This window comes from Sphingomonas suaedae, from assembly GCF_007833215.1.
Lineage (GTDB): Bacteria > Pseudomonadota > Alphaproteobacteria > Sphingomonadales > Sphingomonadaceae > Sphingomonas > Sphingomonas suaedae.
The window spans coordinates 1,240,013-1,297,683 of sequence record NZ_CP042239.1 but is presented as its reverse complement, the minus strand read 5'-3'; the positions used below and the strand labels follow the sequence as shown (position 1 = coordinate 1,297,683).

Below are 57,671 nucleotides of genomic sequence, written 5' to 3'. Positions count from 1 at the left end.
GACGGCACCCGCGTCGCGATCCTCGCCTACTGCACGATTCTGCCGCACAGCTATTGGGCCGAGGAGCGCCGCCCCGGCTGCGCGCCGATGCGCGCGCATACGCTCTACGAGCAGATCGAGCATGACCAGCCCGGCACGCCCGCGCGCATCCACACCTTCCCGCATCGTGAGGATCTCGCGGCGCTGGAGGCGGATATCCGCGCGGCCAAGGCGGACGCGGACCTGGTCTTCGTCTCGCTCCACTGGGGCATCCATTTCGTCCGCGCGAGCATCGCCGACTATCAGCGCGATGTTGCGCGGGCGGCGGTCGCGGCGGGGGCCGATGCAATAATGGGCGGCCACCCCCACATCCTGAAGGGGTGCGAAGTCATCGACGGCGCGCCGGTCTTCTACTCGCTGTGCAATTTCGCAACCGATCTGCGGATGGACCCGGTCCATGCCGCCTCGAAGAGCTTCAACGAGATCCGCGTGCTGGCCGAGGAATGGGAACCGGATTTCGACAGCCTCTACAATTTTCCCAAGGCATCGCGCCTGTCGCTGGTCGCGCGGTTCGAGATCGCGAACGGCCGCATCGTCCGCTCAGGCTTCCTGCCGATGTACATCGATCGCGATGCGGTTCCTCGCTTCGTGGAGCCGGGCAGCGAACGGCATTCCGAAGTTGTCGATTACATGGCGGCCGTGACCGCCGAAGCAGGGCTCAACGCCCGCTACCGCGTGGAGAGTGAGATGGTTGTCGTGGAGCAGGCCGCATGAGCGAGAGCAAGGCCGCGACCGCCTCCGCCTTCCCGCTGGAAGGCTATGTCTTCCTCTATCTGCTGGCATATCTGCCCAACGTCATCATCACCAAATTGGTGACGAGCACGGTGCATCCGGGCCTTGGCCGTCCGCTGACCGGGCTGGAGACGCTGCCCGCCTCGCTCATTATCAGCCTGGTGCTGACCTATCTCTTCATCTGGTGGTCGGGCTGGCACAAGGACGCGCATGGGGTGATGGTTCTGGGTCGCCGCATTCCGGTGCCGACCAAATATACGCTCTATTCGGGCTTCGGCACGGCGTTGGTGCTGTTCACCGTGCCCTTGTCCTTCACCTTCGAGGGCGTCAGCATTCCCTTCATCCAGCTGCTGATGCGCGGCGACATCCTCATCATCGCGCCGATCGTCGATCTGATCTTCGGCCGCCGGGTGCGCTGGTGGAGCTGGTGCGCGCTGGTGATGGTGCTGGCCGCGATGGTCATCACGCTGGCCGACCGTGGCGGACTGTATCTGCCGCCGCTCGCGATCCTGACCGTGGTCCTCTACACCGTTGGCTATTTCGTGCGCCTGATCGTGATGACCAAGGTGTCGAAGAGCGGCGATCCCGCCAGCGTCCGCCAGTATTTTGTCGAGGAAAAGGTGTTCGCGCTGCCGCTGTCGGTGGCGATCCTTGCGGCGATCTCGGCTTCCGGAATCGGCAGCCAGTCGGGCGCGCTCGGCTGGGGCTTCATCTCGGTCTGGACCGACCCGGTGATCCTCCCGCTGCTCGGCATCGGCTTCACGCTCACCATCGTCTCGGTCTTTGCGATCATCATTCTGCTCGACCCGCGCGAGAACGCCTATTGCGTGCCGCTGGAGCGTGCCGCGAGCCTCGTCGCGGGCGTCGGCGGCGCGCTGATCCTCGCCTGGGTCTGGGGCCTGCCGCATCCGCGCCCGGCCGAACTGGTCGGCGCCGCCATCCTGATCGCCGCCATCGTGTTGCTTTCGCTTGCCCCGCGCTTCGCCGACCGGCCCGCCCGCTCGGCACGCGCGGAAACCGTCTGACCACCATCGATCCAACCGAACCGCAGGAACATGCGGGCTGAACATAAGGAGGGGACTATGAACATCATTGCCATTCGTCGCCAGTCGACCCTGCTGAGCCGCAGCGCGCTGGGCGTGCTCGCGCTGACCATCGCGATGCCTGCGGTTGCGCAGGAAGATACGCCACCGCCTGCCGCCCCTGAGGCGGCCGAGGAAGCCATCATCGTCACCGGCAGCCGCATTCGCGGCATCGATCCGGTCGGCTCCGCCGTGATCGCGATCGACTCCGAACAGATATTGGAAGAACCGGTCACCTCGACCAACGACATCTTGCGCCGCGTGCCGCAGGTCGTCTCGCTCGGCGCCAACCGCGCGGGTGGCAGCGCCCAAAATGGTGCGGCGAACGCGACGCGCGGTGCAGGCATCAACCTGCGCGGCCTGTCCACCAACGCGACGCTGCTGCTGTATGATGGCAAGCGCCTTCCGCCACAGGGAACGCAGGGGCAGTTCACCGATCCCTCGGCGATCCCCTCGATCGCGCTCGGCCGGATCGAGGTCGTCGCGGACGGCACCTCCGCCGTTTACGGCTCCGACGCGGTCGCGGGCGTCGTCAACCTCATTCTGCGCAAGGACTTTTCCGGCATCGAGGCGCGCGGCCGTTACGGCCTGACCGAAGGGGATTATTACGAGGCGCAGGCGGCGCTGCTCGTCGGGCATAAATGGGACGGCGGCTATATCATGGCCGCAGGCGAATATTCGAAGAACAACAACCTCTTCGGCTCCGAACTCGATTTCTATACCTCCGACAACCGCGCACGCGGGGGGCGCGACCTGCGCGGCACCAACTGCGCACCCGGCACGCTGGTGGTCGGCGGCGTCAACTACGCCATTCCGACCGGCGGCGTAACGAGCGCCAATGTCGGCAGCCTGGTGGCGGGAACCCGCAACCAGTGCGAGTTCCTCGACATCGCCCAGGTTATTCCGGACCAGGAGCGCTGGAGCGGCGTCGCATCGGTCAGTCAGGAAATCACGCCCGGCATCCGCATCTTCGCCGATGGCTTCTACTCACGGCGCAGCGGCACGTTGCTGTTCAACCCGACGGTCAACGCGACCGTCCCCAACACGAACCCCTTCTTCGTCTCTCCGGTACCCGGCGCGACGTCGGTAACGGTGCAGACGACCTTCCTCGACGAGACCGGTCCGCTCCCCAATCCCTATTGGGCGAGCACCTGGAACGTCTCCGCCGGGGTTGAGGCGGACCTGTTCGGCGACTTCCAGGGCACCGTCTATTACGCCTATGGCAAGTCCGAGGAGGTTGCCGACCGCCGCCGTTCGGGCGTCAACGCCGGGGCGCTCAACGCTGCACTGGCCGACACCAACCCCGCGACCGCGCTCAACGTGTTCGGCGGGCCGAACAACCCGGCGACACTCGCTGCGATCACCGACAATTATTTCGTCATCACCGGCCGTACGCGGCTGGAAGTCATCAATGCGCAGATGGACGGTTCGCTGTTCGAGATGCCGGGCGGCAACGTTCGTATCGCCTTTGGCGGCGAGCATCGCGTCGAATATACCTATACCGATCTGTTCATCGGTCGCTCGGCGGCGGCGAACCATGTTACCGACGATGGCAGCCGCAATGTCGATGCGGTGTTTGCCGAACTGTTCGTCCCGCTAGTCGGGGCGGGCAATGCCTCGCCGGGGCTGGAGCGGCTCTCGCTCAGCATTGCCGGGCGCTATGAGCATTATAGCGATTTCGGCAGCACCACCAATCCGAAGGTCGGCCTGACCTACTCGCCCTGGCTCGGCCTGACGCTCAAGGGAACCTATGGCACCTCCTTCCGCGCGCCGACCTTTACCGAGGTGTCGACCGTCGGCGGCGGCGCGGGCCTGTATTTCGATACGCTGCCCGGTCCCAGTGGCAACCAGATCGGTATCGGCATCGCGGGCGGCAACCCGGATCTCGAGCCGGAAAAGGCGACGACATGGTCGTTCGGGGTCGAGGTCGCCCCGCCGGAACTGCCCGGCTTCAACGCTTCGGTGAACTATTTCCGGATCGATTATACCGATCAGATCCAGGCGCTGCGCGGCACGCCGGGCCTGCTCACCAATCCGATCTACAGCCAGTTCGTCCAGTTCAACCCGACCGCGGCGGAGATCAGCGCGCTGGTCAATTCGGGGCTGCCGATCAACGCGGCAATCAACGAATCGCTGGTGACCTTCATCGCCGACGGGCGGCGCCAGAATCTCGGCACCTCGCTGTTGCGCGGGCTCGATTTCACCGCGGCCTATCGCTGGAACTGGGGCGGGGTCGATCTCGATGCCGGGATCCAGGGCACCTATGTGCTCGATTATCTGTTCGAGGCGGTTCCCGGCGCGGGGCTGGTCGATGTACTCGACACGATCGGCTTCACCCAGAAATTCCGCACCCAGGCGGATATCGGCGCGAAATTCGGCGGGCTGAAGACGCGCCTCACCTGGAACCACCTCAACGGCTATACCAATACCACCTCGGCCGTGGTGCGAGAGGTCAGCAATTACGACACGTTCGATCTGCTGATCGGCTACGACATTACCGACCGGATCGGCGTGTCGTTCGACGTGCGCAACCTGTTCAACGAGGATCCGCCCTTCGTCGACACCACCAACGGCTTCGATCCGCAGGCATCGAACCCGATCCCGCGCCTGTTCGCGATCACGGCGAACGTGAAGTTCTGATGCCGGCGATGCTGGCAACCGCGCTGGCCGGATGTGCTGCCCTGACGGGCACGCATCCGGGCGGCGTGGCCGTCACGGCGGCGACGGCGGTGACCCCGTCGCCGACCTGGCAGCCCGAAACGACCAGCTTCTATCGCCCCGTCCCGGTCAGCGTTCCGCTGTGCCGGGTCGAGGGGGTGATCGAGGGCAATATCGGCTTCGAGCTGTGGCTGCCCGCCGACTGGAACGGGCGGCTGCTCGGCGCAGGCGTCGGCGGCGATGCCGGCGTGTACAACTATATCGATATGAGCCGTCGCATTGCCGAGGGCTTTGCGACGGTCACCACCGACAGCGGGCATAAATCGACTCAGGCGCGCTGGATGGCCGACCCCAAGGCGCGGGTCGATTACGAACATCGCGCGGTCCATCTCACCGCGCTCGCGGCCAAGGCGATCGTCGCCAAATTCTACGACCGCGCCGTGGACAAGAGCTATTTCACCGGCTGCTCGGGCGGCGGGCGACAGGCGCTCAAGGAGATGCAGAATTATCCGGGCGACTATGACGGCGTGATCGCTGGCGCGCCGGGTCCCTATATGCCGCTGCAATCGGTGCGGATGCTGTGGTTCGCGCTGCAACAGAAATGGACGCCCGCAGGCGCGCTCAGCGATACCGACTGGGCGCTGTACGAGAACAAGGCAACCGCCGCGTGCGACGCGCAGGACGGCGTTGCCGATGGAATCATCTCGAACCCGCTCGCCTGCAAATTCCGCACCGCGACCTTGCTCTGCAAACCCGGCCAGACCGAGGGCTGCCTGACGGCACCCAAGCTCAAGATGCTCGACCTGATCCGCGCACCGATGCGCGACGAGGCGGGCAGGGCGATGGACGATGGGCTGTTTCCCGGCGTGCGCACGCGTCCCGGTCCGCCGTCGCCGCTGCTGCGCGCGATGTGGGCGGATGGCGTCTATGACGACGCCAACTGGAACGAGGACAGCTTCCAACGCAGCCGCGACCTGCTCGCTGCCAACCGCCGGATGCCCGAACTACGCGCCGACAAGGTCGCAATCGCGCCCTTCGTCAAGGCAGGCGGCAAGGCGATCCTCTATCAGGGCTGGGCCGACCCCTCGACCAATGCCGGGCCGACGATCGACTATTACGCTGCGCTGGCGCGGGCGAATGGCGGGCTCGCGAAGCTGGACGACAGCGTGCGCCTGTTCATGGCCCCCGGAATGTACCATTGCGCCCGCGGCCCCGGCGCCGACCAGTTCGGCGCATCGGGTCAGGCGAGCTGGCCCGGTGACCCGTCGCGCGATGTGCTGTGGGCGCTGATCCATTGGGTCGAGAAGGGGAAGGCGCCGGCGCGTCTGACCGCGACCAAGATCGAGGACGGCAAGGAGAGCTTCACCCGGACGCTCTGCCCCTATCCGCAAGCGGCGCACTGGGACGGGAAGGGGCCGGCCGAGGCCGCGTCATCCTATCGCTGCGCGGTCGATCCGGCGCTGGTCAAATATATGGGGCGCAAGACGCTCGTGGGGTCGTAGTGATCAAAGCCCCTCCCCTTTAGGGGAGGGGTTGGGGGTGGGGCGTCTCAGTCTCACCGAGACCGACATGCCAAGAGGAAAGGCCCCACCCCAACCCCTCCCCTAAAGGGGAGGGGCGAGCCCTATCTCGGCGCGATCCAGGCCTCCACCTAGCCGCGCCTATCCCCGTGCCTCGACTGGCGCCGACCACCGCCGCATTCCGAACAGCGCAACCGCCGCGACGATCGAGCCAAGGCCCATCAGGATCGCGACCGTCTGCAACCCGTATCCCGCCGCAAACAGAAATCCGGCAAGGGCAGGGGCCAGTGCTGAACCGCCGCGTCCGACGCCGATGACAAATCCGGTCGCGGTCGCACGCACCCCGGTCGGGAAGGACTGGGCGATCAGCGCGTAGAGGCCGACCACGCCCGCATTGGTGGCAAAGCCCGCCGCTGCCGCAACCATCGACAGCCCGGCGAGATCGCTCTGCCCGCGCCCGAACAGGATGACCAGAGCCGTCGACAGCAGCATCGCGACGATGGTGAGCGCGAGCAGCCGGATCTTGCCGGTCAGCAGGCCCAGGATCAGCGAACCTGTGGCGCCGCCGATGCTCGCCCAGACCAGCACGCCCGCCGCCTCGGGCGGGGGGAAGCCCATGTCGACCACGATTTTCGGGATCCATTTCAGGATGAAATAGAAGGTCATGATGTGCGCGAGATAGGCGAGGGTCAGCAGGATCGTCGGTCGCATCAAAGCGGGCGAAAACAGGTTGACCAGCGGCGCCTTGCGCGTCGTAACGACCTCGGCCTCGGGCAGCGCGTCGATCGGCGGGTGACCCATTCGTGCCAGGTTGGCATTGATCCGCTCGAGCGCGTCCGGCGGACGCTTGTGCATCAGGAACGCGACAGACTCCGGCGCGCGCCACAGGACGAGGGGGATGAACAGAACCGAGCAGACCGCGCCGAACACGAATACCGCGCGCCAGTCATACATCGACAGCAGCACCGCCGAGATCGATCCGCCGATGATCGTGCCGACCGGATAGCCGGCGGCCATCAGCACCACGGCGAGCGAGCGATGCCTGGCATTCGCCGCTTCCGCCACCGCCGCATTGGTCGCGGCGAGCATCCCGCCGATGCCGAGCCCGGTGAGCACGCGCCAGATCATCAGCGTGTAGATGCCCCCTGCGCTCGCCGCGCCGAGCATCCCGACGGTCATGATGCCAAGGCAGGAGAGGATGGTCGCACGCCGTCCGATCCGGTCGGCGATGCCGCCCAGGAACAGCGACCCGATTGCCATGCCGACCAGCTCCATCGACAGGACGATGCCCAGCGCCGCGCGATTGATGCCCCAGTCGGCGGCGATGCCGGGCGATGCGAAGCTGATCGAGAGCACGTCGAACCCGTCGAGCGCGTTCAGCCCGACCATCGTGGCCACCACGCCCCATTGGAAGCGCGACATCGGTTCGCGGTCGATCACCGCGCGTGGATCGGTAGCCATGTCCCCTCCATCGGCCTGAAATGCCGGTTTGTTATACGCCCTAACAAGTTCAGCGATAGATGCGCGCGAGCATTTCCTCAAGCCGTGCCAGCTCCGCTTTGCTGAAACGGGCTTTCAGCCATGCCTCATGCTCCGCAATCGCCGCTTTCGCCTGCGTCAGAAGCGCCTCGCCCGCGTCGGTCAGGCGGAACGCGATGCGCCGTCCATCGGTGCGCGACGGGCTGCGCGACACCAGCCCGCGCTTCTCCAACCCATGGACCAGCGCCATCGTCGTCGCGCGATCCATGTCGAGCGCCTGCGCCAGATCGGCCTGCGCCAGATCGGGGTGGTCCCCGGTCAGCCACAGCACCGACACCTGTTTCTGCGTCAATCCCAGATCGGCGAAATGTTCGACGAAATGCCGCTGCACCGCGCCATGCGCACGGCGGAGGCGAAGCCCGAGATTGCGGTCGAGATCGCCGCGCCCGATCGTCACGCCTGCTCCGCCTCCATCAGCTTGCGGATGATCGACCGCGCGCGCACGCTGCCCTGATCGATCGAATAGCCGCGCAGTTTCATGTCGGGATTGGCGTCGATGCTGCGCTGCTGCGCCTCCAGCACTTCGACATCCTCGTCGAACACCTGGCCCTGCTGCGCCTTGAACCGCGCGGTGAAACCGGCGTCATCGATGTCGAAGTTCCTCGCCATGCCCCAGAAATAGTGAGTCGTGGTTTCGCTCTCCGGCGTCATCGCATCGACGACGAAGCCGCGCACCCCCGAATCGTGGCTTTCGATCGTGTCGCCTGCTTCGACGGGGGACACGCCGACATCGATCAGCACCGATGACGGGGGAATGAAGTGGCACACCTGCCAGCGATCGACCGGCCCTGCGGATTTGAGAGCGTCGCGCCAGAAGGGCGGGGGCTCGATCCCCGGCATCCAGCGGCGCACCTTCACCTCCTCGCCCTCGACCAGCGTTTCGATCGGCGCCTCGGTAATCTCATGCTGCCCGATCGACCCCTGATGCACCCAGGTTTCGTGGGACAGGTCCATCAAATTGTCGATCACCAGCCGGTAATCGCAGTTGATATGGTTGTAGCCGCCGTCGAAGGTCCAGCCCGGCGCGCTGCACGGCCAGAAATCGGGAATGCTCGCCGGGTCCGCCTTCGCCGCCTCGCCGATCCAGATCCAGACGAAGCGATGCTTCTCGACCACCGGGTACAGCGTCGCACAGACGGCCTTCGGAACCGGCTCCGACTTGATCGGCATTTCGCTGGCACAGCCATCGGGCTCGATCAGCAGCCCATGATAGCGACAGCGGATCGAATCCCCTTCCTTGAATCCCATCGACAGCGGCAACAGCCGGTGCGGGCAGGCGTCGCGCATCGCCACCACGCCGCGGTCGAGCTTGCGGTACAGCATCACCGGTTCGCCACAGATGGTGCGCGCGATCGGCGTGCGATCCACCTCCGAATCCCATGCGGCGACATACCAGCGGTTGGTGATCCAGGTCATTGCCTCGCTCCTCTTCCTGTCCTATCCGTCGTTGCAGCATTTTGTATGTAACACTTACAAATATCGCAAGGAGATTTCTGGATGCCCACGCCCCCCTTCCGCGCCGATCATGTCGGCAGCTTCCTGCGCCCCAAGGCGCTGATCGATGCGCGCGCCGCCTTCAAGGCTGGCGAAATCGACGCCGCCGCATTGCGCGCAGTCGAGGATGAGGCGATTCGCGGCGTGGTGAAGTTTCAGGAGGATCTGGGGCTTCAGGGGATCACCGATGGCGAGTTCCGCCGCACCTATTTCCACACCGATTTCCTGCTTCAGCTCGATGGCGTCGAAGAGGCGGGCGGCACTGCGGTGCATTTCCACCAGCATGGCGGCAAGGAACTGTCCTACGCCCCGCCGGTGATGAAGATCACCGGCAAGATCGAACATGCCCGCGACATCCAGCGCGCCGATTATGAATTCCTCGCCAGCTGCACCAGCCGCACGCCGAAGGTGACGATCCCGTCGCCGACGATGCTGCACTTCCGCGGCGGCCGCGACGCGATCGACGCCTCCGCCTATCCCGACCTGGAGGACTTCTACACCGACCTCGCTGCCGCTTACCGCGCAGAGATCGCCAGCCTCGCCGATGCCGGTTGCCGCTACCTCCAGCTCGACGACACCAACCTCGCTTACCTCTGCGACGACACGCAGCGCGAGAATGCGCGGAAGCGCGGCATGGACCCCGACGAGCTGCCGCGCCTTTATGCCCGCATCATCAACGATTCGATCCGCGACAAGCCCGAAGACATGGTCGTCTGCGTCCATCTGTGCCGCGGCAATTTCCGCTCGAGCTGGGCGGCCGAGGGTGGTTACGAGCCGGTCGCCGAAGTGCTGTTCAACGAACTCAACATCGACGGCTATTTCCTCGAATATGACGATCCGCGCTCGGGCGATTTCGCCCCGCTGCGGCATCTGCCGAAGGGCAAGACCGTCGTGCTCGGCCTCGTCACCACCAAGCTCGGCGAGCTGGAGTCAAAGGACGATGTGAAACGCCGCATCGAAGAAGCCGCGCAATTCGCGCCGCTCGACCAGCTCGCTTTGTCGCCGCAATGCGGCTTCTCCTCGACCGTCCACGGCAACGATATCGAGGTGGAGCAGCAGGCGGCAAAGATGCGCCTGGTTCTCGATGTGGCGAAGGACGTTTGGGGGTAACCGTCCAATTCCTCCCCCAGCTTGCTGGGGGAGGGGGACCGCCGCCGAAGGCGGTGGTGGAGGGGCGGCTGCGCAGACAGCCGTGAACAGCTCGGCAATATTCCGCCACTTGCAGTGGCGGCCCCTCCGTCAGCACTTCGTGCTGCCACCTCCCCTGCTGCGCAGGGGAGAGATTGCTTGCTCACGATCGCGTTCGGCGAGGTCTCCCCACTTCGGCCCGCGCCGCTCAGCCCTCCTCCGGCCAGTATAATCGCATCGGATTGGCCACCAGCAGCTTGTGCTGGAGTTCGGCTGTCACCGCGATCGCCGGGATCACATCGACCAGCGCGCCGTCATCGGGCAGCACGGTCTCCATGTTCGGATGCGGCCAGTCGGTGCCCCACAGCACGCGATCGGGATAGGACTCGACCAGCGGCCGCACCGCCGCGACGAAATCGGCATAGGGCGGCCCGGCGGGGTCGAGCCGGTCGGGGCAGGTGACCTTGGTCCAGATATCCGCGCGGCTGTCGAGCAGCGCGCGGAACGCGGTCATGTCCGCGCCATCCGGCCCCTGGCGCACGTCGGGCCGACCCATATGGTCGATCACGATCGGCACCGGGATCGCTGCGAGGAACGGCTTCATCTCCTCAAGGATATCCGCCTCGAAATAGACGACGACGTGCCAGCCAAGTCGCGCGATGCGCTGGGCGACTTCGAGGAACTTGTCCTTGGGCGCATCATCGACCAGGCGTTTGAGGAAATTGAAGCGCACGCCGCGAATGCCGCCCGCATGCAGCTCATCCAGCTCGACGTCGCTGATCGGGGGATCGACCACCGCCACCCCGCGACAGGTTCCGTTCGACACTGCGATGGCGTTGAGCGTCGCGGCATTGTCGGTCCCGTGACAGCTCGCCTGGACAATCACATTGCGCGCAAAGCCAAGCCGCTCGCGCAGCGCGAACAGCGCGTCGGGGCCGGCATCCTGCGGCAGATATTTGGCCTTGGGGCTGAACGGGAACTGCGCCTGCGGTCCGAACACATGGCAATGTGCATCGACCGCGCCCGGCGGTGGGGTGAAGCGCGGCTTCGACGGCTCCAACGTCCAACTGCGGATGCGCCCATCGGCGTCGGTCGTGCTCATGCGAAGACTTCCCCGTCCATCAATTTGCGCGCCGTCCGCAGCATCCCGGCCTCGATCGGCGCGCCCGCTTCATCCAGCGTCACCACGCATTCGGTCACCCCGGTCGGGTGCTCGACGCCCAATGTCAGCGACCGTCCCTCCGGCACTTTCGCCAGCGCGGCCGCGGGCGAACCGCCGATCAGGCACGCCGTCGCGACGCTGACCGCCCCCAGCACCCCGATCGAGGCATGGACGCGGTGCGGGATCAGGGACCGGACGGCGATCGCGCCACCATCGCGCGGCGCGGCGACCAGCATCATCTTGGGCACCGATTTTTCGGTGACGTCGCCCAAATTCATCAGCGGCCCGGCCTTCAGCCGGATCGCCTCGACCTTCGCCTTCATCGCATCGTCGGCGTCGAGCGTGTCGCGGTCTTCATAGCCGGTGATACCCATGTCGCTGGCGGCGATGATGACGCACGGCATGCCATTGTCGATCATCGTCACCCGGACTCCATCGATCTCGTCGACGCCGTTGCCCGTCGGCAGCAGCGCGCCGCAACTCGATCCGGCAGTGTCGCGAAAGGCGAGGGGGATGGGCGCCGCCGTCCCCGGCACCCCGCTGATGCTGGCATCGCCGTCATAGCGGACCGCGCCGCCGGGCGTCTGGACCGTTGCGACCGCGACCTGCCCGGTATTCTCCATGAAGATCGCAACGCGCGTCTCGCCGTCCTGTCCCACGACCAGTCCGCGCTCGATCGCGAATGGCCCGATCCCAGCCAGGATGTTTCCGCAATTCTGCGCGTCGGTGACGATCGCCTGATCGACGAACACCTGCAGGAACAGATAATCGACATCCACCCCGTCGCGCTCGGACTTGCGCACCACCGCCACCTTGCTGGTCAGTGGATCGGCGCCGCCCATGCCGTCGATCTGCCGCGGATCGGGCGATCCCATCACCCGCAACAGAAACGCATCGCGCGCGACCGTGTCGGTGGGCAGGTCGTCGGCAACGAAATAACCGCCCTTCGACGTCCCGCCGCGCATCCACATGCAGCGGACGCTCATCATAAGCCCCTCCCCTTCAGGGGAGGGGTTGGGGTGGGGCCTATCCTCTGGGCGCGTCGGTCTCGGTGAGACTGAGACGCCCCACCCCCAACCCCTCCCCTGAAGGGGAGGGGCTTTTCTACCTCACTCATACCGCAACCCCATCTCCTTGAGGCGCGGCCGCATGTCGTAGATGTCGAGGCCCAATTCGCCCGCCGCCAGCCGCACCCGCTTGGCCTCTTCCGCCGCCTCACGCTTGCGCGCCGCCTCCAGCACGGTGGCAGCATCCGCGCGCTTGACCACGCACACCCCGTCGTCATCGGCAACGATCACATCGCCCGGCTCGACTGCCGCCCCGGCGCACACGATCGGCACATTGACCGACCCCAGCGTATTCTTGACCGTTCCCTGCGCAAACACCGCCTTGGACCAGACGGGAAAGCCCATCTGCGTCAGGTCGCGCACGTCGCGCACGCCCGCGTCGATCACCAGCCCCCGGCACCCGCGCGCCATCGCACTCGTCGCCAGCAGGTCGCCGAAATAACCATCGACGCATGGGGATGTCGGCGCGAGCACCAGGATGTCGCCATCCTTCAGCTGCTCGATCGCGACATGCACCATCCAATTGTCGCCCGGCGGCGACGAGATGGTGACCGCATTGCCGGCGATCCGCGCTCCGGAATAGATCGGGCGCATATAATGCGCGAGCAGCCCGGTCCGGCCTTGCGCCTCATGCACCGTCGCGACGCCCGCTTCGGCAAGGCCGTTCACGATGTCCATTGGAGCGCGCTGGATATTCTGCACGACACGTGCGGACATTGGACATCTCCCGAGGGAAAAAGGTGAAAAGGGGCGGGGAGCGGATGTAGCGTTCTTCCGGGACATACTCTCTATCAGAAATCCCGTTCTCCGATAAGTTTTTCTGATATATCTATGAAATGACCCGTCCGTTCGATCTCAACCTTCGGCATCTGCGCGCACTCGGGCAGGTGATCGCACAGGGCAGCCTCAACCGCGCGGCAGAGGCGGCGGGGCTGTCGCAGCCGGCACTGACCCAGGGCCTCGCCAAGCTTGAAAAGCAGCTCGGCGTTACCCTGTTCGACCGTCATTCGGACGGAGTGACGCCCAGTCCTGCCGGAACCGCACTGGCCGAGCGCGTCGATCGCGCATTCGGTGTGCTCGCCGCCGCGACCCGCCGATCGGCACGCGGCGGCACGCGCGGATTTGCGCGCCCCGAGATGCTGATGACCGCGACCCAGCTCGACGCGTTTCTCCACTTTGCGGACGCGCAGGGCTTTGCGGGCGCGGCGGTGACCAGCGGGCTGTCGCAGCCCGCGATCCACCGCGCGGTGCGCGAGCTGGAACAGATTTGCGCGACCCCGCTGGCCGAGCGACGCGGGCGCGGAATGGCGCTGACCCCGGCGGGACGGACGCTGGCGCGTGGCGTGCGGCTGGCGGCGGGCGAGATCGCGGCGGGAATTGCGGAGGTTCAGGATGATGGCGGGGCGGGGGGGCGGGTCGCGATTGGCGCGATGCCCTTGTCGCGCGCATTGTTGTTGCCGCGCGCGCTCGCGCTGTTCCTGCGCGATTCCCCTCAGGCGATAACCGATGTCGTCGAGGGGTCGTGGCGCGAACTGGTCGATCCTCTGCTGGACGGGGCGATCGACATCATGGTCGGCGCCTTGCGCGACGTACCGCCGCTGGGGGTGGATCAGGTGCCCCTGTTCACCGATCAACTGGCGATCTTCGGGCGCCGGGGGCATCCGCTGGCGGACAGGGCGGTCGACATGGCGATGCTGGCGACGCAGAAATGGGTGGTCGGTCCGGCAGGAACCCCATTGCGTTCGCACTGGGAGGCATTGTTCGGCAACCCCGCGCCGCAGGTGCCGGTGGAATGCGGCTCCGTCATGGTGATCCGTGGCCTGCTCGCGCAGAGCGATCTGCTGACGCTTTTGTCGCCCGATCAGGTCGCGTTGGAGGTTGACGCAGGGATGTTGGTGCGGATCGGGCCCGACTTGCCTGATACGGTGCGGACGATCGGCATCAGCACGCGCAGCGACTGGCGCCCGACCCGCGCCCAGGCGATGTTGATCCGCCATCTGCGTCAGGCAACTCATGACACAAGACTTCAGGAAAACCGATAGGTTTCTGTATATTCCGATTGGAACATGTCGCCGCGTTTCGCGACACGAACCCATGGCCAGCGTGACATCCTTTCTGGGCTTTGGCGAGGCAGGGCAGGCGTTTGCGCGCCCCGGTATCCGCGCCTTCGACATCCAGACCGATTCCGCCGAAACGCGCCCCGCCAAGATCCTGGAATTCGAAGCGGCATCCATTCGCTGGTCGTCGACGCCTGCGGGCGCGCTGGTCGAGGCCGACCGGGTGATGTGCCTGGTGACTGCGGATCAGGCGCTTGCCGCGGCGCGTCGATCCGCTGCCTTGCTGAAGTCCGGCGCGCTGTGGCTCGACATGAACAGCGTCGCGCCGGGGACCAAGCGCGCGGCGGCGGAGGCGATCGCGGCTTCGGGCGGGCGCTATGTCGATGTCGCGGTAATGGCGCCGGTGCTGCCCGCGCGCCTGGCCGTGCCGTTGCTGGTCGCCGGGCCGCACGCTGAATCGGGCGCGGTGGCGCTGCGCGATTATGGTTTTACCAATGTCAGCATCGCCGGTTCGAACATTGGCGATGCATCGGCGATCAAGATGATCCGGTCGGTCATGGTCAAGGGGATCGAGGCGCTGACCGCCGAATGCGTGCTGGCGGCGGAGCGCGCGGGCGTGACCGACGCGGTGCTGACCTCGCTCGATGCGAGCTGGAAGCGTCACAGCTGGGCCGAACGCGCCGATTACAATCTCGACCGGATGCTTGCGCACGGGACGCGGAGGGCGGCGGAGATGGAAGAGGTCGCCAGGACGCTGGCCGATCTGGGGATCGATCCGGCGATGACGCGCGGCACGATTGCCCGGCAGCGGGCGCTTGGCGCGCTGGGCGTGACCCCACCCGATGGGCTGACGGCGAAGCTCGCCGCGATCCTGAACGAGAGAGAGGAAAAGGCCGCGTGATTATCGACTGCCACGGTCATTATACCGTGCTGCCCAAGGCGCACGATGCCTGGCGTGAGGAACAGAAGGCGGCATTCAAGGCGGGAACGCAATGCCCGCCCTATCCCGAGATCAGTGACGCCGAGATCCGCGAGACGATCGAGGCGAACCAGCTGCGCCTGATCAAGGAACGCGGCGCGGACCTGACGATCTTCTCCCCCCGCGCGTCGGCAATGGCGCCGCATGTCGGGGACGAAGCGGTCGCGATCGAATGGGCGCGGCGCTGCAACGACCTGATCGCCCGCGTGGTCGGGCTGTTTCCCGAGACGTTCGTCGGCGTGTGCATGTTGCCGCAATCGCCCAAGGCCGACATGACCGCCAGCATCGCCGAACTCGAGCGCTGCGTCACGCAGCTCGGCTTTATCGGCTGCAACCTCAACCCCGATCCGGGCGGTGGGCACTTCACCCATCCGCCGCTGACCGACCGCTATTGGTATCCCTTCTACGAGAAGATGGTCGAGCTGGACGTTCCGGCGATGATCCACGTCTCGGGTAGCTGCAACCCCGCGATGCACGCGACCGGCGGCTATTATATCGCGGCCGATACGGTGGCGTTCATGCAGCTGCTGGAGGGCGATTTGTTCGCCGATTTTCCCAGCTTGCGCTTCATCATCCCGCATGGCGGCGGCGCTGTCCCCTATCACTGGGGGCGCTATCGCGGCCTCGCCGACATGCTCAAGAAGCCGGCGCTCGACACGCATCTGATGAACAACATCTTCTTCGACACCTGCGTCTATCATCAGCCCGGCATCGATCTGCTCGCGGACGTGATCGACAACAAGAACATCCTGTTCGGGTCGGAGATGGTCGGCGCAGTACGCGGGATCGACCCGACCACCGGGCATTATTTCGACGACACCAAACGCTATGTCGATGCGCTGGACATCAGCGATGCGGAACGCGCCGCGATCTTTTCGGGCAACGCGCGCCGCGTCTTCCCGCGCCTCGACGCCAGACTGAAGGAGCGGGGGCTGTGATCACCGAAGATCCCGACAAGCAGGACATCCATGAGTATCTCGCCGAGTTCGAGGATATCCCCGGCACCCGCGTCTACACCGCCGCCCGGGCGCGTCGGGGCTATCACCTCAACCAGTTCGCGATGAGCCTGATGAAGGCCGAGAACCGCGAGCGGTGGAAAGCGGACGAGCGCGCCTATCTCGACGACTGGCCGATGACGCCGGAGCAGAAGCAGGCGGTGCTCGATCGCGACTATAACCGCCTGCTCGACCTTGGTGGCAACATCTATTTCCTCGCCAAGGTCTTCTCGACCGACGGTCTCAGCTTCGTCCAGGCGGTCAGCACCATGACCGGCATGTCGGTCGAGGACTATCAGGCGATGATGAATTCCGGCGGACGTTCGCCCGAAGGTGTCCGCTCGATCAAGGAGGCGCGCTGATGGCCCGCATTACCGCCGGCGTGGCGTCGAGCCACGTCCCCCTGCTCGGCGTTGCGCACGACCAGAAGAAGGACCGCGACGCCTATTTCGGCCCGATCTTCGCCGGGTACGACTGGACGCGCGAATGGGAAAAGGCCGAGAAGCCCGATGTCGTCATCCTGGTCTATAACGATCACGCCAGCGCGTTCGACATGAAGATCATCCCGACCTTCGCGATCGGCTGTGGCGAGCGTTACGCGCCCGCCGACGAGGGGTGGGGGCCGCGTGAGGTACCCGACGTGATCGGCCATCCCGATCTGGCCTGGCATATCGCGCAGAGCCTGATCCTCGACGAATTCGACATGACGATCATCAATGAGATGGACGTCGATCACGGCCTGACCGTGCCGCTATCGATGATGTTCGGCGATGTGCCGGAATGGCCGTGCAAGGTCATTCCGCTCGCGGTCAATGTCGTCACCTATCCGCCGCCCTCGGGCAATCGCTGCTGGGCGCTGGGTGAGGCGATCGCGCGCGCGGTGGCGAGCTTCCCGGAGGACCTCAACGTACAGGTCTGGGGGACGGGCGGCATGAGCCACCAGCTTCAGGGGCCGCGGGCCGGGCTGATCAATCGCGAATGGGACAATATGTTCCTCGACGGCCTGATCGGCGAGAGCGATCATCTGCGCCGCATCCCGCACATCGAATATCTGCGCGAGACCGGCAGCGAGGGCATCGAGATGGTGATGTGGCTGATCATGCGCGGCGCGCTGGGCAAGCGCACGGCCGCGCTGCACCGCCATTACCACGTCCCCTGTTCGAACACCGCGATCGGCCATCTCGTCCTCCGTCCCGACAATGGCGAGGGGCTGGATATGGCGGGTAGTGGGTTCGCGCAGGCGGCGGAGTGAACTGTTTCTAGCCCCCCCCTTTAGGGGAGGGGTTGGGGTGGGGCCTGTCCACACAGGCCCCGGTCTCGGTGAGGCTGAGATGCCCCACCCCCAACCCCTCCCCTGAAGGGGAGGGGCCTAAGAAGGAGATTAGACATGAAAATCGCACTCGCAGGCGCCGGGGCTTTCGGCGAAAAGCATCTCGACGGGCTCAAGAAGATCGACGGGGTCGAGGTGATCTCGGTCGTCGGACGGCGGCTTGAGCCGACGCAGCAGGTCGCCGCCAAATATGGCATCCCCCACGCCACCACCGAACTCGCCGAGGCGCTGGAACAGCCCGGCCTCGACGCAGTCATCCTGTGCACGCCGACCCAGATGCACGCCGCCCAGGCGATCCAGTGCATGGAGGCGGGCAAGCATGTGCAGGTCGAAATCCCGCTATGCGACAGTCTGGCGGATGGCGAGGCGGTGCTTGCCAAGGCGCAGGAAACCGGCCTGACCGCGATGGTCGGCCATACCCGCCGCTTCAATCCGAGCCACCAATATCTGCACCGCAAGATTGCGAACGGGGAACTGAACATCCAGCAGATGGACGTGCAGACCTATTTCTTCCGGCGCAAGAACATGAATGCGAAGGGTGAGGCGCGGTCGTGGACCGATCATCTGCTGTGGCATCATGCCGCGCATACCGTGGACCTGTTTGCTTATCAGGCGGGTCCGATCATCGCGGCCAATGCGATCGAGGGGCCACACCATCCGGAACTCGGCATCGCGATGGACATGTCGATCCAGCTCAAGGCCGAGAGCGGCGCGATCTGCACGCTGTCGCTCAGCTTCAACAATGACGGGCCGCTCGGCACCTTCTTCCGCTATATCGGCGACACCGGCACCTATATCGCGCGTTACGACGATCTGGTGACCGGCAAGGAAGAGCCGATCGACCTGACTGGTGTCGCCGTGTCGAACAACGGCATTGAACTTCAGGACCGCGAATTCATCGCCGCGATCCGCGAGGGGCGGGAGCCGAACGCCAGCGTGGCGCAGGTGATGCCCTGTTACCGCGTGCTCGATGCGCTCGAGAAACAGCTCGAAGCGGCGCGCTGAACTTCAATCCTCCGTTTGCCCTGAGCGTGTCGAAGGGCGTTCCCGATCTTCGGAATCGGGCTTCGACAGACTCAGTCCAAACGGCTTTGGGGGAATGAGATGAAAACCCAGGTTGCGATCATCGGGGCAGGGCCTTCGGGCCTGTTGCTCGGCCATTTGTTGCGTCAGGCGGGCGTCGATTGCGTCGTCGTCGAACGCGCGTCGCCCGACTATGTGCTCGGCCGCATCCGCGCGGGCGTGCTGGAGACGGTCACCACCGACCTGATGACGCGCCTTGGCATCGACGCGCGGATGCAGGCGGAGGGACTGGTCGAGGCTGGGTTCAACCTCGCCACCAATGACCGGCTGATCCGCATCGACATTACCGCGCTGACCGGGCGGCACGTCATGGTCTATGGCCAGACCGAACTGACCCGCGACCTGATGGACGCGGCGCCCGATCGCGATCTGACGGTCATCTACGAAGCGGGCGATGTCGCGCTGCACGCGCTCGAGAGCGACGCGCCGTTCGTGACCTATTCGAAGGACGGAGAGACGCACCGCATCGACGCGGCCTTTATCGCGGGCTGCGACGGCTTTCACGGCCCGTCGCGCAAAGCGATCCCGGCCAGTGCCGTGCGCGAGTTCGAGCGGGTCTATCCGTTTGGCTGGCTCGGCATCCTCGCCGATGTGCCGCCCTGCCATGACGAACTCATCTATGCCAATACCGATGCCGGCTTCGCGCTCGCCTCGATGCGGTCGAAGACACGGAGCCGCTATTATATCCAGGTGCCGCTGACCGACCGGGTCGAGAATTGGAGCGAGGAACGGCTGTGGGATGAACTGGCGGCGCGGTTCGACCCGATCAGCGACCATCAGGTGACGCGCGGTCCCGCGCTCGAAATGTCGATCGCGCCGCTGCGCAGCTATGTGTTCGAGACGATGCGTCATGGCCGCCTGTTCCTGGCGGGCGACAGCGCGCATATCGTGCCGCCGACGGGGGCGAAGGGGCTAAACCTCGCCGCGTCCGACGTCGCCTATCTCTCCGACGCGCTGATCGCGCATTTCCGCGACCGCGACGATGCGGCGCTGGAGGGCTATCAGGACAAGGCGCTGGCGCGCATCTGGAAGGCCGAGCGGTTCAGCTGGTATCTGACCAAGCTGATGCACCGCTTTCCCGAGGACGGCGCGTTCGAGCACCGGATGCAGGCGGCCGAACTCGACTATGTCGCGAGCTCAGAGGCGATGCAGACCGCGATCGCGGAGAATTATGTTGGGTTGCCGCTGTAGCGCACGCCGGTCTGCCGCCAGCGGCGCTCCGCAACCCAGAGTGCGGCGCTGACGATCAGCCAGCCGAGGAACCAGGGCCATGTCGGGCCGCTGCGATCGGGCAGGTCGGTGACGGACCCGCGCTGTTGCCGATCCGCCCAGCGCTGCGTCGCCTCTCCGGCTTCCAGCGCGCGCATCGGCGTAAGCGCGGTTGCGGGCAGGACGTAAAAGCCGAACCGGCGCGTGCCCGATATGGTTCGCTGGACCACGACATGCTCCCCCGCGCGTGTCGGCCAATAGGCTGCGCACCCCCGCTGTCCGGTCGCTGGATCGATTGCGAGAGGCGTGACAGCGCCGACCGGATCAACGACCTGTGGATGCCCCTCCAACCCGCAAATGGGGACGCGATCGCCTGCGCGGGGAAGGGCGGGAAGGTGGGGACGGAAGGTCGCTTCTGGCCGTGCCACCGCGCTTAGCGCCTGGCTCCACCATTGATAATAGCGGTCGGATTGGCCGTTGAGAACGAGCGCGAAACTATCGGCCACGGTCCATAACCCCGTCCGGCCCTGACCGCGCTGGTGCCAGCCGACCAGCATCGCCCCGGACTCGTCGCTGACGGCAGGGACAAGGTCGCTCCCACCCTTGACGGAAAACCGTCCAAGTTCCGGCGCCGGATCCTCGAGTGTGTTGAGATCCGTTGCGCCCCGCTCCGGCATCGGTCCGCGCCTGGCCTCCAGCATCTCGCTGTCGTCCGTCAGTGGGGGAAGCACAACCGGCGCGGTTTCGCCGCCGCCCTCGACGGCCAGTCCCAGCGTACGCCAGCTGCGCCGCATCTCCGGGGTTGCGGGTCCGGTCATCCGGATGATGACGCCCAGCCCGTTGGCGACCGCGCCCGCCACCACCGACTGGGCGTTGCGCCCCAGGCCCTGCCAGGCGCGGTCGTCGATGATGAGCGCATCGAACCGACCCAGCGTCGCCGCATTGAGCGCGACCGGCGCATCCCCGATCCGCACCCCGCCACCGGCATCGAGCTGGCTGTGCAGCTCGATGCCCGAATCGGTTGCCCAGCGGCGCACATATTTGGTCTCGGGCGCAGGGGCGCCCAGCATCAGCACGCGCGTCGGCCGTTCGGCGAGAATGCGTACCGGTACCGGCGTGTCCGACACGATCGCCTTGCGCGCATCACGCAGCCGCAGCGTGAACAGCGCAAGGCCGGGTGTCCGCGCCGCCCCGCCCAGGCGGAAGCGGCCATCGCCCGTGATGCGGCGCCGATCGACCCGCCGCCCTGCGGGATCGAGCAGCTCGACCGTTCCGCCGGACAGTCCGCTCGCTTCGCCGCCGATGATGAAGACCGCCCCGGCGGGGATATCGGCGGGCGGATCGAGCCGGATCAGTCCGCGCGGGGTGGGGAGCGGTCGGAAGGCAACGGGCACCCCCGCATCGCTGTCGCGGTCGCGCTCGGTCAGGCCACGGCCGACGATGCGGATGCGCTGGACCTGGGGGTGACGACGCAGGGCGGTTGCGAGATCGGGGACGCGCTCGGCCGCTTCAACTCCGCGCGCCTCGGGAAGCGCGACCAGCCGTTCGCCGGGCTGGATCGCGATCGTTCGGGGTGCTGCGGCCGTCGCTAACACCAGCGTCTCGCCGCCAACCGGGAGCCGCGGGAGAAACAAGGTGAGGTAGAGCAGCACGGCGCTCGCCATCGTCAGCAGCGCCAGCAGGGCGGCGTGCAGGTCGCGGCGCACACGCAGCAGCCGCGCGATCGCGGTCAGCGTGGCCAGCGCGATCAGCGCCACGGCGATCGTCTCCGGGCGCGTCATTTCAGCGCAGCCCCTTCGTATAGCGCTGGCCGAGCGACCCGCCGTCGCTGCGCCTGCGTATCTGTGCCGGGGGCCGCGTGAGCACGGTCCAGAGCTGCGCGCGCAGGCGCGTGCGGGCCACTGCGGAGTCCGGTGCGTTGCGCGCCGCATCGACCGCCGCGAGCACCGCCAGCGGATCGCGGATCCGGGCGCTGTTGCCGCGTATCCATCGGTCGAGCGCGTCGAGGTCCGGCCGACCCGGCCCCGCCAGCGTCCGCCACGCCTCGGCCGGAATCGCGTCGTCGATCGCGAAGCGGGTCAGCGATGCGGAGCGGCTGGCAATTCCCTCGCGCTTGCCGGTCATCCGCCGCGCCATATCGACCGGCGGCAATTGCGCGCCGACCCGGGGCAGGTAGATGCGCTCCGCCTGCTGAATCTTCTTGATATAGTCGAGCGCCTTGTTCTCAAAGGGCAGCGCCGCTTCGGGCTTGCCCGAGCGCAGATTGAGTTCTGCCTGCCACATCTGGTCGAGCGCGAGCTTCAGCATCGCGCGCGTGTCGGGATCGAGCAGGGTGGCTGCCTCGCTGTCGTCATGGGTGTGACCGAACTCGGCGGTGACGTCGCCCAGACTGCCGAACACCGGCGCTTCGGGGGGCGGCGCGTGATTGTGACCGTCATCCATCGAATGGCCGGAGGGAAGCGCGAACGGCGCTTTGCGCACCGGCTCGGCATCGCTCGGCGGTGGCGCCGTTTCGGCGATCGGCAGGGGCGGCTTGGGGGTCTCTTCCGCTTCCATTCCGACGAACTGGCCGTAGCGCAGCCGCAACAGCCGCTGGTCGACGCCGATCGCGTCGGATTTTTCGAGGAACGCCTCTGCGGAAAGTGTGCGACGCTCCCGGACCAACGCCTCGGTATCGATGATGATCTGGCGCTGGCTGCGGAAATAGGCGGGCATGACCCGCTTGGACATCATGTCGAGCCCATCGGCCAGTTCGGCGGCCTTGGGCGGCCAACGCAGGATCACGCCCGGCCCACGCACGATGTGCGGCTGGGGTGATCGCGTATCGGCAATGGTGATCTGCGCGACGAGGTCGCCACCCTCTTGCAGGCCATAGGCGGCGAGGTTGAGGTCGGCGGTGAATCGCTTGCGCTTCGCAGTGCCCGCGCCCCGGACGATCAGGCTGCGCTCGCTGAAGCGGACATTCTCGCCATCGCCCTGTGTCACCGTGACGGTCAGCCGGGCGGTGGGAGCGACGGCATAATCGTCGCTGGCCTCGAATACGACGCGCCAGCTGCGTTGGCCGGGCCGGACGAGAACCAGACCCTGGGCCGGTTCGATCGCCCGCACCTGCGGCGGCGTGTCGGCGATCGGCTCCAGCCGGTGCGGCTGCGGGGTGCCACGCATCCCCGTGGCGGTGACGCGATAGAGGGCCGGGCGATCGAGGCGGAGCGAACCGACCCACCCCTCGTCCCCGACGACAAGCGGCAGACGCTGGCCGCCGACCAGCTGAAGCGCGGCGCCGGACGGCTGCGGGGCAAAGGCGAGCGTCCATTCGATCCGCGACCCGGTGGGCGCGCGGATGTCGAGCCGGTCGGAGTAGCGCGGGGGAAGCCCGGTATAGGCCGGTGGAACGATGCGGACGCGCTGGCCGGTCAGCCGCGGTTCTCCCGGCGCGGCGTCCGTCCCTTCCGCTGCGGGGGCCAGCGGGGGCGGGGCGGGGCGGGGCTGCGGCCACAACAGGATCGCGGCGACGATGACCGTGCCCACCGCCCATGCGATGGCGATCCGGCGCCGCGACCAGCCATCGGCCAGCATTTCCGGGTCGATCGCGGCAATGCGCCGTTCGATGCGTTCGCGCTGGAGCCGTTGGATCGGGTTGAGCCCGGCATCGACGAAGATCAGCCCGGCGCTGTCCTCGAGCCCCGTTTCGCGTGCATCCAGGCGACGGACCAGCCAATGCTGATCGAACCGTCCTGCGGCCCGGGCCGCAGCCATCGCAACCACTGCCGCGCCCAGCAGCAACAGGACGGTCGCCCAGACCGTGCCGCCCAGCCGCCACCCTCCCGCGCCGGCGATCAGCGCCAGCGGTGACCAGACGAGCGCGATATCCAGCGCTGCGCGTCGCTGCGCTGCGCGGATCCAGCCGGTCAGGGCATCGGCGCTCATGCCATAAGTCTCCGCCGCCGGGTCGCGAGCCATCGTTCGGCGAGCAAGACGGCGGCGATCAAGACTGCGAGCCAGGGTGCCAGCGGGCGCGGCGGGAGGGGGTAGGGGGCTGCTCCGGCGGTGGGTGCAAACCGGTCGGCCACGACACGCGACGGGGGCGGCGCGGGCGGCGCGAGCAGATCGCGCAGTTGCGCCGCGAAACTTGCGTCCACCAATTCGGGCATCGCCGACGGGGTGAGCGGGCGGGTGAAGCGCAGCAGTCGGCCATCGCCCAGCGACGCACCCTCGACCAGCACCGAACCGCCAGCGTCGCGCCATTGCGCCTGGGTTCCTCCGGGCATCGTCACGCGCGCGGTATCGCCCAGCACGGCGGTGCCGCCGCGCGAGACCCAGTCGGTCACCGCTAGCGGAACCGGGCCGGGGATGAGCCATACGAGGATGCGATCCGTTTTCGGCAGGTCGGTTCCGCTCCCCGCTTCGAACCGTCCTTCGCCGCCCCATGCGCCCGCCGCCGCGCGGAAATAGCGGAGCGCGTCGCTGCTTCCCGGCCCATGCCGCACGGTCAGCCCGGGAGCTGGGAGGGGGGCCGGTCGCTCGCCCGCAGGCTGGCCGCCGACGATTCGCCACCTGGCTGCGCGAGTCAGGTGCAACGGCTCCGCATCGACTCCCTCCAGAATGGGCGGGACCAGAATGGTCAGCGGCGCCTCGGGCGGCAGTTCGGCGTCATATTGGCGGATCAGGCTCGATACCGGCGCACGCGGCGGTGGCGCGGCATCCAGGGCGGGAAAACCCGGGGCGATCCACCGTGCATCCGCGTCCGGCCCGGCGATCTGCCGTGCCGCCGCCGGGTCGGTTCCGGGCGCAACGAGGATGCGGGGCCGGTCATCGTCCGCGCCCAACACGGCCGGCTGGGCAAGCAACAGCGCGATCAGGGCGATCAGCAGCAGCCGCACCGCCAGCAAAAACAGTTCGTCGATCCGCAGCTTGCGCCGAGGTCGGGGCAGCGGGTAGAGCCAGCGCAACGCGGCGAAATCGACCGGTACTTCCTGCGTCCGCCGTCGCAGATGGATGACGAGCGGCACCACCAGCGCGATCAGCGCGGCGAGTCCGAGCGGGTATAGCAACAACGGGGTCATCCCGCCGCTCCGCCCGCTCGGCCGAACAGTGCGTGCAGCGGCCGGTCGATCGGTTCGTCTAGAATATAGCGCGTATGGCGGATGCCGGCGGCATCGAGCCGGTCGTCCAACGCCGCACGCGCGGCGGCAAAGCGCGCCAGATAGGTTTCGCGCAGCGCGGCGCCATCGCCGATCAGCTCGGCATCGGTCTCCGCATCGCGAAACCGGAAGCCGCCGTCGAACGGGAAGTCGCGCTCCTCGACCGTCAGCAACTGGATCGCGAGAACGTCACGCCCCGCCTTGGCGAGGCGTTCGACCAGCGCGACCCCGGCATCGTCGAAACAATCGCTGAGGAGCAGCACCAGATCATTCGGGCCGATCCGCTCCCACAGCGGAGCGAGCTTCGACGCATCGGGGAATCTGCCGCTCGCTTCCGCACGGGCGAGATCGACCAGCAACCGGTCGCGTTGCCGCCGTCCGCCGCGCGGCTCGGCCAGCGCCATGCCGGTGTCGCTCAGCACGATCCAGCCGAACCGGTCGTCCTGCTGCATCGCCAGTTCGGCGACGCACGCCGCCAGCATCGCAGCGGCATCGAAGCGGGACCAGGCCGGCGTCGCGCGGTCGGCCTGCGCCATCGATGCGCTGGCGTCGATCAGGATCCAGACCGCGACCGGGCTCTCGCGTTCGGCTTCGCGGACGAAGAACTTGTCGGAGCGGGCGTACAGCTTCCAGTCGATCTGGCGCGGTTCGTCCCCCGGTTCATAGGCGCGGTATTGCGCGAATTCGAGACCGGCGCCGCGGCTGCGGCTGGCGTGCGCGCCGATCCCCCGATCGCCGATCGCACGCCGCGCCGTCAGCCCCAGCCGCTTCAGGCGACCGCGAACGTCGGGCGGAATCGAGATCGGCGCGCGCGCCATGGCTCAGGCGGCGGGTGGGGGCAAATGGGCGAGCAGCGCGGCGACGACATCGTCGGCGGTCTTGCCCTCGGCCTCGGCCGCGAACGACATCAGCAGGCGGTGGCGCATCACCGGTGCGGCAAGCGCGGCGATGTCATCGCGCGTCGCCGCCAGCCGCCCGTGGAGCAGCGCGCGGGCCTTGGCGCACAGCACCAGCGCCTGCCCCGCGCGGGGGCCTGCACCCCAGCGGACATAGCTACCGACGGCTGGCGGCGCCGCCGGATCGCCCGGCCGCGTCGCGCGGACCAATGCGGTGATCCAGCCGAGCAGATCATCGCTCAAATGCACGTCGCGGACCCAGGCTTGCAGCGCGAGCACGTCGTCGGCACCCATCACGCGCGGCACCGTGCCGCCGGCGCTGCCGGTGGTCAGCGACAGGATGTCGCGCTCTTCGGCCTCGCTTGGATAGCCGACGCGGACGTGGAGCAGGAAGCGGTCGAGCTGCGCCTCGGGCAGCGGATAGGTGCCCGCCTGTTCCAGCGGGTTCTGCGTCGCCAGCACGAAAAAGGGGCGGGGCAGCTGGTGCGTCTTGCCGCCATAGCTGACGGTCTTTTCCTGCATCGCCTCGAGCAATGCCGCCTGCGTCTTGGGCGGCGTGCGGTTGAGTTCGTCGGCGAGCAGCAGATTGGTGAACACCGGCCCCTGCTGAAAGCGGAAGCTGCGATGGCCGGTGCCGTGATCCTCCTCGAGCAGTTCGGTGCCGAGGATATCGCTCGGCATCAGGTCCGGCGTGAACTGCACGCGGCGGAAATCGAGCTCCAGCGCTTCGCCGAGCGTGCGCACCAGCAATGTCTTGCCCAGCCCCGGCACGCCCTCCAACAGGCAATGACCGCCCGCGAGCAGGCCGATCAGCAACTGGTCGACGACATCCGTCTGGCCGACGATCGCGGTGCCGATCGCCCGCTTGAGATCGCCGAGCTTGGCGAGCCGACCTTGCACCTCAGCCTCGTTCACGGATGTCTGTTTCGCCACGTGGTTCGGGTCCCTCAATTGGTGAGCGCGTACATCACGATGTTCACCCCGAACTTCGTGTTGTCTTCCGCCAGGAAGCGCTTGTTGCGCCAGTCATAATCCCACTCGCAGCCATAATCCTTGTTGCTGTAGAGCAGGCCGAGCCGATCGTTGATCGTGATGCCCTTGAGGTAATCATGGATCAGGTCGTCGCCCCAGCCATTCAGCTCGAAGCTGGTCGCGGGCGGGCCGGGGAATTTGAAGAAGCTCGAATAAAGCGGGTGCGTGTTGGGCAGCTTCTCCAGCGCCTTCGGCCCGAAGATGCGGCCCATCTGTGCCTCGAACGACTTGGCGAACAGGCCGTCGATATCGTGATTGCAATCGTCCACGAACACGAACCCGCCATTGCGGACATAGCGTTCGAAATTGCGGCGTTCGGCGTCGGAAAACTCGACCGCCTTGTGCCCGGCAAGGTAGCAGAAGGGAGCGGAGATCATCTTCGGGTCGCTCAGCGCGATCACCCGCTCCCGGGGATCGACCCGCAATGTCGTATAGTCGACCAGCGAGGTCAGCAGGTTGGCGGGCATCCGCTGATCGACGTCCCAGTCGCCCGAATTATAGCTCAGCCGCGTGAACCAGAAGTCATAGCCACCCGCGCCGGACCCTGCCTTGCGCTGCGCCGCCGCGAGGGGACCGGCCAGCACAGCGCTGGCCAGCCCCCCGGCTGCAATCCTCAGAAACTCGGCGCGGGTCACCGTTACGGATACTCCCGCGGGCCCGCGCCCGCCGTCTATCGCCTCAGACCGCGTCCGACAGCGAGGTGAAGGTGAAATCCCTCAACTTCATCGGTGGCAGCATCATCGTGCCGCCCTCATCCGCCTTGACGCGGACCGGTCGGCCAAGCTCATCGATATTGTTGAGCATGATGACCGGGCTCTCGTTGAACCGGAAATTCTTGATCGGATATTTCAGCTGTCCGTTCTCGATATAGAAGGTGCCGTCGCGGGTCAGGCCGGTCAGCAGCACGGTCTGGGGATCGACCATGCGGATATACCAGGTCCGCGTGACCAGGATACCCTTCTCGGTCTCCGCGATCAGCTGGGCGGTCGATTTGGTGCCGCCCTCCATGATGACGTTGCCCCACTCCGCGGTTTCCGGCTTGCCCTGCTTGGACGCCCAGAAGCGCGAATATTCGAGGTTCGCGACCTTGCCCTTGTCGATGATCTGCGTGCGCTGGCGCGGCAGACCCTCATTGTCCCAAGGGAGTACCGGGACGTCGGGATGCCAGGGGTCGGTATAGATGTTGACGCGCGGATCCATGATCTGCTCGCCGATCTTGTTGCCGCCGCCCTTTTTCGACAGGAAGCTGCGCCCTTCGTCGGCCGAGCGCGCGCCGAAGAAGTTCATCATGAAGCTGACGAGTCCTGCCGCCGCCGCAGGCTCGAGGATCACGGTGTACTTGCCCGGTTCCAGCGCCTTGGCCTCGGCCGATGCCGCCGCCTTGCGCATCGCGATCTGGATGTCCTCGCCGGCGTCGAAGGTCGAGATGTCCTTGACGTTGCGGCCGACCCAGCCCGACCCGCGCCCGTCCTCGGTGCGCACGGTGCAGGTGTAATCCGCCTGGGCGGAGCGCTGATAGCCGAAATTGCCGTTGGAATTGGCATGGGCGACGAAATTCTGGCCATCCTCCAGGAAACCCGCCGCTACCAGCTTTTGCGCGCGGCACGGAGCGATCGATGCTTCGGCGATCTTCGCCCGCGCCTCGGGCGTCAGCGCGGCGGTCGCTTCGCTGAAGGTGCTGGTCGGGCGATAGGTCTGCTTGCCGACCGCGGGCATGAATTCCGGATTTTCCGGCGCCAGCTTGGCGAGATCCTCGGCCCGGCGGACGACCCGCTCCAGCGAAGCATCGTCGAACTGGTTGATCGTCGCGATGCCGACCCGCTTGCCGAACGCGACCTGCACGCCCAGTTCGGTGTCGTCGACCACGCCTGCGGTCGAGATGTTGTTGCGGGCAAAGCGGACATTGCCCGCAATGCCGCCGCCGATCTGCGCGCTCGTCTCATCGGCCTTCGACAGGGCGATGACCTTGTCGAGAATGGCCTTTGCCTGCGCTTCGGTAAAGATGCTCATATCTGGTTACTCCTGCGCGCGCGTTCAGCCCAGCGACCGGGCGGTGCTGATGACGTTGATGCCGTTGAAGCGGGTGGTGGACGATCCGTGGCTGACCGCCGAGACCTGGCTCGGCTGCCCCTTGCCGTCGAAGAACGATCCGAACATGCGATAATCGCTCTCGTCGCAGATCGCGGAGCAGGCGCCCCAGAATTCCGGGGTTCGCATCTGATAGGCGACGTCCTCCAGCATCGGGCCGAGCTTGCCGTTCTTGATCTCGTAGAACACGGTGCCGCCGAACTGCGCGTTGTAGCGCTGCTGGTCGATCGAGAAGGAACCGCGCCCTGCGATGTAGATGCCGTTTTCGACATCCGCGATCATCTGTTCGGGCGACAGCTTCGCCTTGCCGGGCGCCAGCGACACGTTCGGCATCCGCTGAAACTGCACGGTCGACCAGCTGTCGGCATAGCAGCAGCCGTCGGATTCGGTCTTGCCGAGCATATGCACCTGGTCGCGGATCGACTGGTAATCGACCAGCTTGCCGTCCCTGATGAGGTCCCAGCGCTTGGCCTTCACGCCTTCGTCGTCATAGCCGACCGCGCCCAGGCTGCCCGGCTGCGTCTTGTCGGCGAAGACGTTGACGATGCTGCTGCCGTACTGGAAACGGGCCTCGCGCTTGTCGAGCGTTGCGAAGCTGGTGCCGGCATAATTGGCTTCGTAGCCGAGCACGCGATCGAGCTCGAGCGGGTGGCCGATCGATTCGTGGATGGTCAGGCCGAGGTGATTGGGGTCGAGCACCAGGTCGTATTTGCCCGGCTTGACCGACGGCGCCTTCAGCTTCGCCTGGGCGTCCTTCGCCGCGGCGATCGCATCCTCCTTCATGTCGTAGGAATGGCCATAGGTGGTCAGGCCGTTGGACAGGACGAATTTGTCCTTGGCCGCGCCATCCATATATTCCCAGCCAAGGCCCATCGGTGCCGACAGCCCCTCGCGGCTGCGGAACTTGCCCGTGGTCTTGTCCACAGCGGTCACCGTCAGCGGTGCCCAGATGCGATGAACGTCCTGATCGATGTACGATCCGTCGGTCGATGCGAAATATTTCTGCTCATTGACCAGGAACAGCATCGAATTGACGAAACTCGCGCCTGCGGCCAGCGCGGCGCCGTTGACGTCCATCAGCAGTCCGACCTTGTCGGCGATCGGCACCTCCATCGCATTCTTCTTGATCGGCGTACGCCAGCTGACCTCGCCGACCCCGGGCGTGGGGGCGAGTTGAACCTTCTCGGTCTGGATGCGGGCATTGGCCTTGGCGATGGCAGTGGCCTGGCGCGCGGCCTTGGCGACCGCGTCCTCCGTCAGTTCGTTGGTCGCGGCAAAGCCCCACGACCCGTCAGCGATCACGCGCACGCCGGTGCCGGTGGACTCGGTGTTGACGATATTCTGGACGTTACGCTCGCGGGTGATGACGAACTGGCGCAGATACCGCCCGACGCGCACGTCGCAATAGGTCGCCCCGGCGCTCTTCGCCGCGCCGAGCGCCGCGTCCGCCAGCCGCTTCTTGACGACCGTCTCGATCTTGTCCTGCAACGCGCTTGCTGCGATCGCCTTGCCGAAAAAGCCAGGGGTCACGGCGGCGCCCGCGGCGAAGCTGCTGAACGCCAGAAAATCCCGTCTTTCCACCTAAAATCTCCCTGACGACCGTTGAGGCGGCTCGCACATCGGCGCCCCGATCCGGCATTCATGATGTCGCCCTGCCTGTCGGCGGGGGATGGGTATTTCTGGCCGCCTCGTTCAACGGCGTCAAACCGTTTTATGCCACTAAGGCACTTTTCGTATCTTTCGTGACCTTTGCGATATCGGATCGAATTGCGCGCTCCGGTTGATTGCGCCGTCGCCTGCGGGCATTTGACCCGTCGAATCGTTCCCGTCGCGCGATGCGCGGGGCGGAGGCGCGGGGAGTCCGAAATGCACTATGACGTCGTGATCGTTGGGGGCGGGCATGGCGGCGCGCAGGCGGCGATCACGCTGCGCCAGGCGAAGTTCGAGGGAAGCGTCGCGATCGTCGGCGACGAGCCGGAACTCCCCTATGAGCGCCCCCCGCTTTCGAAGGAGTATCTGGCCGGGGACAAGGTGTTCGAACGCATCCTGATCCGGCCCCCCGCCTTCTGGGACGAGCGCGGCATTGCCATGCTGACGGGCAGGCGCGTGGTCTTGGTCGATCCCGATGCGCACAGCGTCACCACCGCCGACGGCGAGACGATCGGCTATGGCAAGCTGATCTGGGCCACCGGCGGATCGCCGCGGCGCCTGTCGTGTGAGGGAAATGCGCTCAAGGGCGTCCACACCGTGCGCACCCGCGCCGATGCCGATCGGATGATCGACGAGATGGCCGACGTGACCCGCGCGGTGGTGATCGGTGGGGGCTATATCGGGCTGGAGGCGGCGGCGGTGCTCGCCAAGTTCGGCAAGCAGGTGGTATTGCTCGAGGCGCTCGACCGGGTACTGGCGCGCGTCGCCGGGGAACCGCTGTCGCGCTTCTACGAAGCCGAGCACCGCGCCCATGGCGTCGATCTGCGGCTCGGCGTCGCGGTCGACTGCATCGAGGGCGAGGGCAAGGTCAGCGGCGTCCGCCTCGCCGATGGCGAGGTGATCCCCGCCGACATGGTGATCGTCGGCATCGGCATCGTCCCCGCGGTCCAGCCGCTGATCGCTGCGGGAGCGGAGGGCGGCAATGGCGTCGCGGTGGACGCGCAATGCCGGACCTCCTTGCCAGACATCTTCGCGATCGGCGATTGCGCACTACACGCCAACGGCTTCGCCGACGGCGCGAAGATTCGGCTGGAGTCGGTTCAGAACGCCAACGATCAGGCGAGCGTCGCCGCAAAGACCATCGCCGGGCTCGATGCACACTATGACGCGGTACCGTGGTTCTGGTCGAACCAATATGACCTGAAGCTCCAGACGGTCGGCCTGTCGATCGGCTACGACCAGTGCGTGGTGCGCGGCGACCCCGTGACGCGCAGCTTCTCGGTCGTCTATCTCAAGCAGGGCAGGGTGATCGCGCTCGACTGCGTCAATGCGACCAAGGATTTCGTGCAGGGGCGCAAGCTGGTGACCGAAGGCCTGTCGCCTGACCCGGTGCAAATTGCCGACGCGGAGGTTCCGCTCAAGGAACTGGTGTGAAATCGATCACCGCTTAGGCAACGCGCGGCGCTGGTACGGGCGGGGGGACTCGAACCCCCATGGGCCGGAGCCCTACGGATTTTAAGTCCGTTGCGTCTACCATTCCGCCACGCCCGCCTGTGCAGAGCGTGTATCCGCGGTCATGAAGCGTGCCAAGCCGAATTGGGTCGGAGAGGTGAGAGTCCGTTACACGTTCAGGCGCAGGCGCATTTCCTTGCCCGGCTTGAAATAGGGGACGCGTTTCGCCTCGACATCCACCGCTTCGCCGGTGCGCGGGTTGCGGCCGGTGCGCGCCTCGCGTGCGCGGGTCGAGAAGGCACCAAAGCCGCGCAACTCGACGCGGCCATTGCTGACCAGTTGTCCGGTGATTTCCTCGAAGAAGGTATCGACAATGCGCTCGATCTCACGCGCCGACAGGTCGGGATTGTCCGACGCCAGCATCTGTACGAGTTCCGAACGGATCATATCCCATCCCCGGCTTTCCGCTCGCAGGACGGCGCCCCGCGTGAACTGCGGTATTCACTATAGGAGGATGTAGGCGGAGTGGGAGGGGGACATCAACGGAATCTTGTCCCGTTGACCCCGGTTTCGGAATGACTGGTCCGAACCCGTTGAAATGATTGAGCGGGGCGGGCGTGAAAAATCGCCCGCCCCGCCGCCAATCACTTCTTGTCTTCGCGCGCCTTGAGCGCTTCGCCCAGGATGTCGCCCAGCGACGCGCCCGAATCGGACGAGCCATATTGCGCAACCGCCTGCTTCTCTTCGGCGATCTGCATCGCCTTGATCGAGAAGGTCGGCTTCTTCGAACGATCGAGGCCGGTGACCATCGCGTCGAACTTCTGGCCGACCTGGTAACGCTCCGGACGCTGCTCGTCGCGGTCGCGGCCAAGGTCGGTGCGCTTGATGAAGCCGGTCGCGCCATCGTCGCCAACCTGCACTTCCAGGCCCGCATCGCGGACTTCGAGGACGGTGACCGTGACGATCTCGTTCTTGTTGACGCGCGCACCGCCGGCAGCCGCCGGGGTCGGCACGCCGCCGCGCTCGAGCTGCTTCATGCCGAGGCTGATGCGTTCCTTGTCCGGCTCGACCGCCAGGACGACGGCCTTGACCGTCTCACCCTTGCGATGCAGCGCCAGCGCGTCCTCGCCCGAAATGCCCCAGGCGATGTCCGACATGTGGACCATGCCGTCGACGTCGTTGTCGAGGCCGATGAACAGGCCGAATTCGGTGGCGTTCTTGACTTCGCCCTCGACTTCGGTGCCGACCGGGTGAGCAGCCGCAAAGGCTTCCCACGGATTCTGCTGGGCCTGCTTGAGGCCGAGCGAGATGCGGCGCTTTTCCTGATCGACCTCAAGCACCATCACATCGACTTCCTGCGAGGTCGAGACAATCTTGCCCGGATGGACGTTCTTCTTGGTCCAGCTCATTTCGGAGACGTGGACAAGGCCCTCGATGCCGGCTTCGAGCTCGACGAACGCACCATATTCGGTGATGTTGGTCACGCGGCCGGTCAGCTTCGCGCCGACCGGATACTTGACGCTGGCGCCATCCCACGGATCGCTCTCGAGCTGCTTCATGCCGAGCGAGATGCGCTGGGTGTCGCGGTTGATGCGGATAATCTGCACCTTCACCGTGTCGCCGATGTTGAGCATCTCCGACGGGTGGTTGACGCGCTTGTAGCTGAGGTCGGTGACGTGCAGCAGGCCGTCAATGCCGCCGAGATCGACGAACGCACCGTAATCGGTGATGTTCTTGACGACGCCGTCGATCACCTGGCCCTCGGCCAGGCTCTGGATCAGGCCCGAACGCTGCTCGGCGCGGTTCTCTTCGAGGACGGCGCGGCGCGACACGACGATGTTGCCGCGCTTGCGGTCCATCTTGAGGATCTGGAAGGGCTGCGGCAGGTCCATCAGCGGCTGGACGTCGCGGACCGGACGGATATCGACCTGCGAACCGGGCAGGAACGCCACGGCGCCCGACAGGTCGACGGTGAAGCCGCCCTTGACGCGGCCGAAGATCACGCCTTCGACGCGGTTGTTCTGCGAGAATTCGAGTTCCAGCGTATCCCATGCGGCTTCGCGGCGGGCGCGGTCGCGGCTGAGCATCGCCTCGCCATTGGCGTTCTCGACGCGGTCGACATAGACCTGCACTTCGTCGCCAACCTTGAGGTCGGCGGGCTGACCGGGGGCTGCGAATTCGCGCAGCGGCACACGGCCTTCGCTCTTCAGGCCCACGTCGATGATGGCGAGATCGTTTTCGATGCCGGTGACGGTGCCGATGACGACGCGGCCTTCAAAGCTTTCTGCGCCGCCGAGCGTCTGGTCGAGAAGCGCGGCGAAATCGTCGCGCGTGGGGTTTGCCGTAGAGGCCATAAAGGGTTCAGTCCTAACTATCGTTTTTCCGGCCGGCTGGTTGGATCCAGCGGTCTTTTAGGCCGAAATGCCGTGGCGGCCGAACGCCGGTCACGGCGTTTTGCGGACAGGTGAAGGGAGGGGCGACGCTCTCTGGATGAAAAGCGAAAATGGCGCGTGAGCGTAAACGCCCCGCGCCTCCCTCTACAAGCACCCGCTCGCAGAACGGGCGCGCCATAGCTCCACCGGGCGTGAAAAACAAGAAAATCCGGCAGCGCCGCGCTCATTACCGATTATTTACGACGATGATGCCATTTGTCCGGCAAATAGGTTCTTGGGGAGGAGCGGGCGATGTCCATGGAGGCTGGACCGGATTTGCGGTCGCTGGCTGCGGTGCCGGGCCAGTATGAGATCGCCCGCAACGAGCGTTCGGGAATTCTGCGCATCGGCAAGGTGGGGATGCAGCACGCCGATCAGGTCGATCGCTATCTCGACGTGTTAGAACGCATCGTCACGGAGACCCGAGCGCGGTTCGGGCGCATCCGCGTGCTGGCCGATCTGCGCCACGCGCCGGTTCGGACACAGGAGGCGGCGGACCGGATGCGCGCTGGCAATCTGCGCCTCTACCGCGCGGGCGACCGGATCGCGCTGATCGTCGAATCCAGCCTGCTCAAGATGCAGTTGCGCCGCACGCTGGTCGAATATCAGAACATCTTCCTGTCACCCAATGCCGCCGAAACCTGGCTGACGGCGGGCGACTGATCCGGCGGGATGCCCGCCGCCCCGGGGAGCGGGGGATGGGGGCGGCGGACAAGCTGGCTGCGAAGGCGGGGCCTCAGGGCTTCCAGGCCGTAAACGGCAGATCCAGCGCCTCGGCGACCGCCTCATGCGTGATCTTCCCCTGATAGACGTTCAGCCCGTTGGCGAGGTGCGGATCGGCGGCCATCGCCTTTTCCGCGCCCAGATTTGCGAGCCGCATCACGAACGGCAACGTCGCATTGTTGAGCGCGAAGGTGCTGGTGCGCGCGACCGCGCCCGGCATGTTGGCGACACAATAATGGATCACGCCCTCGATCTCGTAGACCGGATCGTCATGTGTGGTCGGACGGCTGGTTTCGAAACACCCTCCCTGATCGATCGCGATGTCGACCAGCACGCTGCCCCGCTTCATCGTCTTGAGCATGTCGCGCGTCACCAGCTTGGGCGCCGCCGCACCGGGGACGAGCACGGCACCGATGACGAGATGAGCGTTGCGCACGGCGGCCGCGATCGCCGCCTTGCTGGCATAAGCGGTCTTGATCTGGCTGCCGAAATGCATGTCGAGTTCGGCGAGACGGGTATTGTTGATGTCATAGATGGTGACGTCGGCGCGCAGGCCGGTGGCCATCTGCGCCGCGTTGATGCCCGATACGCCGCCGCCCAGAATCGCGACCTTGGCCGGAGCGACGCCGGGGACGCCGCCGAGCAGAACGCCGCGCCCCCCCTGCTCCTTCTCAAGATAATGTGCGCCGACCTGAACCGACATGCGGCCCGCGACCTCGCTCATCGGCTTGAGCAGCGGGAGCGAGCGGTCGTTGGCGGTGACGGTCTCGTAGGCGATGCAGGTGGCGCCTGACTTGATGAGTCCGGCGGCCTGTTCGGGATCGGGGGCGAGGTGGAGATAGGTGAACAGCGTGTGGCGCGGCTCCAGCATCGCGACTTCCCGGGCTTGCGGTTCCTTCACCTTCACGATCATGTCGCTCTGCGCAAACACCTCGGCCGCGGTCGCGACGATCCGCGCGCCCGCGTTCGCATAGTCGGTATCCTCGAAATCGATGCCCATGCCTGCGCTGGTCTCGACCACCACCTCATGCCCTGCGGCCACGAGTTCGGCGACCAGCGGCGGAGTGAGGCCGACGCGATATTCGTGATTCTTGATTTCCTTGGGAACGCCGACGCGCATCATCTCTCTCCGAATCTGGTTCGGGCCGCACCGTAACGCAGGACAGAGGCATAAATCCCTGCAAAGTCATGCACTGTTCAACGCGGATTTGCATGGATATGCTGCGTACTCAGCTAACGTGCAGGATTCGTGCAATATGGATCGAATCGACGAAGCAATATTGAAGCACCTGTCGATCAACGCGCGCGCACCGGTCAATCAGATCGCGGGGGAGGTCGGTCTATCGCCATCGGCCTGCACGCGCCGCATTCAGGCGCTGGAGGCTTCGGGCCATATCCAGGGGTACAGCGCCCGGCTCGGGCTGCGGCGATTGGGGTATAGTGTCACGGCGATGGTCGATATCACCCTAGGCACCGAGGTGGACGAGGATCTTGCTCGATTCGAGGCCGCGGTGGGTCAAATCGACGGGATCGTCGAATGCGCGCTGGTCTCCGGCGGATATGACTACCGGCTGAAAGTCCTGTGTCGCGATCTCGACGACTACGAACGTCTGCACCGCGAGGCCATGGGGCGGCTGCCGGGCGTGGTGAAGATCAGCTCCAGCTTTGTGCTGCGATCGGTACCCACCCGCAGTGAGGCGGATGCGCTGTTCGGCGGGGCGAGGTGAGACGGTTGCAGGACCTGCGGTTGCGGCTCCTTGCTGCACATGCTAACGGCCCGCGCTGTTTCAACGGACAGGCAATGGTCGCATGACCTCTCGCTCCCTCGCCACGGCATTCCAGTTTCTCCCGTGAGCGAGCCCAACGGAAGCCCCGAGCCGGCGACCGACTCGACGCCCGTCGACCAGCATCACCCGCATGGCCGCGAGGCCGCGCTGTGGAAACTGGCGGTGGGCGCGATCGGGATCGTGTTCGGCGATATCGGCACCAGCCCGCTCTATGCGTTCAAGGAGACGTTCGCGGGCCACCACCCGCTGGCGCTCGACCAGGAACATATCATGGGCGTCATCAGCCTGATGTTCTGGTCGATGATGGCGGTGGTGACGCTTAAATATGTCAGCGTGATCATGCGGGCCGACAACAAGGGCGAGGGCGGCAGCCTCGCGCTGCTGGCGCTCATCAATCGAGCGAGTGGACAGAAGAAATGGACCGCAGGGATCGTGATCCTCGGCGTGTTCGCGACCGCACTCTTCTATGGCGATTCGATGATTACGCCTGCGGTATCGGTGCTGTCGGCCGTCGAGGGTATCGCGGTCGCGGCGCCGACCTTCTCCAATTGGATTCTGCCGATCGCAGTGGCGATCCTCGTCGCGCTCTTCTCGATCCAACGTACCGGCACGGCGCGGGTCGGCGCGATGTTCGGCCCGATCATGCTCGGTTATTTCGCGACCATCGCGACGCTTGGTACGATCAGCGTCGTTCAGACCCCGGGCGTGCTCTGGGCGCTGCTCCCCAGCTATGCGGTACATTTCTTCGTGATAGACGGATTCGCGGCGTTCCTGGCGCTCGGCTCGGTCGTGCTGGCGGTGACCGGCGCAGAGGCGCTCTACGCCGATATGGGGCATTTCGGGCGCCGCCCGATCCGCGTGTCATGGCTGTGGTTCGTCCTGCCCGCGCTGATGCTCAATTATATGGGGCAGGGCGCATTGCTGATGCGCGACGCTGCCGCACTGCAAAGCCCCTTCTATCTGCTCGCCCCCGAATGGATGCGGCTGCCGCTGGTGGGGATCGCGACGATGGCGGCGATCATCGCGTCGCAGGCGGTGATCACCGGCGCCTTTTCGGTGACGCAGCAGGGCATCCAGCTCGGCTTCATCCCGCGCTTGCGCATCAGCCACACCAGCGCGGCGACGGCGGGACAGATCTATATCCCGCTGATCAACTGGGCGCTGATGATCGCGATCATCCTGCTCGTTTTGACCTTCCAGACCTCGTCCAACCTCACCGCCGCTTATGGTATCGCGGTGACGGGCGCGATGCTGATCGACAATTTCCTGATTGCGGTCGTGCTGTTCGGCCTGTGGAAGTGGAAGAAGCGCTACGCAATCCCGCTGCTCGCGCTCTTCTTCGTCGTCGATCTCGCCTATTTCACCGCCAATCTGACCAAGGTGCCTGATGGCGGCTGGTTCCCGCTGCTGGTCGGGGTGGTGATCTTCACCATGCTCACCACCTGGGCCAAGGGTCGCAGGCTCATGGTCGAGCGGATGCGGGAGGCGGCGATGCCCATCAAGGTATTCATCCAGTCCGCCGCTGTCTCCGCGACGCGCGTCAAGGGCACCGCAGTGTTCATGACCTCGACCCCGGAGGGCGTTCCCCACGCGCTGCTTCATAACCTCAAGCACAACAAGGTTTTGCACGAGCGGGTCGTGCTGCTGACCGTCAAGATCGCCGACCAGCCCTATGTCGATGAGGCTGAGCGCGTGTATCTCGACGATCTGGGCGAGGGGTTCCACCGCATGAAGATCCTGTACGGCTTCATGCAGGAGGCGGACGTGCCTGCGGCGCTGCAGTCGTGCAGCACCTGTGGCGGGGCGTTCAACATGATGGACACCAGTTTCTTCCTGTCGCGGCAGACATTGTTGCCCTCGGAACATCCGGGGATGCGGATCTGGCGCGAGAAGCTGTTCGCCTGGATGTTGCGTAACGCCGAAAGCGCGATGGAATTCTTCCGCCTGCCCACCAACCGCGTGGTCGAGTTGGGGAGCCAGGTCGAGATTTGAGGGGGAGCTGCTCCTCTTGCTAGCTGCGAACAAGCCCGGGGTCGCCCGTAGCGGATGAACGGCCCCGCCCCCATCATCGTCTCGGCGCTGTTCGGGCGCCGGGATCAGGCCGAGTTCGACGCGTTGCGGCGGGAGCATTTTCCGCCCGAGCGCAACGTGCTGCCCGCGCATCTGACCTTGTTCCATCACTTGCCGCCCTCGGCGCTGGACGAACTCAAGCACCGGCTCAATGCCGCCACGCGCGGCGTGCGCGCGCCGCCCGCAAAAGCGGCGGGTCTGATGGCGCTGGGCAGGGGCGTGGCGGTGAGAATCGAGTCGCCCGGCCTGACCGCGATCCGCCGCGCGCTGTGCGAGGCATTTGCGGGGCTGTTGACTCCACAGGATGCCGGCGGATGGCGTCCGCATGTTACTATCCAGAACAAGGTGGCCCCTTCAATGGCCAAACTGCTGCTTGGCGCGCTCGGCAAGGATTTCCGTCCTCGCGAGGTCGAGATCGCGGGCCTTGCCGCCTGGTATTATCGCGGCGGGCCGTGGGAGCTTATCTCGCGCCACATGTTCGCTTGACCGCGTCGGAATCGCTGCCTATGTGCGCCCCTCGCCCGCGCCGGACCCGGTAGCGGGCCGCCTTGGTAGGGCGGAGTAGCTCAGTTGGTTAGAGCACGGGAATCATAATCCTGGGGTCGGGGGTTCAAGTCCCTCCTCCGCTACCATCATCCCCCCGCGTCCTTGATCGTCTCCATCGCGACGAAGGTCGATGTGCTCGCAACATGCGGCAGGCTCGAGATGCGTTCGCCCAGCACTTCGCGATAACGGCGGATGTCGGCGGTGCGGACCTTGAGCAGATAGTCGAAGCTGCTGGCGATCATATGGCATTCCTCGACCTCGGGAATGCGCAGCACGGCGGCACGAAATGCTTCCAGTGCTTCCTCGCGCGTGTCGGACAGTTTTACCTCGGTGAACGCGACATGTTCGAGGCCGAGCCGCGCCGGATCGACGATCGCGCGGAAGCCGCGGATGACGCCGCTGGCGACGAGCCGCTTTACCCGAATCTGGCACGGCGTCTTCGACAGGCCTACGCGCGCGGCAAGGTCGGTAATCGAGATGCGCCCGTCGATGCGCAGAACCTCAACGATCTTTCGATCGAACGGATCGAGATCACTATGTTCGAGCGTTTGGGTGCGCATTTTGCCTGCCAAATTGTCGAAATGAAGGCAAAGTTATACGCATGGAATGACTTAAAAGTCGATCTGCCGCTTAGACCTTTGATAGGATGGGGGGCATGACCCATCCCTTCGCCGACTTCGCTCCGCCGATCCGCCCCGCCACCCCGCTGCGCGCCGCGATTACCGCAGCCTATCGCAGGCCCGAACCGGAATGCCTTGCGCCGCTGATCGCCGCGGCCGAGCTGAGCACCGGAGTGCGCGAGGCGGCCAAAGCCACAGCGACCGGATTGATCTCTGCCTTGCGCGCCAAGCATAAGGGCACGGGGGTCGAGGGGCTGGTCCAGGAATATGCGCTGTCGAGCCAGGAGGGCGTCGCGCTGATGTGTCTCGCCGAGGCGCTGCTGCGCATCCCCGATGCCGCGACGCGCGACGCGTTGATCCGTGACAAGATCTCCGAGGGTGACTGGAAGGCGCATATCGGCGACGGCCGCTCGCTGTTCGTCAATGCCGCGACCTGGGGGCTGGTGGTGACGGGCAAGCTGACGGGGAGCGTCAACGATGCCGGGCTCGCGGCGGCGCTCACGCGCCTGATCGCGCGGGCGGGCGAGCCGGTGATCCGGCGCGGGGTCGATATGGCGATGCGGATGATGGGCGAGCAGTTCGTCACGGGCGAGACGATCGCCGAGGCGCTGAAGCGCGCGCGCCCGCTCGAGGCGCGCGGCTTCCAGTACAGCTACGACATGTTGGGCGAGGCGGCGACGACCATGGCCGATGCCGACCGCTATTATCGCGATTATGAGAATGCGGTGAACGCGATCGGCACCGCTTCGGCGGGCCGGGGCGTGGTCGGCGGGCCCGGCATCTCGATCAAGCTGTCGGCGCTGCATCCGCGCTATGCCCGTGCGCAGGCGGGGCGCGTGATGGCCGAGCTGCTGCCGCGCGTGAAGGCGCTGGCGGTGCTGGCCAAATCCTATGATATCGGCTTCAACATCGACGCCGAGGAGGCCGACCGTCTCGAACTGTCGCTCGATATTCTTGAGAGTCTGGCTCTCGATCCCGATCTGGCGGGCTGGGATGGCCTTGGTTTCGTAGTGCAGGCCTATGGAAAGCGCTGCCCGTTCGTGATCGACTGGATCGTCGATCTTGCGCAGCGCGCGGGGCGGCGGATCATGGTGCGGCTGGTCAAGGGCGCCTATTGGGACGCCGAAATCAAGCGCGCGCAGGTGGACGGGTTGGCGGACTTTCCGGTCTATACCCGCAAGGTCCATACCGATGTCGCGTACATCGCCTGTGCGAAGAAGCTGCTGGCGGCCAAGCGCCACGTCTTCCCGCAATTCGCGACCCACAATGCCCAGTCGCTTGCGACTATCTACCACCTTGCGGGGCCGGACTTCGCCCTGGGCGATTACGAGTTCCAGTGCCTGCACGGCATGGGCGAACCGCTGTATGACGAGGTGGTCGGAAGTGACAAGCTCAACCGCCCGTGTCGTATCTACGCGCCCGTCGGCACGCACGAGACTCTGCTCGCCTATCTCGTCCGCCGTCTGCTCGAGAACGGGGCAAATTCGTCCTTCGTCAACCGGATCGCCAATCCCGAAGTGTCGATTGCCGAACTGGTGACCGATCCGGTCGAGGTTGTGACCGCGATGGATGCGCCCGGGAGCAAGCATCCGATCATTGCGCTGCCCGCCGACCTCTATGGCGAGCGGGTGAACTCGACGGGCATCGACCTGTCGGACGAAACTGCGCTGGCGCACCTTGGCGAGAAGCTGCGCGAGAGCGCGGCGATCGGCTGGGTCGCGGAGCCGGCGGATGGGCAGGGCAAGGCGCGGCCGGTGGCGAACCCGGCGGACGCGCTCGATATCGTCGGCACGGTGATCGAGGCGAGCGAGGACGCGGCGGCGAAGGCGGTCGAGACCGCAGCGAGCGTGGCGGCGGAATGGGCGGCGGTCCCGGTCGCCGAACGTGCCGCCTGTCTCGACCGCGCCGCGGATCTGATGCAGGATCGGATGCCGTTGCTGATGGGCCTGGTCATGCGCGAGGCGGGCAAGTCCGCGCCCAATGCGATTGCCGAGGTGCGCGAGGCGATCGATTTCCTGCGCTATTATGCGCAGCAGGCGCGCGCCACGCTGGGCATCGCCCATGCGCCGCTTGGGCCGGTCGTGTGCATCAGCCCGTGGAATTTCCCGCTGGCGATCTTCATCGGACAGGTCTGCGCCGCGCTCGTGACTGGTAACCCGGTGCTCGCCAAGCCTGCGGAAGAGACGCTGCTGATCGCCGCGCAGGGCATTGCGATCCTGCACGCAGCGGGAATCCCGGCGAAGGTGCTCCAGCTGGTGCCCGGTGACGGTCGCATCGGCGCGGCGCTGGTCGCGGCGCCGGGCACGCAGGGCGTGATGTTCACCGGGTCGACCGAGGTGGCGCGGATCATCCAGAAGCAGCTGGCGGGCCAGCTGGCCGACGATGGCACGCCGATCCCGTTCGTCGCCGAGACCGGCGGACAGAATGCGATGATCGTCGATTCCTCCGCGCTTGCCGAACAGGTCGTCGCCGATGTCATCGCCTCGGCTTTCGACAGCGCGGGGCAGCGCTGTTCGGCGCTGCGCATCCTGTGCCTGCAGGAGGACGTCGCCGACCGAATCCTGGCGATGCTGAAGGGCGCGCTGCACGAGCTGTCGATCGGTCGCACCGACCAGCTGTCGACCGATATCGGTCCCGTGATCAGCGCCGAGGCGCAGATCAACATCAACAGCCATATCGAAAAGATGCGCCGTCTGGGCCGCAACGTCGAGCAGATCGCGCTCGCCGGCGAAACCGGGCAGGGGACGTTCGTTCCCCCGACGATCATCGAGATCGATGCGATCGCCGACGTGCAACGCGAGGTGTTCGGCCCTGTGCTTCACGTCATGCGCTATCGCCGTCGCGACCTCGACCGGGTGATCGATGCGATCAACGCGACCGGCTACGGGCTGACCTTCGGCCTCCACACGCGGCTCGACGAGACGGTTGAACATGTCACGCAGCGGGTCGAGGCGGGCAATCTCTACATCAACCGCAACATCATCGGCGCGGTGGTGGGCGTTCAGCCCTTTGGCGGACGCGGGCTTTCCGGAACCGGGCCGAAGGCGGGCGGGCCGCTCTATCTGGGGCGGCTGGTCAAGGCGCAGACGGTGCCGCCGGAGATCGCATCGGCAGCCGCGGAGCCCGCGCTGCGCGACTTCGCGCTGTGGCTGGGCGATGCGGGCGAATGCGCGCGCGAGGCGGGCGAAGTGTCGCTGCTGGGCGCGCAGGTCGAACTGCCGGGGCCGGTGGGTGAGGCCAATCTCTACAGCATCCATCCGCGCGGACGGGCGCTGTTGCTGCCGCAGACGCGTGCAGGGCTGATCGAACAGCTATGCGCGGTGCTGGCGACGGGCAATCGCGCGGTGATCGGCAGCCCGGCGTTGCGCGACGCGCTGGCCGGGCTGCCGCAGCGGGTGGCGCAGCGGATCGACTGGGTTTCCGACTGGCGCGGGGCAGGGCCGTATAGCGCTGCGCTGATCGAGGGCGACCAAGCGACGCGGTTGGCAGCGCTGGCAGATATCGCGGCGCTGCCCGGACCGATCGTGCTGGTGCAGGCGGGAACGCCCCGGCTCGACTGGCTGGTCGAGGAGGTTTCCACCTCGATCAACACGACCGCAGCAGGCGGAAATGCCAGCCTGATGGCGATGGCGTAGCGGCGACGCGCGGGCGGGCCGTCGTTGGCCGCTCCCTTGGGCAGGCGGAATTTAAGTGGCGGTGGGCGCCTGCCTTTCCTACGCTAGGCCTACCCATGACCACCCGCCTAAACCTCTACACCATCCCGCCGCATCGTGCGTTCGCCGATGCGCTCGCGCAGGGGTTGATCCGGCGGCATGGGGGCGATCCGTTGCGGCTGGCGCGGGGGGTGGTGCTGGTGCCGACCAATCGCGCCAAGCGGACGATCACCGATGCGTTCGTGCGGGCGAGCGGGGGCGGGTTGTTGCTGCCGCGCATGGTGGCGATCGGCGATCCTGAACTGGACGAGGCGGCGGGGCCGTTTCTCGATCCCGCAGACGATGACGCGCCGATCCCGCCCGCGGTCGATCCGTTGCAGCGGCGAATGATCCTGGCGCGGTTGATCGAAGCGCATGACCCCAGCGTCGATGCGGCGGAGGCGGTGCGGCTGGCGGGGGATCTGGGGCGGACGCTCGACCAGATGCTGGTCGAGGAGATTGCGCCGAGCGCGCTGCGCGATGTGGTGCTGCTCGATCATTTGACCGTGCATTGGCAGCGTGCGCTGGACCTGTTCGAGATCGTTCTGGAGAAATGGCCGCAAGAGCTTGAGAAATTGGGCCGGATCGGTCTGGCCGAGCGGCGGAATCGCTTGCTCGACCGGGTTGCGGGGCGGTGGCGGGCGGAGCCGCCTGAGCGGTTTGTCTGTGCGGCGGGGATTACCACGAGCGCGCCCGCGATTGCGCGGCTGCTGCGCGTCGTGGCGGGGTTGCCGCAGGGGCAGGTGGTGCTGCCCGGCGTCGATCTGGCAATGGCGGATGAGGAATGGGCGATGCTGGGGCCGTTCCCGGCGGACCCGGTGAGCGGACGGCGGCGGCGCAGTCTGGAAACGCACCCGCAATTCCATCTGAAGCTGTTGATCGACCGGATGGGCGTGCAGCGCGGCGAGTTCGAGACGTGGCGCGTCGCGACAGAGCTGGATGCGCCGCCCGCGCGGAGCAAGGCGATTGCGAGCGCGATGATGCCGGCCGAGCGTACGACCCTGTGGAGCGATTTGCCCGCGGGCGAGCGACGGCTGGCGGGGGTACGCGCGCTGGAAGTCGCGACCCCGGCGGAGGAGGCGCAGGGGATTGCGCTGGCGTTGCGACAGGCGCTGGAGGAGCCGGGACGGACGGCGGCTTTGGTGACGCCGGATCGCGCGCTGGCCAAGCGGGTGGCGGCGCATTGCGCGCGCTGGGGCATCGCGATCGACGATTCCGCCGGGTCGGCGCTAGCGATTATGCCGCCGGGGACGCTGTTGCTGGCGCTGGCCGAGGCGGCGGCGCAGAGCTTTGCGCCGATGGCGTTGCTGGCGCTGCTCAAGCATCCGCTGGTGCGTGCGGGCGAGGCGCGGATTGGCTGGCTGGAACAGGTTCGCATCCTCGATCTGGCATTGCGGGGGCCGAGGCCGCCTGCGGGCTTGGCGGGGGTGACAGCGCATCTGGCCGATCCCGAGGGCTATGACGCGCGGGTTCGCGCGCGGGCGATCGATGCATGGGCGGAGATTGCGGCGCAGCTGGAGCCGATCGAGGCGGCGTTTGCGGCGGAGATGGTGCCACCCGCGACATTGCTGGCGCAATTGCGCGAAGGCGCGGAGCGGCTGTGCGGCGAGCGGATCTGGGCGGGCGTCGATGGCCGCGCGGCGGCGGCGTTGCTCGACGATCTGGAGCGGGAGGCGGTGCATGGTCCAGCGCTGATCGCGCCGGCGAGCCTGCCTGCCTTGCTGCGCACGTTGATGGACGAGGTGGCGGTGCGACCGCCACAGGGCGGGCATCCGCGGCTTGCCATTCTCGGTGTGATCGAGGCGCGGTTGCATGCCGCCGACCTGTTGGTGCTGGGCGGGCTGAACGAAGGGGTGTGGCCGGGGCTGCCTGCGCCCGATCCGTGGCTGGCGCCGCGCATCCGTAGCGAGCTGGGTTTGCCGGGGCTGGAGCGGCGGATTGGCCTTGCGGCGCATGACCTGGCGCAGGGGCTGGGCGCGCGCGAGGTGCTGCTGACACGGGCGAAGCGCGATGCGGGGGCGCCGACGATTGCCTCGCGCTTCTGGTTGCGGCTGGAGGCGCTGTCGGGTGGGCTGGAGCGGGCGACCGAACTCGAAGCCTGGGCGCGCGCCATCGATGTGCCGGGGGTGCATGAACCAGTGACGCGGCCCGAGCCGTGTCCGCCGGTGGCGATCCGGCCGCGATCGATACCCGTCACCGATGTCGACCGGCTGAAGGCCGACCCCTATGCCTTTTACGCCAAGCGCATGTTGCGGCTGCGCCCGCTCGATCCGGTCGACGCCGATCCGAGCGCGGCGTGGCGCGGAACGGCGGTGCATGACGCGCTGGAGCAATGGGCGCGGCACGATGGGTGTGACCCCGAGGCGCTGGAGCCGCGTGTGCTGGAGATGCTGCGCGCGGCGCACCCGATGATGCGCGCTTTGTGGCAGCCAAGGTTGATCGAGGCGGTGCGCTGGATCGTGCGCGAGACCGCGGCGCATCCGGCGCGGCGCATCCTGGCGGTGGAGCAGGAGGGCGGCGTCGACATTGCCGGCGTGCGGCTGACCGGCAAGTTCGACCGGATCGATGCGATGGGTGACGGGACGATCGGGATCGTCGATTACAAGACCGGCCAGCCGCCGAGCACGAAGGCGGTGCGCGCGGGGTATAGTTTGCAGCTGGGGCTGCTGGGCCTGATCGCCGAGCGCGGCGGCTTTGCCGGCATTTCGGGGCGGGCGAGCTGTTTCGAATATTGGTCGCTGGCGCGGCGCAATGGCGAGTTCGGCTATGTCGCGACGCCGGTCGATCCGGCGGAGAAATATGGGCGGATGAAGCCGGAGGAATTCGTGCCGACGGCAGCCGAGAACTTCGCCGATACGGCGGGGCGCTATCTGACCGGGGGCGAGGCGTTCACCGCGAAGCTGCACCCGGAATATGCGCCCTATTCCGACTATGACCAGCTGATGCGCCGGGACGAATGGTATGGCCGTGAGCGGCGCTAATATCTCCGCACTTCCCCCACTGGCCGGGAGCCAGGGGGCGGCGTCGCAGCCCGAGGCGAGCGTGTGGCTGTCGGCCAGTGCGGGGACGGGGAAGACGCAGGTGCTGGCCGCCCGCGTGTTTCGCCTGTTGCTGCGCGGGGTCGATCCTGGGGCGATCCTGTGCCTGACCTTTACCAAGGCGGGTGCGGCGGAGATGGCGGCGCGGGTGAGCGGGCGGCTGGCCTATTGGGTACGGGCGAAGCGGACCGAGCTGTTTGCCGATCTGGAAGCGCTGGGCGAGCCGGCGGATGAGGCGCAGATTGCGCTCGCGCGGACGTTGTTTGCCAAGGTGCTGGATGCGCCGGGGGGTGGCTTACGCATCCAGACGATCCATAGCTTTTGCCAGACTTTGTTGTCGGCGTTTCCGGTCGAGGCGGGGCTGACGCCGGGGTTCCGGCCGCTGGAGGCACGCGAGGAAGCGGCGCTGGCGCGCGAGGCGCTGGCGGAGATGCTGGTCACCGCCGAGCGCGAGGGGCGCGCATGGGTGATCGACGCGGTCGGGGCGCTGAGCCTGCGGCTGGGCGAGGGTAAGGCCGAGGCGTTTCTGAGCGCCTGTGCCCGCGCGCCCGAGGCGATGGCGGCGCTGCCGAGCGGGACCCAGCCATGGTTGCGGCGGGCGTTCGGGCTGCCGTCGGGCGATGTCGCTGAGGCGGCGGCGGAGTGGTGCAGCGACGATGCGTTCGATGTGGACGGGCTGGCGCGGATTGCGGATGCGAATGACGCTTGGGGGACTGCGACCGGCACGCGTGATGCCGGGGTGGCGCGGGCGTGGATCGCGGCGGACCCGGCGGCGCGGGTGGCGATGCTGGGCGAGCTGCAGTCGCTGGCGCTGACCAAGGCCGGGACGCCGAAGGTAGTCAAACCGAAGCTGACCACGATCGACCCGGATTATGAGGCGCTGCTGATCGCACTCGGCGAAGCCTGCGTTGCGGTGCAGGGGATGGTAGCGCGCGCGGGCTATGTCGATTGCCTGGCGCAGGGGCTTGCGGCCGGGCGGGAATATGCCGCGACCTATACGGCGGCGAAGCGGCGCGCGGGGGCGGTCGATTTCGATGATCTGATCGGCAAGGCGGTCGCGCTGCTCGAACAGCCGGGAATGGGCGACTGGATCCGCTACAAGCTGGATCAGGCGACCAGCCATGTCCTGATCGACGAGGCGCAGGACACCAATGTGGCGCAGTGGCGAATCGTGCGCGCGCTGGCGGACGAATTCTTTGCCGGCGAGGGTGCGCATGGCGAGGAGGTTCGCACGATCTTTGCGGTCGGGGATTACAAGCAGGCGATCTTTGGCTTTCAGGGCACCGATCCGGTCAATTTCCGCGCGGCGCAGCAGCATTTCGACACGCGCGCGGCGGGGGCGCTGGATACGCTGTCCCTGGTGCACAGCTTCCGCTCGACCGCGCCGGTGCTGGAGTTTGTCGATGCGGCGATCGATGCGCTGCCGCCGCCGGGCATGGGTGAATTTGCCGAGCCCGAGCCGCATGCCAGCCGGGTCGAGGGGCCGGGGACGGTGACCCTGTGGCCGCCGGTGGTGACAGGCGGCGACCCGGAGGACGAAGAGGGCTGGATCGACGACGCGACGCGCGAGCTGGCCAACCGGATTGCGCGGCAGATCCGGGAGTGGATCGGCACGCTGGAGCTGGAGAGCAAGGGGCGCACGCTGCGGCCCGAGGATGTGATGATCCTGGTGCGGCGGCGCGGCGAGCTGGCGGGGCTGATCGTCGCGCGGCTTTATGCCGAAGGGGTGCCGGTGGCGGGGGTCGACCGGCTGCGGCTGAATGCGCCGCTGGCGGTTCAGGATCTGCTGGCGGCGGTGCGGTTTGCGTTGCAGCCGGACGATGATCTGTCGCTGGCGGCGCTGCTGGTATCGCCGCTGATCGGGTGGAGCCAGGACGAGCTGATGGTCGCGGCGATCCGCGAGCGCGGGAGCCTGTGGCGGCATTTGCGCGCGACGCAGACACCGGAGCGGCTGGAGCCGCTGTTCGGGCTGCTGGCGCGGGCCGATTTCATGACGCCGCACCGGTTTCTGGAAGCAATCCTGACCGGGCCGATGGACGGGCGACGGAAATTGCTGCGGCGATTGGGGGCGGAGGCGCTCGATCCGATCGAGGAGTTGCTGACCGCAGCCCTGGGGTTCGAGGGGGTGGCGACGCCGACGTTGCAACGCTTCCTCGACTGGTTCGATCGCGGCGATGTCGAGATCGTCCGCGATGCCGCGCAGCCGCAGGCGGCAGTGCGGGTGATGACCGCGCATGGCGCGAAGGGGTTGCAGGCGCCGTTGGTGATCCTGGCCGATGCGACGGTGGACCCGGTGGCGGGCAATCGCGGGGATTTCGTCGCGTGGCAGCCGGATGACTTCCCGGAGAAGATCCCCGTCTTTCGTCCCAGCAAGGTAGAGCGCGGCGGGCCGGTCGATGCGGCGGTGAGTGCGGCGGAAGCGCGCGAGCTGGAGGAGCATTGGCGGCTGTTCTACGTCGCAGCGACGCGGGCGGAGGAGCGGCTGGTCATCGCGGGCGCGCTCGGGCCCAAGGCGAAGGGGGTGCCGCCGGAGTTGAGCTGGTACACGGCGGCTGCTGCCGGGCTGGACGCACTGGGCGTGGACGCGGGCGAGGGGGAGCGGAGCTTTACCGGGCTGGCGCCAACCCGCGCCGTGCCGCGCAAGGCCGTTGTCGCGGAGGCAGGTGCGGCTGCGGGCGATGTGCCCGATTGGGCGCGGCGTGCGGCTCCGGTCGAGGCGCGACCGCCGCGGCCGCTGGCGCCGTCGTCGCTGGGCGAGGATCTGGTGGCCGATCCGCCTCCTGCGGCGGCGTTGCGGGCGGCGGCAGAGCGCGGGCGGTTGATCCATGCGTTGCTCGAGCGGCTGCCGGTGGTGGCTGTCGAGCGGCGCGGCGAGGTGGCGGAGGGCTGGCTGGCGGGCGCGGAGGGCGTGGAGGATGTGGGCGAGCGGGTAGAGCTGGCGCGGGCGGCGCTGGGGGTGCTTGCCGCGCCGCGATTTGCCGCGCTGTTCGGGCCGGAGGCTCTGGCGGAGGCGCCGGTCGCGGCGGTGGTTGGCGGCGGGCATGTCGTTTCGGGGACTGCCGACCGGCTGCTTGTGACCGACGATCGCGTGCTGGTGGTGGACTTCAAGACCGGGCGGCGCGCGCCGGGGTCTCTGGCCGATGTCCCGCCCTATCATGTGAAGCAGATGGCGGCCTATGTCGCGGCGCTGGAGGTGATCTTTCCGGGGCGCGAGGTGGTCGCGGGGCTGCTCTATACCGCAGGGCCGGTGCTGTTCGAACTGCCCAGCGATCTGGTCGCGTCGCACAAGCCGGGCTTCGCGTCGGGGGAGCAAAGCTTGCCATTGAGCGCTTGAGACGCGCGGGCCGCGCCCTTACGTAGTCTGCAACAGACAGGAGATATTGAGATGGCCAAGGCCGTTACCGACGAAAGCTTTGCAACCGACGTGCTGCAGTCCGACAAGCCCGTGCTGGTCGATTTCTGGGCGGAATGGTGCGGCCCTTGCAAGATCATCGGCCCGAGCCTGGAGGAACTGGCCGAGGAGCTGGCCGACAAGGTCACGATCACCAAGCTCAATATCGAGGAAAATCCCGATACGCCGGGCAGCCTGGGCATTCGCGGCATCCCGACTTTGTTCGTCTACAAGGACGGCGAGAAGGTCGCGCAGCAGGTGGGGATTCAGGACATCAACACGAAGTCCAAGCTGAAGGCGTGGATCGAGAGCGTCGTCTAATTTCCCTCATCACCCCGGCCTTGTGCCGGGGTCCACTTCGCCGCGCGCGCGCCGCGTGAGCCTCTTGCTCCGCGCTCGCCGCACGGTGGATCCCGGCACAAGGCCGGGATGACGCTTAGGGCAGGTCGATAGGGCGGCTGTTCACCGCCAGCCACGCCGCCAAATCAGCGATCGTCATATCCTTTTCCGGGCCGTGCCACGGAACAATCAGCGGCTCCCCGGGGTAAGGCGGTCGTAGGCCAAACTGCCTCAGGGCATCGATTTGAACATCGTCCAGATCCTCGTCGCAGATTCCGAGCTGTCGGCACGGGTCGCCCTGCGCATCGACGGTTCTGCTGTTGCCAACCTCTTCGCGGCACCGAGCGATCAGCGTGTGGGTCAGGCGATCGTTTAACAGCTGAAGTTCGATCGACCATGCCATGATTAGCTCCGATAGTCGGCGTTGATCGAGATATAGCCGTGGGTCAGGTCGCAGGTCCACACGGTGGCGCGGCCTTCGCCGAGGCCCAGATCGACGCCGATTTCGATGTCCTGGCCTTTCAGATGCGCCGCGACCGGGGCTTCGTCATAGCCTTCGACCGCGAGGCCGGCTGACGCGACCTGCACGCCGCCGAAGGTGATCGCGAGCTTGTCGCGGTCGGCGGGTTCTCCGGCTTTCCCCACCGCCATGACGATGCGACCCCAGTTCGCGTCCTCGCCCGCGATGGCGGTCTTCACCAGCGGTGAATTGGCAATGCTGAGCGCGATGCGGTGGGCGCTGGCGTCACTTTCTGCTCCACCGACATCGATACGGATGAATTTCGACGCGCCTTCTCCGTCGCGGACGACGAGGTGAGCGAGCTGGAGGCACAGATCGGCGAGCGCGGCGCGGAAGGCGTCGGCGCCGTCGTTGTCTTCATCGCTGATCGGTGCGTTGCCCGCCGCGCCGGTGGCGAAGGCGAGGACGGTGTCGCTGGTCGAGGTATCGCTGTCGACGGTGATGCAGGAGAAGCTGTTGCGGTTCGCGTCGTGCAGCGCGCGCTGGAGGAACGCGGAATCGACTGCGGCATCGGTGAACACATAGCCGAGCATCGTTGCCATGTCGGGGGCGATCATGCCGCTGCCCTTGATGATGCCGACGAGGTTGATCCTGCGGCCATCGACGATAGCGGAGGTCGACGCGCCCTTGGCAAAGGTGTCGGTGGTGCCGATGGTGTTCGCGGCATCCTCCCAGCCGCACGGTTCGGCGGTGAAGGCGGCGTCGAGGCCGGCTTCGGCTTTGTCGATCGGGAGCGGGACGCCGATCACGCCGGTGGACGAGACGAACACGTCCGAAGGCTGGCAGCCCAGATGCCCGGCGACGCGCGCGGCGATCGCCTCAACCGCTGCGCGACCGCGATTGCCGGTGAAGGCGTTGCTATTGCCGGCATTGACCACCAGCGCGCGGGCGCGGCCGAGCGGGAGCGCGTCGCGGCACCATTCGACTTCGGGCGAGGGGCATTTGCTCGTGGTGGTGACGCCCGCGACCGCCGTGCCCTCGTCCATCGTGACGAAGGTCAGGTCGCAGCGGTCCCATTGCTTGTAATGCGCGCGGGCGACGCGGAGCGTGACGCCGGGGATGGCGGGCAGCGACGGGAAGGCGGCGGGGGCGAGGGGGGAGCGGGTCATGTGCGCGACCTAGCCCCGTGTGCGGCGCGGATCAAAGCGATTCGCGCATGAGCGAGGAGCAGGGTCTCATTTGTAGATTGTTGATCTAGATCGTTAATCCATTTCTTCTTGACGCAAGCGAAACGAGGCGCTTGGCTGTCCTTCGACGTGCGTTGAGGGAGACGGGAAATGAACAAGCTGGGCTGGATCGGAGGAGTGGTGGTTGCGGGCGCGGCGTTTGTCGCGGTGCCGGAGGCGAAGGCGAATACGCAGCGCAATTGCGCAGTCGATAGCGTCGCGGTGATTGACGGACGGATGCATATCAAATGCGCGCCGATCCCCGGGATCGGCCACACACAGGCGATCTATTACTTCGCGCTCAACCTCAACGAAGGACCGGCCAAGGTGCAGAGCCTGATCGCGCTCGCCATTGCGGCCAAACAGGCGCGCAAGCCGATGGTGCTGTGGTTCGACATGGAGGACTATAAAAGCGTGCCCGGCTGTGCGGGCAGCAATTGCCGCCGCCTGCGCGGCGCGGCGATGGAGTAGGGAGTTCCAATTCCTCCCCCAGCTTGCTGGGGGAGGGGGACCGCCGCCGCAGGCGGTGGTGGAGGGGCGGCTGCGGAGACAGCCGTAAGCATCCCGGCAAAATTCCGCCCTCTACGGGGCGGCCCCTCCATCAGCGCTCCGCGCTGCCACCTCCCCCAGCGAGCTGGGGGAGAAATTTAAAGAAACTCAGCCCACCGCCCCGGCAGCGCTCAGCACCGCGCGGACGCTGGCGGTCGCGACGTCTTCGTCAATGCCGACGCCCCAGACGGTGCGGCCATCTGCGGTGCGGCATTCGACATAGGCAGCCGCCTGCGCGCCCGACCCATGACCGATCGCGTGTTCGGCATAGTCGGCAATGTCGAGTTCGACGCCGAAGCCCTCACGAAGCGCGGCGACGACGCTGGAGATCAGGCCGTTGCCGCGGCCGCTGACCGATTTGCCGACGCCGTCCACCTCGACCACCCCGGCGAAGATGCGTTCGCCATTGGCGGCGCGGGTCTCGTCATAGGCGCCGAGGGTGAAGCGTTGTGGTTCGGTCAGGCGATAGGCGCTCTGGAAGGTCGCCCAGATATCCTGCGCGTTGAGTTCGCGGCTGGTTTCGTCGGCCATGCGCTGGACGTGGCGGCTGAAATCGGCCTGAAGGCGCTTGGGCAGTTTCAGCCCCTTGTCCTGCTCCAGAACCCAGGCGACGCCGCCCTTGCCGCTTTGCGAGTTGACGCGGATTACCGCCTCGTAACTGCGGCCAAGATCGGCGGGGTCGATCGGAAGATAGGGGACCTCCCACAGATCGTCATTGCGCGCGTCCTGCGCGGCGAAGCCCTTTTTGATCGCGTCCTGATGGCTGCCCGAAAAGGCGGTGAACACCAGGTCGCCGGCATAGGGCGTGCGCGGATGGACCGGGATGTTGGTGCAATATTCGACGGTCTTCACGACCTCGTCGATGTCGTCAAAGGCGAGGCCGGGATCGACGCCCTGGGTGTACATGTTCATCGCCACGGTCACGAGGTCGCAATTGCCGGTGCGCTCGCCATTGCCGAGCAGGCAGCCCTCGACCCGGTCGGCACCCGCCATCAGCCCCAGCTCCGCCGCCGCGACGCCGGTGCCGCGATCGTTATGCGTGTGCAGCGAGATCACCACGTTCTCGCGATCGGGGATATGGCGGCAGAAATATTCGATCTGGTCGGCATAGATGTTGGGCGTCGCCGCCTCGACCGTTGCGGGCAGGTTGAGGATCAGCGGGCGTTCGGGCGTGGGTTGGAGTACGTCCATCACCGCTGCACAGACCTCGATCGAGAAATCGAGTTCGGCGGTGGAGAAGGTCTCGGGCGAATATTCGAACTGCCAGTCGGTGTCGGGCTGGGCCGCCGCACCGTCGCGCAGCATCCGCGCGGCGTCGGTGGCGATGGCCTTGACCTGATCGCGCTCCATGCCGAACACGATGCGCCGCCATGCCGGGCTGACCGCATTATAGACATGGACGATCGCCTGTTTCGCGCCGCGCAGGCTTTCGAAGCTGGTTTCAATGAGGTCGCGGCGGGCTTGGGTGAGCACCTGAACCGTCACATCGTCAGGGATGCGGCCGTCGCGGACGAGGCCCGAGATGAAGTCGAACTCCGTGGCGCCTGCGCTCGGAAAGCCGACCTCGATCTCCTTGATCCCGACGCGGCAGATGAGGTCGAAGAAGCGAGTCTTCTTCTCCGCATCCATCGGGTCGATCAGCGCCTGATTGCCGTCGCGCAGATCGGTCGAGAGCCAGCGCGGCGCGCGGGTGATCGTGCGGCTCGGCCATTGGCGATCGGGCAGATCGACCTGGGGAAAGGGGCGGTATTTGACGCTGGGGTCGCGCAACATGGATCTTCTCGCTTCGGAAAGTCTGGCGTTCGGGATTCTAAATGCCCTTAGGCCGGGTGCGCGGCGCATGGCCACGCGAAACCACGCCCTAAGGGCGGGTAAGTCGAAGCAGGAGAAGGCTGTACCTGTGCAACATTATGCGAGGCGCTTAGCGCGAAGGCGCAACAAATGTAAAGCCCGGGCAACTACGCAGCTGCCCGGGCCCGAACTCATTTCTGGAACGCCGCCGAAATTTCCAGCTTCACCTCGTCGCTGACCAGCGGCACGGCGTAACCCAGGCCGAAGTCGCTGCGCTTGATCGTCGCCCCGGCCTCAAACCCGACATTCTCCTTGCCGCCCATTTGGGGCGGAGCCTTGCCCGCGCCATAGAAATCGACGTCGAGCGTTACCGGCTTGGTGATGCCGTTCAGGGTCAGGTTACCCGACACCTTCGCCTCGTCGCCGTCATCGTCCATCACCACGCTGGTGGAGACGAACTTGGCGTCGGCGGGAGCGGAACCGAAGAAGTCGGGCTTGCCGCCGTCCTTGCCGTCGCGCAGCAGATGCGCGGTGAAGCCGGGGACTGCGGTGGCCATCTTCGACACCGGGATCGTTACATCGACCTTTGACGCGGCGGGGTTGTTGGGATCGAGGACGAGTGTACCGGTAACCTGACCGAACAGGCCCCAGAGCGGCGAGAAGCCGAAATGATTGACCTCCCACTTCACCAGCGTGTGGTTGGCATCGGCGGTATAGGTGCCGCCGGTGATCGCGGCGGTGTTTTTGGAGCCGGGCATCTGCTGCGCGACGATCGGGGTGGCAATGGCGGTGGCGGCGAGCAGCGAGGCGAGGATGAGGCGCATGGAAGTCTCCAAAATGCGTTACGGGGGCGCCACGATAATGCGCGACGCCCCCGACTTGTTCAAATGGCGATGTGGGAACGCACGGTTTCCCGAAACGCGATCAAAGTTGCGGAAGGATCAGATATTTCTCGCCGGTCGCGCGACGATTATAGGCGGAGATGGTGGCGGGCTGGACCGCGTCTTCAAGACTGATCCGGTTGCTGTAGCTGCTGGCAAAGGTGGTGCGGATTTCGGCAGCGACTTTGGCGCGCATCCGCATCACCTCCTCCATTCCCGCCTTGGCGAGATAAGGGGTAAGCAGCCAGCCGCCGACGCCCCAGATCATCCCGAAGCCGCGGTTGAGTTCGGTCGGGGCGGTGCTGAGGCCGCCATAGATATAGACTTGCTTCATCGTCGTGGAGCCATAGGGGCCGTTGGCCGGATTGGTGCGGACCGCGGCAGCCTCCATTGCGGTCAGGATCTGGCCCGCCAGCTTGCCCCCGCCGATCGCGTCGAAGGCGAGAAATGCCTGAGTCTCTGCGATGGCGTCGGTAAGCTGGGCCATGAAATCGGATGCGCTGCTGTCGACGACATGGGTCGCGCCGAGATCGCGGAGCAGCAGCGCCTGGGCCTGGCTGCGGACGATATTGACCAGCGGAACGCCCTCGGAGAGCGTGAGCTTGACCAGCATCTGGCCGAGGTTCGAGGCTGCGGCGGTGTGGACGAGCCCCTTATAGCCCTCACGCCGCATCGTGCCGACCATGCCGAGCGCGGTCATCGGGTTGACGAAGGACGAGGCGGCTTCCTCGGCGGTCACATCTTCGGGCAGGACGAGGCAATCGCGTGCGCGGGCAATGCGATATTGGGTGTAGCAGCCGCCCCCCGCGACCGCGACGGTGCGGCCGATCAGCGTCTGCGCTGCGGGGTCGCTGCCCGCCGCGACGACGGTACCGGCGCCCTCATTGCCCAACGGGAGCGGCTTGCCGACGCGCGGGGCGACATGGCGGCGCAACGCCTCAGGAATTTCGGCGCGCGCGCCATAGCCCAAGGGGGTGAAGGTGTTGGAATCGGCGACGCTGAGCATCACCGCCAGGTCCGACGGGTTGATCGGTGTCGCCTCGATCCGGATCAGCACCTCGTCGCCATCGGGCCCCGGAACGGAGACGTCGCGCAGCGTGAGTTCGAGGCCGCCATCCTCGGTAACGGTCGAGAACATCTGGCGCGCCTGGGCGGGGATCGGCTGGGTCATGGCATCCTCCTGAAATATCGTTGGCGAACGCCATACCGTGAATTCGAAAGGCGGATCAATGGGGCGGTGCGCGATCGTCCACGGAACCGATTGCCACTCGCATTCGCAGCCGCTTTACGTTAAGGTGAGGTCCATGACCCGCGCAGCCACCCCGTTCGAAGTGCCAATTCCCGTCGATCCCGCAGACATCGACTTCATGGGTCACGTCAATAACGCCAGCTATCTGAAATGGGTGCAGGAAGCCGTTTTGAGCCATTGGCAGAAGCTGGGGCCGGCCGAGGAAGTCGCGAACCATCTGTGGGTCGCGCTCAAGCATGAGATCACCTATCGCAAGCCCGCCTTTCTGAACGATGAGGTCGTCGCGACGGTGCTGCTTGAGAAGGTGCAGGGCGTCCGCGCCTTTTACGAAACGATCATTCGGCGCGGCGACGAAGTGCTGGCCGAGGTCAAGTCGAGCTGGTGCTGCATCGATGCACAGACGCTACGCCCGGCACGGATCGCCGAACATATCGTCGAGCATTTCTTCGGCAAACGCGAGGGCTGAACGCTAATCCCGGGTGATGCCGACGCGCTCGGCTTCCTCGCGCATCTCGGCGAGCGCCTGAAGCACCTTGGGTCGGGC

Annotated in this window: 47 protein-coding genes and 2 tRNA genes (2 of these 49 running past the window's edge); 24 read left to right on the top strand and 25 right to left on the bottom strand. The window is 66.4% G+C overall.

The features are described 5' to 3' along the window. The 4 genes in view from FPZ54_RS06220 to FPZ54_RS06205 are tightly spaced (at most 57 nt apart) and all read left to right on the top strand, a layout consistent with a single transcriptional unit that may run on beyond the window. A protein-coding gene (locus FPZ54_RS06220) for a CapA family protein (RefSeq protein ID WP_145845781.1) crosses the window boundary here: on the top strand, positions 1 to 753 show its 3' portion. Its footprint begins 369 nt before the window's first position; the window shows 753 of its 1,122 coding nt (coding positions 370-1,122); the start codon falls outside the window, past its left edge; it ends in the stop codon at positions 751 to 753. Further along, positions 750 to 1,796 carry a hypothetical protein gene (locus FPZ54_RS06215; protein WP_145845779.1) on the top strand — a complete coding sequence of 349 codons (1,047 nt, stop codon included), beginning with the start codon at positions 750 to 752 and terminating at the stop codon, positions 1,794 to 1,796. The genes FPZ54_RS06220 and FPZ54_RS06215 overlap by 4 nt, the downstream gene beginning before the upstream one ends. Before the next feature lie 57 nt (positions 1,797 to 1,853). After that, entirely contained in the window at positions 1,854 to 4,493 is a 2,640-nt protein-coding gene (locus FPZ54_RS06210; protein ID WP_239019735.1) for a TonB-dependent receptor plug domain-containing protein, read from the top strand. Next, the gene (locus FPZ54_RS06205) at positions 4,493 to 6,013 is read left to right on the top strand and encodes a tannase/feruloyl esterase family alpha/beta hydrolase (RefSeq protein ID WP_239019734.1); all 1,521 of its coding nucleotides are present in this window, start codon (positions 4,493 to 4,495) and stop codon (positions 6,011 to 6,013) included. Before FPZ54_RS06210 ends, FPZ54_RS06205 begins: the two co-directional genes overlap by 1 nt. Positions 6,014 to 6,172: 159 nt before the next feature. On the opposite strand, the gene FPZ54_RS06200 is transcribed toward FPZ54_RS06205, so the two are convergent. The 3 genes from FPZ54_RS06200 to FPZ54_RS06190 are packed head-to-tail and all read right to left on the bottom strand — an operon-like array spanning position 6,173 to position 8,986. Further along, positions 6,173 to 7,492, bottom strand: coding sequence for an MFS transporter (locus FPZ54_RS06200; RefSeq protein WP_145845778.1), 1,320 nt, complete (start codon positions 7,490 to 7,492; stop codon positions 6,173 to 6,175). Positions 7,493 to 7,541: 49 nt separating this feature from the next. Beyond that, positions 7,542 to 7,967 carry a Saro_0803 family transcriptional regulator gene (locus FPZ54_RS06195; protein ID WP_145845777.1) on the bottom strand — a complete coding sequence of 142 codons (426 nt, stop codon included), beginning with the start codon at positions 7,965 to 7,967 and terminating at the stop codon, positions 7,542 to 7,544. Beyond that, complete coding sequence (locus FPZ54_RS06190; protein ID WP_145845776.1) at positions 7,964 to 8,986, bottom strand: aromatic ring-hydroxylating dioxygenase subunit alpha; 1,023 nt, start codon at positions 8,984 to 8,986, stop codon at positions 7,964 to 7,966. The genes FPZ54_RS06195 and FPZ54_RS06190 overlap by 4 nt, the downstream gene beginning before the upstream one ends. Positions 8,987 to 9,067: 81 nt before the next feature. Between FPZ54_RS06190 and FPZ54_RS06185 the strand changes: the two genes are divergently transcribed. Beyond that, positions 9,068 to 10,174 (top strand): 5-methyltetrahydropteroyltriglutamate--homocysteine S-methyltransferase, encoded by a 1,107-nt coding sequence (locus FPZ54_RS06185; RefSeq protein ID WP_145845774.1) that lies wholly within the window; start codon positions 9,068 to 9,070, stop codon positions 10,172 to 10,174. Positions 10,175 to 10,400: 226 nt separating this feature from the next. Here FPZ54_RS06185 and FPZ54_RS06180 read toward each other — a convergent pair whose 3' ends face one another. From FPZ54_RS06180 to ligK, 3 genes are all read right to left on the bottom strand, one after another. Then, a complete protein-coding gene (locus FPZ54_RS06180; protein ID WP_145845773.1) occupies positions 10,401 to 11,294 on the bottom strand; it encodes an amidohydrolase family protein in 894 nt (297 codons plus the stop codon). Continuing rightward, positions 11,291 to 12,343, bottom strand: coding sequence for a 4-oxalomesaconate tautomerase (locus FPZ54_RS06175; protein ID WP_145845771.1), 1,053 nt, complete (start codon positions 12,341 to 12,343; stop codon positions 11,291 to 11,293). The genes FPZ54_RS06180 and FPZ54_RS06175 overlap by 4 nt, the downstream gene beginning before the upstream one ends. Before the next feature lie 120 nt (positions 12,344 to 12,463). After that, positions 12,464 to 13,138, bottom strand: a complete 675-nt coding sequence (gene ligK / locus FPZ54_RS06170; RefSeq protein ID WP_145845770.1) for a 4-carboxy-4-hydroxy-2-oxoadipate aldolase/oxaloacetate decarboxylase — start codon at positions 13,136 to 13,138, stop codon at positions 12,464 to 12,466. A gap of 119 nt (positions 13,139 to 13,257) precedes the next feature. Between ligK and FPZ54_RS06165 the strand changes: the two genes are divergently transcribed. From FPZ54_RS06165 to pobA, 7 genes are all read left to right on the top strand, one after another. Then, positions 13,258 to 14,463 (top strand): LysR family transcriptional regulator, encoded by a 1,206-nt coding sequence (locus tag FPZ54_RS06165; protein ID WP_145845769.1) that lies wholly within the window; start codon positions 13,258 to 13,260, stop codon positions 14,461 to 14,463. 52 nt (positions 14,464 to 14,515) lie between these two features. Further along, a complete protein-coding gene (locus tag FPZ54_RS06160; protein ID WP_145845768.1) occupies positions 14,516 to 15,379 on the top strand; it encodes an NAD(P)-dependent oxidoreductase in 864 nt (287 codons plus the stop codon). Then, complete coding sequence (locus tag FPZ54_RS06155; protein ID WP_145845766.1) at positions 15,376 to 16,395, top strand: amidohydrolase family protein; 1,020 nt, start codon at positions 15,376 to 15,378, stop codon at positions 16,393 to 16,395. The genes FPZ54_RS06160 and FPZ54_RS06155 overlap by 4 nt, the downstream gene beginning before the upstream one ends. Continuing rightward, on the top strand, positions 16,392 to 16,814 hold the full coding sequence (gene ligA, locus FPZ54_RS06150; RefSeq protein ID WP_145845765.1) for a protocatechuate 4,5-dioxygenase subunit alpha: 423 nt from the start codon (positions 16,392 to 16,394) through the stop codon (positions 16,812 to 16,814). The genes FPZ54_RS06155 and ligA overlap by 4 nt, the downstream gene beginning before the upstream one ends. Then, on the top strand, positions 16,814 to 17,704 hold the full coding sequence (locus FPZ54_RS06145; RefSeq protein WP_145845763.1) for a class III extradiol dioxygenase subunit beta: 891 nt from the start codon (positions 16,814 to 16,816) through the stop codon (positions 17,702 to 17,704). Before ligA ends, FPZ54_RS06145 begins: the two co-directional genes overlap by 1 nt. A 135-nt stretch (positions 17,705 to 17,839) precedes the next feature. Beyond that, the gene (locus tag FPZ54_RS06140; protein ID WP_145845761.1) at positions 17,840 to 18,787 is read left to right on the top strand and encodes a Gfo/Idh/MocA family oxidoreductase; all 948 of its coding nucleotides are present in this window, start codon (positions 17,840 to 17,842) and stop codon (positions 18,785 to 18,787) included. A 99-nt stretch (positions 18,788 to 18,886) separates the two neighbouring features. Beyond that, a complete protein-coding gene (gene pobA, locus FPZ54_RS06135) occupies positions 18,887 to 20,056 on the top strand; it encodes a 4-hydroxybenzoate 3-monooxygenase (RefSeq protein ID WP_145845760.1) in 1,170 nt (389 codons plus the stop codon). Here the strand turns inward: pobA and FPZ54_RS06130 are convergent. The 8 genes from FPZ54_RS06130 to FPZ54_RS06095 are packed head-to-tail and all read right to left on the bottom strand — an operon-like array spanning position 20,035 to position 30,812. After that, the gene (locus FPZ54_RS06130) at positions 20,035 to 21,855 is read right to left on the bottom strand and encodes a carboxypeptidase regulatory-like domain-containing protein (protein ID WP_145845758.1); all 1,821 of its coding nucleotides are present in this window, start codon (positions 21,853 to 21,855) and stop codon (positions 20,035 to 20,037) included. The genes pobA and FPZ54_RS06130 overlap by 22 nt on opposite strands. A 1-nt stretch (position 21,856) precedes the next feature. Continuing rightward, positions 21,857 to 24,001: a DUF4175 family protein gene (locus tag FPZ54_RS06125; protein WP_186456930.1), complete on the bottom strand. Its 2,145-nt coding sequence runs from the start codon at positions 23,999 to 24,001 to the stop codon at positions 21,857 to 21,859. Next, positions 23,998 to 25,137 carry a BatA domain-containing protein gene (locus FPZ54_RS06120; RefSeq protein ID WP_145845754.1) on the bottom strand — a complete coding sequence of 380 codons (1,140 nt, stop codon included), beginning with the start codon at positions 25,135 to 25,137 and terminating at the stop codon, positions 23,998 to 24,000. Before FPZ54_RS06120 ends, FPZ54_RS06125 begins: the two co-directional genes overlap by 4 nt. Next, complete coding sequence (locus FPZ54_RS06115; RefSeq protein ID WP_145845752.1) at positions 25,134 to 26,033, bottom strand: DUF58 domain-containing protein; 900 nt, start codon at positions 26,031 to 26,033, stop codon at positions 25,134 to 25,136. Before FPZ54_RS06115 ends, FPZ54_RS06120 begins: the two co-directional genes overlap by 4 nt. 3 nt (positions 26,034 to 26,036) lie before the next feature. Next, the gene (locus FPZ54_RS06110) at positions 26,037 to 27,026 is read right to left on the bottom strand and encodes an AAA family ATPase (RefSeq protein ID WP_145845750.1); all 990 of its coding nucleotides are present in this window, start codon (positions 27,024 to 27,026) and stop codon (positions 26,037 to 26,039) included. 32 nt (positions 27,027 to 27,058) lie between these two features. Further along, positions 27,059 to 27,778, bottom strand: a complete 720-nt coding sequence (locus tag FPZ54_RS06105; protein ID WP_145845748.1) for a DUF4159 domain-containing protein — start codon at positions 27,776 to 27,778, stop codon at positions 27,059 to 27,061. Between the two features lie 43 nt (positions 27,779 to 27,821). Beyond that, the gene (locus FPZ54_RS06100) at positions 27,822 to 29,153 is read right to left on the bottom strand and encodes a TldD/PmbA family protein (RefSeq protein WP_145845746.1); all 1,332 of its coding nucleotides are present in this window, start codon (positions 29,151 to 29,153) and stop codon (positions 27,822 to 27,824) included. Between the two features lie 24 nt (positions 29,154 to 29,177). Continuing rightward, entirely contained in the window at positions 29,178 to 30,812 is a 1,635-nt protein-coding gene (locus FPZ54_RS06095; protein WP_145845744.1) for a TldD/PmbA family protein, read from the bottom strand. Positions 30,813 to 31,097: 285 nt separating this feature from the next. Between FPZ54_RS06095 and FPZ54_RS06090 the strand changes: the two genes are divergently transcribed. Further along, complete coding sequence (locus FPZ54_RS06090; RefSeq protein ID WP_145845742.1) at positions 31,098 to 32,315, top strand: NAD(P)/FAD-dependent oxidoreductase; 1,218 nt, start codon at positions 31,098 to 31,100, stop codon at positions 32,313 to 32,315. 31 nt (positions 32,316 to 32,346) lie between these two features. On the opposite strand, the gene FPZ54_RS06085 is transcribed toward FPZ54_RS06090, so the two are convergent. The 3 genes from FPZ54_RS06085 to rpsA all read right to left on the bottom strand — a co-directional run bounded on the left by FPZ54_RS06085 (position 32,347) and on the right by rpsA (position 34,687). Then, a tRNA-Leu gene (locus tag FPZ54_RS06085) sits at positions 32,347 to 32,432 on the bottom strand. 69 nt (positions 32,433 to 32,501) lie between these two features. Next, positions 32,502 to 32,780 (bottom strand): integration host factor subunit beta, encoded by a 279-nt coding sequence (locus tag FPZ54_RS06080; protein ID WP_145845741.1) that lies wholly within the window; start codon positions 32,778 to 32,780, stop codon positions 32,502 to 32,504. Positions 32,781 to 32,977: 197 nt separating this feature from the next. After that, positions 32,978 to 34,687 carry a 30S ribosomal protein S1 gene (gene rpsA / locus FPZ54_RS06075; RefSeq protein WP_145845740.1) on the bottom strand — a complete coding sequence of 570 codons (1,710 nt, stop codon included), beginning with the start codon at positions 34,685 to 34,687 and terminating at the stop codon, positions 32,978 to 32,980. 330 nt (positions 34,688 to 35,017) lie between these two features. Between rpsA and FPZ54_RS06070 the strand changes: the two genes are divergently transcribed. Further along, on the top strand, positions 35,018 to 35,428 hold the full coding sequence (locus tag FPZ54_RS06070; protein ID WP_145845738.1) for a hypothetical protein: 411 nt from the start codon (positions 35,018 to 35,020) through the stop codon (positions 35,426 to 35,428). 73 nt (positions 35,429 to 35,501) lie between these two features. Here the strand turns inward: FPZ54_RS06070 and ald are convergent, their stop codons facing one another. After that, positions 35,502 to 36,608: an alanine dehydrogenase gene (gene ald, locus FPZ54_RS06065; protein WP_145849607.1), complete on the bottom strand. Its 1,107-nt coding sequence runs from the start codon at positions 36,606 to 36,608 to the stop codon at positions 35,502 to 35,504. A gap of 136 nt (positions 36,609 to 36,744) precedes the next feature. Here ald and FPZ54_RS06060 point away from each other — a divergent pair, with 136 nt between their 5' ends. The 4 genes from FPZ54_RS06060 to FPZ54_RS06045 all read left to right on the top strand — a co-directional run bounded on the left by FPZ54_RS06060 (position 36,745) and on the right by FPZ54_RS06045 (position 39,977). Then, positions 36,745 to 37,215, top strand: coding sequence for an Lrp/AsnC family transcriptional regulator (locus FPZ54_RS06060; protein ID WP_145845736.1), 471 nt, complete (start codon positions 36,745 to 36,747; stop codon positions 37,213 to 37,215). Between the two features lie 123 nt (positions 37,216 to 37,338). Beyond that, positions 37,339 to 39,267, top strand: coding sequence for a potassium transporter Kup (locus FPZ54_RS06055; RefSeq protein ID WP_239019733.1), 1,929 nt, complete (start codon positions 37,339 to 37,341; stop codon positions 39,265 to 39,267). Positions 39,268 to 39,321: 54 nt separating this feature from the next. Further along, positions 39,322 to 39,831 (top strand): 2'-5' RNA ligase family protein, encoded by a 510-nt coding sequence (locus FPZ54_RS06050; protein ID WP_145845733.1) that lies wholly within the window; start codon positions 39,322 to 39,324, stop codon positions 39,829 to 39,831. Between the two features lie 69 nt (positions 39,832 to 39,900). Further along, positions 39,901 to 39,977, top strand: a tRNA-Met gene (locus FPZ54_RS06045). On the opposite strand, the gene FPZ54_RS06040 is transcribed toward FPZ54_RS06045, so the two are convergent. After that, the gene (locus FPZ54_RS06040; RefSeq protein ID WP_145845731.1) at positions 39,978 to 40,451 is read right to left on the bottom strand and encodes an Lrp/AsnC family transcriptional regulator; all 474 of its coding nucleotides are present in this window, start codon (positions 40,449 to 40,451) and stop codon (positions 39,978 to 39,980) included. It lies immediately after the preceding tRNA gene. A gap of 95 nt (positions 40,452 to 40,546) precedes the next feature. Between FPZ54_RS06040 and putA the strand changes: the two genes are divergently transcribed. From putA to trxA, 4 genes are all read left to right on the top strand, one after another. Then, positions 40,547 to 44,146: a trifunctional transcriptional regulator/proline dehydrogenase/L-glutamate gamma-semialdehyde dehydrogenase gene (gene putA, locus FPZ54_RS06035; RefSeq protein ID WP_145845729.1), complete on the top strand. Its 3,600-nt coding sequence runs from the start codon at positions 40,547 to 40,549 to the stop codon at positions 44,144 to 44,146. A gap of 95 nt (positions 44,147 to 44,241) precedes the next feature. Continuing rightward, positions 44,242 to 47,184, top strand: coding sequence for a double-strand break repair protein AddB (gene addB / locus FPZ54_RS06030; RefSeq protein ID WP_145845727.1), 2,943 nt, complete (start codon positions 44,242 to 44,244; stop codon positions 47,182 to 47,184). Then, complete coding sequence (addA, locus tag FPZ54_RS06025; protein ID WP_145845725.1) at positions 47,165 to 50,575, top strand: double-strand break repair helicase AddA; 3,411 nt, start codon at positions 47,165 to 47,167, stop codon at positions 50,573 to 50,575. The genes addB and addA overlap by 20 nt, the downstream gene beginning before the upstream one ends. 51 nt (positions 50,576 to 50,626) lie before the next feature. Continuing rightward, positions 50,627 to 50,953, top strand: coding sequence for a thioredoxin (gene trxA, locus FPZ54_RS06020; RefSeq protein WP_145845723.1), 327 nt, complete (start codon positions 50,627 to 50,629; stop codon positions 50,951 to 50,953). A gap of 115 nt (positions 50,954 to 51,068) precedes the next feature. Here trxA and FPZ54_RS06015 read toward each other — a convergent pair whose 3' ends face one another. Both FPZ54_RS06015 and argJ read right to left on the bottom strand, forming a co-directional pair. Continuing rightward, a complete protein-coding gene (locus FPZ54_RS06015) occupies positions 51,069 to 51,374 on the bottom strand; it encodes a hypothetical protein (RefSeq protein WP_145845721.1) in 306 nt (101 codons plus the stop codon). Positions 51,375 to 51,376: 2 nt separating this feature from the next. Continuing rightward, the gene (argJ, locus tag FPZ54_RS06010; RefSeq protein ID WP_145845720.1) at positions 51,377 to 52,600 is read right to left on the bottom strand and encodes a bifunctional glutamate N-acetyltransferase/amino-acid acetyltransferase ArgJ; all 1,224 of its coding nucleotides are present in this window, start codon (positions 52,598 to 52,600) and stop codon (positions 51,377 to 51,379) included. A gap of 168 nt (positions 52,601 to 52,768) precedes the next feature. On the opposite strand from argJ, the gene FPZ54_RS06005 reads away from it, so the two are divergent. Further along, positions 52,769 to 53,128 (top strand): hypothetical protein, encoded by a 360-nt coding sequence (locus FPZ54_RS06005; RefSeq protein ID WP_145845718.1) that lies wholly within the window; start codon positions 52,769 to 52,771, stop codon positions 53,126 to 53,128. A gap of 186 nt (positions 53,129 to 53,314) precedes the next feature. Here the strand turns inward: FPZ54_RS06005 and leuA are convergent, their stop codons facing one another. The 3 genes from leuA to FPZ54_RS05990 form a co-directional block, all read right to left on the bottom strand. Further along, complete coding sequence (gene leuA / locus FPZ54_RS06000) at positions 53,315 to 54,979, bottom strand: 2-isopropylmalate synthase (RefSeq protein ID WP_145845717.1); 1,665 nt, start codon at positions 54,977 to 54,979, stop codon at positions 53,315 to 53,317. 209 nt (positions 54,980 to 55,188) lie between these two features. Continuing rightward, positions 55,189 to 55,821, bottom strand: coding sequence for a YceI family protein (locus FPZ54_RS05995; RefSeq protein WP_145845715.1), 633 nt, complete (start codon positions 55,819 to 55,821; stop codon positions 55,189 to 55,191). Between the two features lie 100 nt (positions 55,822 to 55,921). Next, positions 55,922 to 57,049, bottom strand: coding sequence for a zinc-binding dehydrogenase (locus FPZ54_RS05990; protein WP_145845714.1), 1,128 nt, complete (start codon positions 57,047 to 57,049; stop codon positions 55,922 to 55,924). Positions 57,050 to 57,182: 133 nt separating this feature from the next. On the opposite strand from FPZ54_RS05990, the gene FPZ54_RS05985 reads away from it, so the two are divergent. After that, complete coding sequence (locus FPZ54_RS05985; RefSeq protein WP_145845712.1) at positions 57,183 to 57,593, top strand: acyl-CoA thioesterase; 411 nt, start codon at positions 57,183 to 57,185, stop codon at positions 57,591 to 57,593. A gap of 3 nt (positions 57,594 to 57,596) precedes the next feature. Here the strand turns inward: FPZ54_RS05985 and FPZ54_RS05980 are convergent, their stop codons facing one another. After that, positions 57,597 to 57,671, bottom strand: the end of a protein-coding gene (locus FPZ54_RS05980) for a hypothetical protein (RefSeq protein WP_145845711.1). Its footprint extends 570 nt past the window's final position; 75 of the gene's 645 nt are visible here — the last part of the coding sequence; the start codon falls outside the window, past its right edge; it ends in the stop codon at positions 57,597 to 57,599.

Coding starts and splice junctions, on each gene's coding strand:
- FPZ54_RS06200 (WP_145845778.1), bottom strand. CDS start 7,492: ATGGCTACCGATCCACGCGCGGTGATCGACCGCGAACCGATGTCGCGC.
- FPZ54_RS06050 (WP_145845733.1), top strand. CDS start 39,322: ATGAACGGCCCCGCCCCCATCATCGTCTCGGCGCTGTTCGGGCGCCGG.
- FPZ54_RS06090 (WP_145845742.1), top strand. CDS start 31,098: ATGCACTATGACGTCGTGATCGTTGGGGGCGGGCATGGCGGCGCGCAG.
- FPZ54_RS06215 (WP_145845779.1), top strand. CDS start 750: ATGAGCGAGAGCAAGGCCGCGACCGCCTCCGCCTTCCCGCTGGAAGGC.
- FPZ54_RS06165 (WP_145845769.1), top strand. CDS start 13,258: ATGACCCGTCCGTTCGATCTCAACCTTCGGCATCTGCGCGCACTCGGG.
- FPZ54_RS06015 (WP_145845721.1), bottom strand. CDS start 51,374: ATGGCATGGTCGATCGAACTTCAGCTGTTAAACGATCGCCTGACCCAC.
- FPZ54_RS06175 (WP_145845771.1), bottom strand. CDS start 12,343: ATGATGAGCGTCCGCTGCATGTGGATGCGCGGCGGGACGTCGAAGGGC.
- FPZ54_RS06100 (WP_145845746.1), bottom strand. CDS start 29,153: ATGAGCATCTTTACCGAAGCGCAGGCAAAGGCCATTCTCGACAAGGTC.
- putA (WP_145845729.1), top strand. CDS start 40,547: ATGACCCATCCCTTCGCCGACTTCGCTCCGCCGATCCGCCCCGCCACC.
- leuA (WP_145845717.1), bottom strand. CDS start 54,979: ATGTTGCGCGACCCCAGCGTCAAATACCGCCCCTTTCCCCAGGTCGAT.
- FPZ54_RS06160 (WP_145845768.1), top strand. CDS start 14,516: ATGGCCAGCGTGACATCCTTTCTGGGCTTTGGCGAGGCAGGGCAGGCG.
- FPZ54_RS06180 (WP_145845773.1), bottom strand. CDS start 11,294: ATGAGCACGACCGACGCCGATGGGCGCATCCGCAGTTGGACGTTGGAG.
- pobA (WP_145845760.1), top strand. CDS start 18,887: ATGAAAACCCAGGTTGCGATCATCGGGGCAGGGCCTTCGGGCCTGTTG.
- FPZ54_RS06185 (WP_145845774.1), top strand. CDS start 9,068: ATGCCCACGCCCCCCTTCCGCGCCGATCATGTCGGCAGCTTCCTGCGC.
- argJ (WP_145845720.1), bottom strand. CDS start 52,600: ATGACCCGCTCCCCCCTCGCCCCCGCCGCCTTCCCGTCGCTGCCCGCC.
- FPZ54_RS05985 (WP_145845712.1), top strand. CDS start 57,183: ATGACCCGCGCAGCCACCCCGTTCGAAGTGCCAATTCCCGTCGATCCC.
- addB (WP_145845727.1), top strand. CDS start 44,242: ATGACCACCCGCCTAAACCTCTACACCATCCCGCCGCATCGTGCGTTC.
- FPZ54_RS06080 (WP_145845741.1), bottom strand. CDS start 32,780: ATGATCCGTTCGGAACTCGTACAGATGCTGGCGTCGGACAATCCCGAC.
- FPZ54_RS05995 (WP_145845715.1), bottom strand. CDS start 55,821: ATGCGCCTCATCCTCGCCTCGCTGCTCGCCGCCACCGCCATTGCCACC.
- FPZ54_RS06140 (WP_145845761.1), top strand. CDS start 17,840: ATGAAAATCGCACTCGCAGGCGCCGGGGCTTTCGGCGAAAAGCATCTC.
- FPZ54_RS06130 (WP_145845758.1), bottom strand. CDS start 21,855: ATGACGCGCCCGGAGACGATCGCCGTGGCGCTGATCGCGCTGGCCACG.
- FPZ54_RS06040 (WP_145845731.1), bottom strand. CDS start 40,451: ATGCGCACCCAAACGCTCGAACATAGTGATCTCGATCCGTTCGATCGA.
- FPZ54_RS06005 (WP_145845718.1), top strand. CDS start 52,769: ATGAACAAGCTGGGCTGGATCGGAGGAGTGGTGGTTGCGGGCGCGGCG.
- FPZ54_RS06125 (WP_186456930.1), bottom strand. CDS start 24,001: ATGAGCGCCGATGCCCTGACCGGCTGGATCCGCGCAGCGCAGCGACGC.
- addA (WP_145845725.1), top strand. CDS start 47,165: ATGGCCGTGAGCGGCGCTAATATCTCCGCACTTCCCCCACTGGCCGGG.
- FPZ54_RS05990 (WP_145845714.1), bottom strand. CDS start 57,049: ATGACCCAGCCGATCCCCGCCCAGGCGCGCCAGATGTTCTCGACCGTT.
- FPZ54_RS06115 (WP_145845752.1), bottom strand. CDS start 26,033: ATGGCGCGCGCGCCGATCTCGATTCCGCCCGACGTTCGCGGTCGCCTG.
- trxA (WP_145845723.1), top strand. CDS start 50,627: ATGGCCAAGGCCGTTACCGACGAAAGCTTTGCAACCGACGTGCTGCAG.
- FPZ54_RS06120 (WP_145845754.1), bottom strand. CDS start 25,137: ATGACCCCGTTGTTGCTATACCCGCTCGGACTCGCCGCGCTGATCGCG.
- FPZ54_RS06210 (WP_239019735.1), top strand. CDS start 1,854: ATGAACATCATTGCCATTCGTCGCCAGTCGACCCTGCTGAGCCGCAGC.
- FPZ54_RS06070 (WP_145845738.1), top strand. CDS start 35,018: ATGTCCATGGAGGCTGGACCGGATTTGCGGTCGCTGGCTGCGGTGCCG.
- ald (WP_145849607.1), bottom strand. CDS start 36,608: ATGCGCGTCGGCGTTCCCAAGGAAATCAAGAATCACGAATATCGCGTC.
- ligK (WP_145845770.1), bottom strand. CDS start 13,138: ATGTCCGCACGTGTCGTGCAGAATATCCAGCGCGCTCCAATGGACATC.
- rpsA (WP_145845740.1), bottom strand. CDS start 34,687: ATGGCCTCTACGGCAAACCCCACGCGCGACGATTTCGCCGCGCTTCTC.
- FPZ54_RS06145 (WP_145845763.1), top strand. CDS start 16,814: ATGGCCCGCATTACCGCCGGCGTGGCGTCGAGCCACGTCCCCCTGCTC.
- FPZ54_RS06060 (WP_145845736.1), top strand. CDS start 36,745: ATGGATCGAATCGACGAAGCAATATTGAAGCACCTGTCGATCAACGCG.
- FPZ54_RS06190 (WP_145845776.1), bottom strand. CDS start 8,986: ATGACCTGGATCACCAACCGCTGGTATGTCGCCGCATGGGATTCGGAG.
- FPZ54_RS06205 (WP_239019734.1), top strand. CDS start 4,493: ATGCCGGCGATGCTGGCAACCGCGCTGGCCGGATGTGCTGCCCTGACG.